This window comes from Microcoleus sp. B4-C1 (assembly GCF_036705285.1).
In the GTDB taxonomy this organism is placed as follows: domain Bacteria; phylum Cyanobacteriota; class Cyanobacteriia; order Cyanobacteriales; family Microcoleaceae; genus Microcoleus.
Genome location: NZ_JAUBUC010000009.1, coordinates 57672 through 115342 on the forward strand (window position 1 = coordinate 57672; position 57671 = coordinate 115342).

The following is a 57671-nucleotide window of genomic DNA, read 5'->3' on the forward strand; positions in this document are numbered from 1 at the left end:
TTCCAAGTGGGTGATGGACGCGATCGAGCGATCGCTCAAACACCGCACCGTCCAGAACAATTTTTCGATCGCCGGCATCGGCTACCTCCGCTATGACGATCGGGATTCTATTCCCCAAGCGGCGGACTTTTTAGTGACAGAAGAGAACGTACACACAGCCGTTGTCTACGCAATTGTTCACGACAAAGACGAAGAAATTGAAGTAGTAATTGGCTCGCTGCGAACGAATAAACTTACTCTCGATCCCGACGAATTCATTAAAGAAGCCTTCGGTCAAGATGCTCAAGGACGCTTTTTTGGGGGTGGCAGAAGTCAAGCTGGAGGTTTTGAAATTCCGGTGGGATTTCTTTCTGGCGGGAATGAGAAGAGCGATTATGCAAGGCTAAAATGGGAAGTATTCGACGATCAGATTAAGCAAAAGTTGCTGCATTTAATTAGTCCTAAAGACAATCCTGTTTACGATCATTAATATCATGTCCGATCGATTAGTCATACAGCATATTCGGTGGTTCATGAAGTATAGGATCAGCTATATTATGTGGTGTTAGTCCGTAGTCCGTAGGGTTCGTCGCTCCTTCATATTTGATAAAGATTGCAGATTGACGGGTGGCGACGCACCTTACTCGCGTCTCTCTTCTTGTGTGTACCACATATACATGGAATATGCTGTAATATCCCGGTCGGGGCGAGTTTTTGAGATTGTCAATTATTGGCAGGTATTCTTGGTGAACTCGCCCCTACAAAAATCGCGGTTCCTCGACCGGACACGATATCAATCGGGAGTTTCTAGCTGCGGTATTGATTCCAGCAACAGCCTGGGAATGCGAGCTTTTCGACCTCCGGTTGCTACCAGGTTTGGCCGTGTTTTTTTCTCATTCCGGGCACAATCTCAACTTGACAATCAGTCAGGCCCGCACTCCAACTCTCATCAACCAGGTTTTTTAACTCTTATTCAGGGTTGGAACTCCCGCCCAGTCTACCTCTGCCAGGAACAGGCTTTCCGGCCTGTCCCATAAAAATTAAATTTTATTGTGGGTAGTACGGGTAGGACAGGAGAATCCGCCCATAGAAAATTTATTTAAAATCGTGCAATATGTTCAGTTTTAACGAAGTAAGGAGGTTGAAAAACCCGGTTGAGTTCTCCAGGACTAACAGTAATAAATTTTCTACCAATTTTCCCAAATCATACACTAAAGAAACCGGGTTTTTTAACAATTGTCAAGGGATATCACGAAGTATTTTGATAAAAAAACCAGGTTGAGGGGCAAATTTAGTGTGTTCTAGTTTACTAAACTCCACAAGAATTATTAGGTTTTAACAATTATACAGGGTTAATTTTGGGAAATTTTATTATTTCTTCGCTAAATCAATCACAATTTGTTATAGTTGGTGCAGTAGCTTTGCGATAATAATTAGCCAAAAAACGATTGAGAAGAAGCAAAATAGATACCAAACAACCTAAACTTTTGGCTAAATGACATCAAAAAAGCAATTGTAGCAGTCAGCATAAAATTGGCTAGCCACATAAATATTGATTTTTTCCTAAGCCCAGCCAGCGATTCCTACGAGTTAAAAGAAATTATTATATTTATTTGTGGCGGGTTAGAATAGTAGAAAATAGCTTAAACAAACAAGGAACACGGAGATGTCTACAAAAAAGACTTTCTCTTGGTCGTTAGAGAAAAGCATAGAAAAAGTTTCAGAAATTGCACTTAAAATCAACGAGTTCGTGGATCTGGAGACAATTTTGCAATGTGCGCTACAAGAAACCAGGGTGCTGCTGCAAACAGATCGCGTGATTATTTATCGATTCCTACCGCATAGAGAGAGGGTAGTATTTGCTGAATCTGTTGGCGATCAGTGGCGGCCAATCCAGGGACAACTGATTCATGACTCTTGCCTTGAAGCTACCTGGGTAGATCGCTACAGCCAGGGGGAAACGAGTGCCATTTCTGATATTCACGCTGGTGATATTCAAGCTTGTGATGTCGAATTGCTCGATCGCATCCAAGTTCAGGCAAATTTAGTTGCGCCAATCTTGCTAGATGGCCAACAGCAGCAATCTCCGAAGCTTTGGGGACTGTTGATTGCTCATCAATGCCGAAGTCCGCGTCAGTGGGAACCTCTCGACATTGAGATCCTGCAACAGGTTGCAATGCACATCGGGTTGAGGATGCGGCACTTGGAATCTCACGGCCCGGCGATCGGGCCAAATCAACCGCCGGAACTCGAAACAGAACCAAATCAAACTGATCCAAATACAGAAAGTGCGCCCAGAGTCAATCATCAAAATTGTCTACAACCAGAGTTTGCCTGTTCCCTGAGCGGCGATATTGTCCACCTCAAAGCCTTTGACTTGTTGCAAAACCCGATCTGGATATTTGATATTGAGCATTGGCAAATCCGGTGGGCCAACCAAGCCTCCTTGTACCTGTGGGATGCTTCGACGCGCCAGCAACTGGCGAGCCACAACTTTAGGGATATGTTGTCAGAGTCTACTCGGATTCGCTTGCAGAGCTATTTGGAGCAGTTTGAGCAAGGCCAAACCTTGTCTGAGCAGTGGACGTTTTACCCGGCCGGTGAGCCTGTTTCTGTCGGCTGTCGGTGCTCTGGCATCAGGATTGATGGCGGGCGTTTGGCAATCCTGGTGGAGGGTACGGTCGAAACCGCTCCTCAAATCGAGCCGGAAACCCTGCGATCGATCGAGGCAATCCGACACACCACGCTGATGGTTTCGCTGTACACCCTCGAAGGTGTGCCGCTGCTGCAAAACCCGGCGGCATTGGGCTGTTACGGGGATGCGCTGCACCCTGGCTCTGCGACAGATAATGCTTTTCTGAGCCGCTTTGTTGACTCTCAAGTAGGAGAGCGAGCAATGGCAGTTATTCAGTCCGGTGAGGTATTTAGCACGGAGGCTCAAGTGATTACTCTGGCGGGAATTCGCTGGCATGGGATGGACGTGCGGTGTACCAACGACCCGGTAACGGGCAACCCGATGTTGCTGGTGAACGAAAAGGACATTACCGACCGCCAGCAGACAGAAACAGACCTGCAAAAGAGTCAAATTAGGTTGTCAGAAGCCCAGCGGGTTGCCCACATCGGTAACTGGGAGTGGGACGTGATTACGGGTAAAATTACCTGGTCTCCCGAACTATTCGAGATTTTGGGACGATCCAGGGCCCTAGGCGAACCTACTTATGAAGAAAACCTGCGGCTTTACCATCCCGAAAGTGCCAAACAGCTACACCTGGTAGTTCAACGAGCGCTCAGTCACGGAGAGCCTTATCTATTGCGCCTTAGAATCGTGGGCCCGAATGGTTCTATCCGCCATACCGAAGCCAGAGGACAGGTTCAACTCAATGCAGAGGGAAAAGTCATTCGGTTGTTTGGTACATCCCAAGACATTACGGATCTTGTCCAGGCAGAAACAGAACTCAGAGAATTGAGTACAGCTCTTGCTAATGCCGTTGAGGGCATCTCGCGGCTGGATATTTTCGGACGGTACATCACCGTTAATCAAGCCTACGCGAATATAGCAGGTTATCAGCCTGAAGAAATGGTTGGTAGGAGTTGGCAGAAAACAGTTCATCCCGAAGACTGCGACAGGATGATGGCCGCTTATCAAAAAATGCTAGCCGAGGGCCGAGTGGAGGTTGAGGCCCGGGGTATCCGGAAAGATGGCTCGATCTTTTACAAGCACGTGGTGATGTTGGCGGCCTACGACTCGCAGGAGCGATTGATCGGGCATCACTGCTTTATGAAAAATATCACCGATCGCAAGCAAGCAGAAGCAGCATTACAACAAGAGTTCGATCGTCTGGCGGTGGTGATTGCCACCCAACAGGAAATCGCCACCCCCAATCCTAACCTGGATGCAGTGATGGCGGTGATTACCGATCGAACTCAAAAATCGCTCGGTGCCGATGGGGCCGTGATTGAAATGCTGGAAGGGGATGAGTTGGTGTATCGGGCAGCCAGCGGTATCGCCAGCGCCTATGTGGGATTACGGATCAAAGTAGGGACAAGTTTATCGGGAAAATGTATTGCGACCGGCCAAATCATGCTTTGCGATGATTCACAAGCCGATGCACGGGTGGATCAGGCTGTCTGTCAGCGCATTGGTATCCGGTCACTGGTGGTTGTTCCCTTGTTCTATCAGGACGATCGGGTTGGCGTCTTAAAAGTTGTTTCCGCTACACCCTGTGCCTTTACAGAGTCAGATATTCATACCTTACAACTGATGGCGGGGTTTTTGGCGGGTAGCCTGCATCTGGCTTCAGAGTTTGATGCTAAAAACATTCTCCTGAGTCAATTACAGGAGAGCGAGGAACGGTATCGTTCTGTGATTACAAGCATGACTGAAGGCGTCGTACTTCAGCTAGCAGACGGACAAATTACGACCTGTAATGCTAGTGCCGGAAGGATTCTCGGACTGACCCCCGAACAACTGATGGGGCGTACATCCATAGATTTAGACTGGCGAACCGTTCACGAAGATGGCTCTCCTTTCCCCTGCCAACAGCATCCGGCAATGATTACCCTACGGACGGGAAAACCCCTATCAAATGTGGTGATGGGCATTCACAAATCGGATAAAACGCTGACTTGGATTTCGATTAATTCGCAACCGCTGTTCCAGATGAATCAGTCTCAACCCTATGCAGTAGTAACGACTTTTGCTGATATTACAGAACGCAAGCGGGCCGAGGAGATGCTCAGACACCGGGCAGAACAAGAAAGATTAATTGCTACGACAGATGGGTTAACACAAGTAGCAAACCGCCGCTGTTTTGATGAGCGATTGCCGTCGGAATGGCACCGACTGATGCAGGGGAAACAACAGCTTTCGTTGATTATGTTGGATGTAGATTATTTCAAGCGATATAACGATTGCTACGGACATCAAGCGGGGGATATTTGTTTAGTAAAAGTGGCTTCATCGGCGGCACAAGCGGTTAAACGCTCATCGGATCTGTTTGCACGTTACGGGGGGGAAGAATTCGCTGCTATCCTACCGAATACGGATGCGGATGGCGCGATCGCGGTTGCTGAGTCGATCCGAGAGGCAATCCGAGATTTGGGAATCCCTCACGAGCAATCTAATGTGAGCACGATCGTGACTGTTAGCATGGGAATTGCAACTGTGATTCCCACTGCGGAAACATCACCGGATGAACTTATTGCCCTCGCCGATCGAGCATTATATGATGCGAAACGACAAGGGCGCGATCGCTACACAAGCGCCAACCAGATGACAGCGCCAGATTTCAATACAGTTGTAGAATAGGCAAAAGGTAGGTATATCCTAGACTGCTCCTAGAAAAACGGGACCCCATGCCTGGAAGTATTGATATATGGTTATTTATCTGATCCGGCACGGTATCGCCGCCGCACCCGAAGAATATGATACAGACTCAGAACGCCCGCTGACTAAAGAGGGCGATCGTAAAACCAGGAAAATTGCCCAGCGGCTGTACGAGCTCGAAATTCAGTTTGACTTGATTCTCACCAGTCCCCTACTGCGCGCCCAGCAAACCGCCCAAATCCTGCAAACAGTCGGTTTGAGTTCCCAAATAGAAGAATCCGCCGCCCTCGCACCTTCAGGAGACATCGGGAACTGGCTGGAGTGGTACAAACAATGGCAGGACATCGGTAGTGGCAGCTTGGCCCTAGTGGGCCACCAACCAGACTTAGGCCACTGGGCAGAAACTTTGCTTTGGGCTCGATCGCAAGATGCCCTGATTCTCAAAAAAGCCGGTATCATCGGCTTAATCCTCCCGGAAACCGGCTCCCCAGTGGGCCGCAGCCAAATGTTTTGGCTAACTGCGCCCAAGTTTTTGCTGCGCTAGAAACAGCGAACCGCCCCGACATTAACAGGACGCGCCAGCCCTCTTAAACCCGCATTCTGGGACGGGGAAACCGGGAAAAAGGGGCGACAATACGCAGCGGTGCGATCGGGCTGTGTGTTGAAAAACCCGGTTTCTGAACCGCAATTAAATGATTATTTGTCAAGACTGCGACACTATCTTGCTTTCTGGTAATGTACTTTTAGTAGATTGAACTCACACAAAACGGTATCGCAATGGTCGTCGGCGAATTCAAACCAGGTTTAGAAGGTGTTCCCGCCACCTTGTCCAGCATTAGCTACGTCGATGGACAAAAAGGGTTGCTGGAATATCGCGGGATTAGCATCGAGGAACTGGCACTCAAAAGTTCCTTTCTCGAAACTTCATATTTATTAATCTGGGGGGTACTTCCGACAAAGGAAGAACTAGAAGCTTTCGAGCATGAAATTCGCTATCACCGCCGGATCAAATATCGCATCCGGGACATGATGAAATGCTTTCCTGAAAGAGGACACCCAATGGACGCCCTGCAAGCTTCAGCGGCCGCCCTGGGCTTGTTCTACTCCCGCAGAGCTCTGGCTAACCCAGCATACATTCGAGAAGCTGTAGTGCGGCTGCTAGCTAAGATTCCCACAATGGTAGCAGCGTTCCAGCAAATGCGACGGGGAAATGATCCGGTGCGGCCGAGGGATGACTTGAACTACTCGGCTAACTTTCTTTATATGCTCAACGAGCAAGAACCCGATCCGCTGTTAGCTAGCATTTTTGACACTTGTCTGACTCTCCATGCTGAACATACCATTAATGCCTCTACATTTTCGGCAATGGTAACAGCTTCGACACTGACAGACCCTTACGGAGTGATTGCTTCAGCAGTTGGCACTTTGGCGGGGCCGCTGCACGGGGGAGCTAATGAAGAAGTGATTGATATGTTGCAGCAAATTGGTTCGGTAGAAAATGTGCGGCCTTTTGTCGAGAAGTGTGTTGCAAATAAGGACAAAATCATGGGTTTCGGTCACCGAGTTTACAAGGTGAAAGATCCGAGAGCAACTATTCTTCAGAGGTTAGCGGAACAGTTGTTTGAGAACTTCGGCCGCGATGATTATTACGACATTGCTGTCAAGTTGGAAGAAGTGGTTGAAGAGAAATTGGGCCAGAAAGGAATTTATGCAAATGTAGATTTCTATTCTGGTTTGGTTTACCGAAAAATGGGAATTCCGCTGGACTTATTTACACCAGTTTTTGCGATCGCCCGTGTTGCTGGCTGGTTGGCCCACTGGAAGGAACAACTAGAGGCAAACCGCATTTACCGCCCGACTCAAATATATACGGGGACTCACGGTGCTCCTTATATTGCGATCGAGGAGAGGTCCCCATCCTACAGCACAATTATCAACCCAGATATTTAAATGGCGAGAGGAATTGTTTTGCTTTGGTGAAGTGTTGAATTAAAAATTGCTTTCGCCTTCCGAGTCAGGAAGCAATCTCTGTCTGCCAAAGACTGCCGTGCTGGGTTGCACCCCTCTTGTATGTTGTGGTGTTTGTTGGCGACAATAGTAAGAAGTGACGATTTTCAGGAACTCCGGTCCTCAGACTTGCGGGTCTGAGGCTTTTTATTGCCCTAAGTAATATAAAATCCGCGCTTCATCGCAATTATTCATCTCTCTGGGATCTCCCTCTGCGTTCTCTGCGCCCTCTGCGGTTAAATCTCTTAATTCCACTCTTCACCACCAGGCAAGTCAGCTAAATGCTCATCGATCGCATCCTCGAATTCACCTCTAGAATAAGTGTAGGTCAGGGACAGTAGCCCAGTTGCGATCGCAAGGATTTGCTCTCTGTCCACTCTTTCATTGAGTTGAGCACGGCTTAACTTTCCTTCCAACACTTCCCTGCTAGCCTCACGAATTGCGGCTTCTAGTTCATCTTCTAGAAAAGGCTCCCATTCAGAAGCATTGATGTAATAAGATGTTTTATTATCTTTGAGATTGAGCTTTTTAATACCTCGGACAGAATTAGCAATAGAAGCAGCCCAATAATTAGTTAAACGCTGTTCTACTTGGTTTTTAATGAGGTGGATTAACAGAATTAGTAAAAAAGACCCGATATTCCGTAAAGTTGCTTGTTTGCTCATGCCCTCTAATTCATCGACAATCGCTAGAGCATCTTCATTTCTGCCTGCCAAAATACAATTTCTGAGGTCTATTAATTCCTGTACCATTGATTATGCCCTCAATATTTATAGGGATTTCATAAGGTATTGCCCACCATTAACTAACTGGTTTCTAGGCTCTGTCTGGGCAGCGATGTCCGGAGGCTTTACTTCGCTTTCCGAACCGTAAAATTGGAGGCAGAGCCTCCGGCTATGCGTTACCAGGAAGAGCCTGGTAACGAGTAGACTAGCTAAATCTACACAGATTGAGCTACATGATGGCGGCTGGTCAATTTATCCAATTGATTCACCAACAAACTGAGGAACAATCCCACATCGGTAACAACTCCAATAGACTCGATCGAACCCCGATCGCTCAATTTCGTCACCACCGCCGGATTAATGTCCACACAGACCATCTTCACACCCGCCGGCGTCATATTTCCCACACCAATTGAGTGCAGCATAGACGACAGCATTAACACCATATCTGCACCTCGTAACAGCTCAGTATATTCTTCTTGAGCTTTAACTAAATCCATTTGCGTGTCAGGAAGCGGGCCGTCATCGCGGATCGAACCGGCCAGAGAAAACGGTATATTGTTCTTCACACACTCGTACATGACACCGTTAGTAACCAAGCCTGCTTCTACAGCTTTTGCAATACTCCCGTAACGTCGCACACTGTTAATTATTTTCAAGTGATGTCGGTGTCCGCCACGCACAGCAACACCGCGTTTCATGTCAACCCCTAAAGAGGTTCCCATATTCGATTGTTCCATGTCGTGAACCGCGATCGCATTTCCACCTAACAGCGCTTGCACGTAACCTTCGCGAATCAAATGCGCTAAATGTTCGCCACCGCCGGTGTGGATAACAACAGGCCCCGCCGTAACTACAACTTTGCCACCGCGATCGCGAATTTGGCGCAATTCCCAGGCTACTTGTTCCACTACCAATTCTACGCGACGCTCGCTAGAAACGCTGCCCGACATAAAGCTGAATTCTTGAGAATTGCGCTGTTCCCGCGATTCTGTTTTGCGGATGGTGCGGATACCCACTACATCTACAACGACTTTTTCTCCTACTTTTAAATCGCGCAATAATTTGCATTTAGCCACTGGGCCATCAGCGGTTTCAGTAATAGCAACTGCTCCATCCATCCGCTGATTTTGCGCTTTCACCCACTGACCATTTACCCGCACTTCCGTGGGATAAATTGTACTCACATAAAAGTCGTCCGGGCCGACACCATCTTGGACTACAGGTTCTAAAATAGCGTCGCAAATCTCTTGTGGTGGCGGCACTGCACCCAAGTCAATCAGCATTCCCATCATTTCTTCCATCACATCGTGGGAAGGAGCCGAAACTTTAACGTCGGCAGATGATGTACTTTGCCGCTGCTCTCCCAGATTGAAATTGAGCACTTGGAAACTGCCACCGAGATCGACAATTAAGTCCAAAGCACGACTGATTAAACCAGCATCCAGCAAGTGACCTTCCATGCGAATTGTGCGGCTTTCTACCATCACATTTGCCGATCGATCTTCTTGCACCGGTTCCGTTACCCGCAGCGTCAAACACTTACAGGCGCCGCCCGCTTTCAGAAATTCGCTCATCGGCGTTTCAATTACTTGAAAACCGGCCTTAGTAATGCGTGATTTCAAGGCTTCGCTAACCTTGTTCATTACCACAACTTTGTCAATATTGACGGCATTGCAGGCAAAATTGGCGGCATCGGCTTCTTCAATGGCAATGCGTTTTTCCGGCGCAACTCGCATTTCAATTAAGCGGTTGGAGTAGGAGTCAAATGCTGCTGGATAGTAGAGCAAATAGCCGCCTGTCAAGGGACAAAAGCAGGTGTCTAGGTGATAGAAACGTTCGTCAACTAAACGCAGGGAAAGCACTTCTATGTTGAGCCATTTTGCTAGTAGCGGGTGCGAGTCGAGTTCGGAACGGAAGCCATATCCGGCCCACAACCACCGTCCTTCGCGATCGAGTAAAGCATCGCCAGCGCCCTCAAACGGCAAGTCTTTCGGGAGTTCGTGCACGGTGAAACCTTTGCTTTCAAACCATGCTTTGAAATAGGGTTCTTCGCCTTGGCGTTCTTTGTGATAGAAACGGCTGAGGACGAAGGTATTTCCTAAAAGTAAGCCTGCGTTGGCGGTGAAAACCATATCAGGCCAGCCTTTTGCGGGCGGTACGAGGTCTACCACAGCGTTGTCTTTGAGGACGTGGTAAAGTTTTTCCCACTGTTCGACGGCGCGATCGCGCGATGATTTGTGGACATTTCCCTCCATCCACGGATTAATCACGTAATCCACATCGTAGTGGTCGGGAGCACACATGAGGAAGCGAATTGAGTCAGTCATAATTCAGTTAAAATGTGGTAGACGCTACAGCAGACGTATGTTGACAGAGTTTGTATAATAGCAACTGTAATATTCACTACTAATTTTAGCAGCGCAACGTCTGGAGCCTCAAAAGGCTAACTTTTTATTATATCATGTTTAAGATGAAATTACACTAAATCAAAGACCGTTCGCAGGAAATACTGGATAAAATGTCAGGTTATGACGCACTCTAAAATAGGTTCTGATAGACGATTAATATGATCTCCGTTGCAATTGCCCCCAATCTGACGGTAGGGGCGGGTTTAAGCTCATCTCTAGCTTATATTATAGATTGTTGGTGAACCCGCCCCTACAAGAATTATCGTTAATTTACCGGACATGATATATAGCAACCGCCAAGACGCTTAGGACATTCTTAATCGCTGAAACAATTGCGCTATTACTGCTTCTTCCTTCTTCCTTCTTCCTTCTTCCTTCTTCCTTCTTCCTTCTTCCTTCTGTCATAACAGCTTATCCTAACTTTTAACTTTCAACTTTTTTTGCGAAATCGGCAGTTCGATCGCAAATTCTGTTCCTCGGCCAACTTCTGAATGACACTCCAACTTACCGCCGTGGGTGTCTTTAACTATTTGGTAACTAATCGATAACCCCAAACCAGTGCCGGTGCCCACAGGTTTGGTAGTAAAAAATGGGTCAAACATCCTTGACTGAACTTCGGGATGGATACCGGGCCCGCTGTCAAAAATCCGCACACACACTTGATTTTCGCTGCTGAGTTCAGTAACAATGCGAATCTGGTTAACTTTGCAAGTACAGTTTGCTGATGACTCTTCCACAGCGTCGATCGCATTTACCAGCAAATTCATAAATACCTGGTTTAATTGAGCCGGATAACACTCGACTTTGGGCAGGTTCCCGTAATTTTTAATAACTTGAATCTCCCGATGTTTTGGCTGTGACTGGAATCGGTGCTGCAAAATCACCAAAGTGCTCTCTATCCCTTCATGAATGTCTATTACTTTGCGATCTGTTTCGTCGAGTCTCGAAAAGTTTCTCAAAGACAGCACTATCTGCTTAATTCGGTTAGCACCTTCTTGCATTGAAGCCATTATTTTCGGGAAATCCCCAGCAATAAAATCTACCTCGACTTCTGCCAATTCTTCCTGTATTTCGGGAACTGGTTCAGGATAGTATTGCTGGTAGAGTTCAATCAATTTTACCAAATCGCGAGCATACTGTGCTGCGGGAATAATATTGCCGTATATGAAGCTGATGGGGTTATTAATTTCATGGGCTACTCCCGCTACCATTTGCCCGATACTTGACATTTTTTCGGCTTGAATGAGCTGAGATTGAGCTTTTTTTAAGTCGACCAGAGTTTGTTCTAACTGTTGCGCTTTTTCTCGTTCTCGCTGTTCGCTAAATTGCAACTCTACTTCGGCTTGTTTGCGATCGCTAATATCAATATGCGTACCCGTCATCCGCAAAGGATTTCCCGAAGCGTCGTGTTCCATCACCTTCGCTTGAGCTAAAATCCACTTCCACTCGCCGGATTTTGTCAGCATCCTAAATTCCACTTCGTAAGTAGGATTTTTGCCTTCCAGGTGAGCATTTAGCGCTGCTTTAGCCGGAGACAAATCCTCTGGATGTACCAGTTGCTCCCAGGATGCAAAACTATTTTCTACCTCCTCTACTTCATATCCCAGCATCATTTTCCACCGTGGATTAAAATAGACTTCTCCCGTGGCAAGATTCCAATCCCACAAGCCCATCGCACTGCCTTCAAATGCCAGATAAAAACGTTCTTCGCTAATTTGCAAAGCTGCTTCGGCTTGTTTGCGATCGCTAATATCCATCACTGTTCCCAACAGTTTTATTACTTCCCCGGTTTCGCTAAAAACAGCTTCTCCCCTTCCTTCCACGTATATAATTTGACGGCTAGGATGCAAAAATCGGAACTCTCTTTTGTAGGCAATGCCTTGTGAGATAGTTAGGCTGACTGTTTTTTGAAATAATTCTCTGTCGTCGGGATGACACATCTTTAAAAGTTTGGCAGATGTCGGTTCAGTTGCACTTGAGTCAAGACCAAAAATGCGGAATACTTCTTCTGACCAAGTAATTTTATTGGTGACTAAATCAAATTCCCAACTGCCGATGTGGGCAATTTTCTGGGCGGCTGCTAGACTAGCTTCGCTTTGTTGAAGTTTAAGTCGCTGTTGTTTATCTTGTTCCAGAAGTGTTGCTTGAGCGATCGCAATTCCCATCTGTGCCGCCACAGCGCTCAATAATGTGATCTCCTCCTGCGTCCAGTGGCGGGGGCGATCGTACTGATGCAAGCATATCATTCCGTTGGCTTTTCCCTGGTAGGAAGTGCGGATGGATATCATCGATTTTAAGCCTATTTGACAGCACAAATCTCGGGCGTTTTCTAGCAGCGGGTCGGAAAAAACATCGTCAGAAACTACAGCTTGATCTTGGGATAATAAAAACTGAACGTGAGGATTGCCCTGTACGGGAATTTCTAAATCTAAAAGCGATTTGGATGCGGATTTTCTGTACTCAGCGACATTATAAATTCTGGGAATAGGGTGTTCTGTGTAGGTATGAACCAAGCAGCAATCAGCATTAAAAATTCTACCTATTTGGGCAGTAGCTGTTTGAAAAACTTGATCTTGATTTAAACTGTATCGAATTTCAAGAGTAATTGTTTCTATTAAAAACCTTTGTTTGATTTGCCGTTCTAAAGCAGATAAAGCTGTTTTTAGTTCTAGTTCAGCTTGTTTGCGATCGCTAATTTCAGTAGCCGTCCCCAAAATTTTCCAAGGTTTGTCGTCTGCGGTTCTGGCAAACACGGTATCCACGCTAACAAACCACCGATATTCACCATTTTTGTGCTGAATTCGGTACTCACACTCAAAGCTTTCACCGTCTTTTGCTGCCTCAATCCTGCTGAGGTGTTCTGAGAATCCTGGCAAATCGTCAGGGTGTATTAAGTTAGGAAGAAATCCTCCTGCCATTTGCTGGATTTCTTCAAAAGAATAGCCAATATCGCTATATATTTCGCGGTTGATATACAAAGTTCGCTGTTCTATCAAATCGGAAACGTACAAAATATTAGGATGTGTTTGAATTACAGCAGACAGCCAGCGTTGGCTGTCTCGGAGTTCTGCTTCGATACGCTTGCGTTCTTCTATTTCTGCTTGCAGCCGTGCATTTTGTGCTAAAATTTGTTTATAAAGACGGCTCAGAAGCAGTTGATTTTCGACACGGCTCACCACTTCTTCTGTTTGAAATGGTTTACTAATGTAGTCTACCCCCCCCACCGAAAAAGCTTTGACTTTATCAAAAACTTCATTTAAAGAGCTAATAAAAATCACAGGAATATCTTTGGTTTGCGGACAAGCTTTTAACTTTTCGCAGACTTGATACCCATCCATACCGGGCATCATGATGTCCAGTAAAATCAAGTCTGGTGGACTCGACATAGCAAAGTTAAGAGCCAATTTGCCATCTCGTGTCGGCCGCACTTTATATCCCCGCTTAGACAAAAGCTGGGATAAAAGCCGCAAGCTTTCTGGATGGTCGTCCACCATTAAAATATTTTCTTGTAAGACAGTGTTTTCAAGTCTAACTGTTTCTAGTCTTGGATTTTTATCGTCAGTTGTATTCACAGCAAACCCTCAAACTATTCAAGTTGTATATGTGGGAATATTTTTAAAGTCATTAACCGCTTGTAGCTAACACTCTCAGATAAACCAGCACAACTATTGGCTCTCTAGCACACTCTTAAATTATCTGTCATTATATCAAAAGTAACGATCTTTTGAAAATCTTGGTAGCTCAAATTATCGGAGTCTGGTGATAAAACAGCCTAGATTCCTCAAATCACAGGCTAACCAAGCAATTTTGATTAAATAAAGGTTAAAATTTGATTCTTAGACTTTATACGACCATGTTTGGCAGCCCTTGATCGGGTGCTTTGTGTTGAGATTTTTCATTAGATATCCTCACTAAAAAGGTTAATTTAAACAAGCCGGAACATTGGTGTCAACTTAAGACTAAAAATTATTTTTTTCTGGTTCGTATCCAAGTTGTGAGTTCCCTAAATTTCCCTTATTAAGCAGCCCTAGGGCAGTGTAGGCATAATTGTCAAACAGTTGTTACCGTTACTAATTATGAGCTTAAGTTGACACCAATGGGCCCTAAAAAACTCCTACAATATCTTATATCTTATTTGCGGGATGGGGCTGATTTATGGTATCTTTGTCTCGGCTTGCAATTCTCCGCAAGCGGCGTACACGGCTTTCACGTTATACCAATTCAGAAAAATCCGAGCAATTTCTAAAGCTAGCTGGGGCTTGCCTTGGTCAATCAACCACTGTAAAAAAGGAGTCATCGTTCGCTCGTTCAGCATCCCACCTAATGATAAAACTCCCCACAGTATTTGGTGCAGAAAAGTCATTTGAATCATCATCCGTACTTCCCAACTTGGGTGTTTTTGATAAAACAAAACTCCCATTCTCCCGCGCTCAATTTCTCGGTTAATCATGCCTGGAATTTGCTCCAAACTAAAAGGTGGATGCCAGTGATAGCCGACAGCAGCCGGACATTTAAGGAGTTTTAAACCTAATTTTTTTAACCTAACTCCCAACTCTAAATCTTCCCATCCGTACAGTTGAAAGCGATTGTCAAAAAGTCCAGCAGCCAGCAGCCAGTGGCGGGCGATCGCCACATTTCCCGTAGCAAAATAAGCCGCCGAAAAATCGGTGATTTTGTAAGGTTCTGAGGTAGGATTGTCGAAATTGCAAGTATTAATCACGCTGCCGTAAGTAAAAACAGCATCAGTATCTTTGTAACCCTGTAGTAAAGCATCAGCGTGTGCTTGCAAAAAATGCTCTGTTACCACCAAATCGCTGTCAATAAAAATAATCGTATCGCCCTTAGCATCTTCAACGCCCAAATTCCGGGCAGCCGCCGGGCCCTGGTGAGATTGACAGATCGATCGCACATGAGGCAACAAGTCAGCATTTGCGGCCAACCACTCCAGCGTCCCGTCCGTCGATCCGTCGTCCACGACAATTACTTCATACTCTCTGACAATCTCACCGAACTGCTGATTTTCCAAAGCCAGTAGACATTTTGCCAAAATCGGTTTACGATTATACGTCGGAATTACAACACTAAAAAACACGATTTTTCCCCATCGCCACAGTTACCGTATCCCACGGTAGCAGATTTTCCGCAGCAACTCCTCCGGTAAATAGCCAAGTTTATCAAAAAAAGAATATATAAATCTGTACTATTTCTGACAAGAATCGATCTCAATTAGGTGCATAATGAAAAGTCGGTTAAATATCACATCTTGCACCATTCTCCAGAACAGGCAAGATGCCTGTTCCACAAAAATGATATTTTTTTGTGGGGTGGGCATCTTGCCCGCCCTGAAAAGCTTAGTGACAAGGGTGCAAGATGTCAGTTAAATTCAGGATGTAAAGAGCAATGAGTCGCGCTAAAAAAGTTGTCCTAGCATATTCCGGCGGAGTCGATACCTCCGTCTGCATTCCTTACCTCAAAAACGAGTGGGGTGTTGAAGAAGTAATTACTCTGGCCGCGGATTTGGGACAGGGAGACGAATTAGAACCGATCCGCAAAAAAGCTTTAGCATCCGGTGCTTCGGAATCTTTAGTTATTGATGCTACCGAAGAATTTGTCAAAGACTATGCGTTTCCAGCGATTCAAGCTAACGCACTTTACGAAAACCGTTATCCCCTTTCGACTGCCCTGGCTCGCCCGCTGATTGCTAAATTGTTAGTAGAAGCTGCCCAAAAATACGGTGCAGATGCGATCGCCCACGGTTGCACAGGTAAAGGAAACGATCAGGTACGGTTCGATGTGTCGATCGGCGCACTCAACCCCAAGATTAAAATCTTAGCACCAGCGCGGGAGTGGAAAATGAGCCGCGAGGAAACGATCGCATACGGCGAAAGATGTGGCATTCCGTCGCCCGTGAAAAAGTCTTCGCCTTACAGTATCGATCGCAACTTATTGGGAATGGCAATCGAAGCCGGAATCCTCGAAGATCCTTGGGCGGAACCGCCGGAAGAGGTGTATTTGATGACAAAGGCGATCGAGCAAACTCCCGACACACCCGAATACATAGAAATCGGTTTCGATTGCGGAAATCCTGTCACTTTAAACGGCAAAATTTTATCACCAGTCGCCTTAATTTCCCAACTCAACGAAATAGTTGGAAACCACGGAGTCGGCCGGATTGACATGATTGAAAACCGCCTCGTCGGGATTAAATCGCGGGAAATTTACGAAACACCAGCGATTTTAGTTTTGATGCACGCGCACCGAGACTTAGAAAGCTTGACGCTGACAGCAGATGTGACGCGGTACAAGCGAGGCATCGAAGAAACCTACAGCCAAATGATTTATAACGGTCTTTGGTACAATCCTTTGAAAACCGCTTTAGACGCATTTATTCAGGACACGCAAAAGCGAGTAACTGGAACCGTGCGACTCAAACTATTCAAAGGAAATGCGACAATTGTTGGTCGCAAATCTGATAATTCTCTGTACAGTTTCGACTTAGCAACCTACGGCGCAGAGGACGAATTCGATCACAAAGCTGCCGAAGGATTTGTCTATGTTTGGGGACTACCAACCCGCATTTGGTCGGAAAAAAATAGAGGTTACAAATAGGATAGAATTAGGGTTGAAAACCTGATGTTAAGCCGCCCAATCGAATTCGGATTAACAATTCGATGTTAACCCGCCGAATCGAATTGGCGGCTACACAAACAAAGTTCGCCTTCGTGGAATTAGAGTAGGGTGTGCACGGCGCACCTTATTTGCCACAATCGCCCAACCTGTGCCAATTGCCTAACTTCTGAGTTAGTAACATACAGTAATAATTGGTAATTGGTAATTGGTTGTTATCCTAATAATTTGTTAAATTGTCTTCAGACAAATTTAGCTGTGAGGCAGGGGTTTAAACCCCTGCCGGATTGCGGCAGGGCTGCGCCAGGATTGCTGGGTTAACGTAAAACAGCCGATCGCTAAGATTTCTGTTTTTCCACACTTCCCAAATCCAACTTAGCCCGCAACTCCTCCTTAATCCGATTTAAAATAGAATCCTCATCCAAAGAAGACAAAATCTTGCTCACCACAGCCTTTGGCCCATCATCTCCCCAAGAAGCACCATTAGCCAAATAAGCCTTAGTAACTTGACCGATACCGTAGGAAGAAACCCCCGCGATCGCAGCTTGCGTCACCGCCACAGACAAATAAGGCCCTAAAGCCAAACCCCCCGTCGCCGGCGTCGCCAAACCCAACAATCCTTTCAACGAGCTCAAACCAAAATTAGCCAACAATTCGCCGGCTGTAATCCCGCCCATACTAATCGCAATCTTTTGCAGCAATTCCACAGCGCCCGCTTCCGTCATCGCAATGCCGTAAACTTTAGATAAAGTTAATATCATCACCACATCAATTACCGCACCGCTAAGAATATCAACTACAGTAATTGGATTAAGTGCGATCGCCACCGCTTTAGTCATTACCCCATTCCAGATAATTCGATTAGCCGCGTCATCGCGAATCTCCATTTTTCGCTGTACCAATTGCTCGTTAATATCCCCCGCACATAGCATCGTATTCAGCGCGACCAAAGATTTGCCTTCCCGGTCTAAAACCTCCAAAATCTTTAATTTTAAATCTTGCACTTGTGGCAAACTACGAGTCATTTGCACGCCCATACTTCCGTCGGGACGGCGCACCGCCCTCGCCGTCAAAGGCGAAGCCGCCGCCATCACAATTTCATCGGGAGACAACAATTCTCTTACGCGATCGTCTCGAATTTTATGATAAATTGCCAGCCTGTCTGCATCAGGATACTGGTCAATTTTATTAAACACTAATAACATCGGTTTTCCGGCTTCCCGCAACTGCGAAAGTGCTGCGTATTCCACCTTCGTAATGTCGCCAGCAACTACAAACAAAATCAAATCTGCTTGTTGAGCAACGCGGCGGGCTAAAAGTTCGCGAGTTTCGCCGTCAACTTCATCTATTCCCGGAGTATCGATTAATTCAACTTGCGACAAACGGTAAATAACTGGCGAAAGTCTATCGGGCAAATTCTTATCAATTCCCTCTCCCACATCCCACTGGCCAATAGTGGTGGTGCGAGTCACCCCGTGAGTCGGGCCAGTTTCAAACACATTTTGACCTAGCAGCGCGTTCAAAACCGAAGATTTTCCTCTTCCCACCATCCCAAACACAGCTATTTGCACGCAAGCGCGCTCTAGCTTGTCGAGCATTTTCTCCAACCCGCCAATTTCCGGTTCCAGTCCAGTTCGCTCTTGAACTGTCAAGTCGAGATTTTCTACTATATCTCGCAGAGCATCTTTAGCGTGGCGCAGGTTGAGTTCTGCCTGAATGTCTGCGAAGCTTAAAATTGTGTCATCTAATTCGCGATCGACATTTGAAAAATCCGAGGCTTCAGTCATTGTTCCCTTATTTTATAGTTCTGTTTTGTTTAAAGTTTCAGCCAATACAATGCTATTCTAGCTTTCTCTGTCTGCTTTGTACATTCTCTCGGATTTATCCAACTCTAACTCTCGGATTTACTCAAGCCTGACTCTCGGATTTACTCAAGCCTGACTCAGCCAAAAGTTCTCGCATTCACCCGCAAGCCCGCCGGGGATTTAAATCCCCGTCTTATAGCAAAAGTCGGTTAAAACCGACTGCCAACCTAAATTAGATTGTGATAAATTTCAGTCCTCTTTGAGAGGACTTTCGCTATGAGACAGGGGTTTTTAACCCCTGTCGGACAGTGCGACAGACCAATAAGCCGATTTACCCAATTTCAACTCATTTACAAAAATGATTAACCGCCTCCAAATAATAGCCAGTTATCCATTTCCTTTACGTGTAATAATTTTTCTATTAATCTTGCTAGCAATTTGGCTGCCGCTAGCAGCACCAATTTATCTCTTAGTTAAAGATAGTAACCTAGCAACTATTCTGACAATGGGATTGTTGTTTACTGAGTTTCTGTTCCTAGTGCCTCGCTGGGGAAAACAGGTTTACGGACAAACCCAATTACTCAAAAGTTATGGTTTAATCAATACGCGAAAAAACGGTTTGGAGCTTTTAATCGGATTGGCGATCGGGCTTTTGCTCACTTTCAGCTTATTTGTGGTGCAATGGCTGTTCGGTTTGGTCGCGTGGCAAAATTCTGATAATTTGCCGAGAATCATCGCAGAAGGGCTGTTAAGCGCCCTTGGAGTCGGTTTTGCGGAGGAGTTGGTATTCCGAGGTTGGTTGCTGGACGAGTTGCAGCGGGATTACAATTATAAAATATCTCTGTGGGTGAATAGCCTGGTGTTTGCCCTATCTCATTTTATCAAACCTGTCGCGGCAATGCTGCAGAGTTGGCCGCAGTTTCCGGGTTTGTTGTTGCTGGGTTTGATTCTGGTTTGGGGAAAAAGATCGCGCCAAAATCGCCTCGGTTTGTCGATCGGGCTTCATGCAGGTTTAATCTGGGGATATTACATCATTAACATCGGGCAGTTAGTGCGATATTCGGGATCTGTTCCCGACTGGGTGACAGGAGTTAACGGCAATCCGCTAGCTGGGGCAGTGGGGCTGTTGTTTTTGAGTGTCTTGGCCTTGGGAATGCGAAAACTGTCTGAACATTCCAAAGGTTTGTAATATATCCATCAGGTGCGTCGCTATGAGATTGTTGGTATTTAGTTAGGAATTTATCGCAGGCGACACACCCTACAACTGCTGCTGTTTTAGCAAAGGCATTATCAGATTAAATTGATATTTAGAGATTATTTAGGTTATAAATTATTTCTTGAGAACGCTTGAGCGCAATAGTAGCAATCGCAGATAATAAGGGAAAATCATCGTCATAATCTGCTTGATTTCGATATCGGCGCAACACTGCTAAATTATCGGCGATTAATTGATATCTTGAGTCAGGATTAATATCAAATTCTTGCCAAACATAGCGGTGAATATCGCTAGTTTTTGGCAGGGAATGACCTTGTTTATCTCGCAAATAGTTCCGCGCTAAGATAAAAGCAGCATAATAGGAACGACTGATAGCATCCCTCAATCGCGCCTCCTGTTCAGCAGGAATAGTTGCTTGACCAGCAAGTTCTTTTGCTAAATTTAGGTATTGCGACCAATCAAAACTCATCAGTATATTCCAAAATCGTATAAAAATGCTCCCGAATTTCATGGGATAATCCCCTAGACCAATTTTTACGCAATTCGTCTTCTCTATCCATTGCTTCATCGGGAGCGAGGTCTGTCAAGATGATTGAGAGAACCAGATGAACATAGTTAGGAATTTCGGGGTCATTGATGACTTGAAGTAATAGTTTTTGTTCGGGGAAATAATTGCTAATCTGAACGGGTGCTTCTAGCACAACGGGAAGTAAAAACGGATATTGGTTGATAAATTCAATAACTTCTGTTTTGTCTCGGAAAATGTATGATTTTTCTATGGTTTCGATGTCTGATTGGGAAATGAGGAAAGGCGCGACTCTTGGTGCTGATATCTTGTCTAAAATTAAGGATGCTATGGCATTTTGTTCTGCTTCGGGTAGTTGAGAGACGGTGGCAAAAGTTTCTGCTAATAGGTTATTCATTTTGTAAATCTCCTATGCGACTATTCGTGAGAAAAATCAATATTTCTAATTATAATCTGTTCGGCGGTGAATCTGAAAAAAAAATTAGTTTACTACGCTGGAACCCATCCTAAATCAGCACCAACTCCTCCGTAAATAAACCAGACTATTTCCGCAGACTTGTCTCTACAGAAAGCATTGACACAATGACAGTGATTTTCCCAAACAAGACTTACGCACAGGTGACCAGAAACCGGTTTTTTTGCGATATCCTTCGCTGTACTCCACAGATTAAGTAAAAAACCCGGTTTCTTTGTCGGGAGTGCATCCACGAGTGCCAAAAAATAAATCGAGTCGCCAGAGACGACGAAAAAAGTGAAAAAGAGAAAAGAGTAAAGAGTAAAAGGGCAAAAGAGCAAAGAAGAGTCCTCACGGGGAAAACTAGGACGACGAAGAAACCGAAGCAACCGCCACGCGAAAACCCCTGGGCCCCGACGCGAGGCCCGCCGAGCCGAAGTGACAATCGGCACTACGGCAAGCGAACGCATCGTAGTTCCAGGAACCGCCACGCTGCACCCGGTAATTACTATCTCCACCACTTTCCCAAGCACTACCATCAGTCGGCGCACCGTTATAATTATTGTGCCTAACATCTTGACACCATTCCCAGACATTCCCGTGCATATCATAAAGTCCAAAGCTATTAGGCGGAAAACTACCTACAGCAGTTGTTTTCTCACGAGAACTTCCCTTCGGTGCTGAACCGTAGGGATAATTGCCGTCATAATTAACTAAATCCGGGGTAATTGTCTCCCCAAAATAAAAAGGTGTAGTGGTTCCTGCACGACAAGCATATTCCCATTCTGCCTCACTAGGCAGTCTATAATTGCGTCCAGTAAGTCGAGATAATCTTGCACAGAATTCTATAGCATCATCCCAATCTGCTTGCTGAACAGGGAAATTACCTCTAAAATTAAAAGGATCAGGATAAACCTTGAGGTCAATCTTGACTTTCAGTAAAGCTGCCACAGCGCGCCATTGAGCCTGAGTCACCTCATATTTTCCCATCAAAAAAGGGGCCACATTAACATTATGCTGCGGCCCTTCATCGTTATATCGTCCTGCTTCCGTATTGGGGGAACCCATGACAAAACTGCCACCAGGAATTGCCATCATGTCTAAAGTTATGCCCTTGGCGATAGTTTCTGTAAAAACCTGTGCTTGACTTTGGCTGCGCTTGGTGATTTCCCCCGTTGAATTCACTGTCACCGTTTCAAATTGAACTGTTTTTAGGGAATTTGACGATACTTTTGGCGATGGAGTTTTTGGTGCTGGTGGTTCTGGTTGTGGGGTTTCTGGAGGTGGTGGCAACTGAGATGGTATATCGTCGTTGGGTAATATCGGTGACGATGGCTCATTCGTTGAAGTTTGAGGCGATTTGTTCCCCAAACTTTGATACACAACTAAACCGATAAGTCCTAATCCAGCCAAACCGACGAATTGTAAAAAACCTCGCCTTGTCGGTGGCGGCGGTGGTGTTGGTGTCGGTGGCGGTGGCGGTGGTGGCGGTGGGAGAGGCGACGACAAAGATAAAATTGCTTGCAATGCTTCCCCTGCATCTTGATAGCGCTGACTGAAATTATCGCGCACCATTTTATCTAAAATATTCGCTAAATTATTGCTAACTTGTGCCTGATTTTGCCAAATAACTTCTCCCGTCTGCGGATCTTCTGGTAAGGTATCAGGAGGTTGACCAGTCAATGCTTGAATCCCAATCATCCCCACTGCATAAATATCGCTACACAGTTTAGGTTTGCCCTTCGCTTGTTCGCTGGGCATATAACCCGAAGTACCAATACCAACGGTGAAGCTAGTTTGTCCTTGAGCATTAACAACCATTGTGCTAATTTCCTTGACCGCCCCGAAATCAATCAAGATAATTTTACCATCTTGGCGACGCATTATATTAGCAGGTTTTAAGTCGCGATGAATCACATTTTGCTGATGAACAATGGCTAAAACTTCTAATATCTCGTGCAATAATTTAATAGTATGGGATTCGCTTGATTTTTTACCGAGAATCAGTTCTTTGGTAAGGTCATGTCCTTCGATAAAATCTTGCACCAAATAAAATTCGCCATTTTCCTCAAAGTGGGCGGAAAGGCTGGGGATTTGGTCGTGTAGCTTACCCAATTTATACAGCGTTTGGGCTTCTTTGTCGAATAAGCCTTTGGCAATTAGTAAAATGGCGGGATTGGGGTCTTTCGGTTTAAGATGTTTGACAACGCACTGGGGCTGTCCGGGTAGGTCTAAATCTTTAGCGAGGTAGGTGTCGCCAAAACCGCCTTGTCCCAAGTCTTTGATAATTTGATAACGATTGCGGAGAATACGACTCGTCGGCATAGTTTTCAGGGAATGCAGTGCAAGTTAGGATATATTGTCGCACAAAAAGTAATGAGATGGTTAAAATCAGAATCGTTTCCACAATTATACTGTTAGTTAGTGCCAGTTGTTCATCTCCCGCACAGGCGCAAAATGCCGCACAAGCCAAGCCAAATAATTCTTTAGTTCAAGTGCAGCCAACGCGAGAACAAATTCTCAATGCTTGCGTGCAGAATCAGGCTGAAACCCTGCCAAATCCTTTTACCGATGTACCTTCCAATCACTGGGCTTACAAAGCTGTTTTGACAATGTATTATTGCGGAGCTTACCGAGAAGGGACGCCACCTGCTTTAATTAAAGAATCACTGGAATCGGGACCTCCTATTAGAGAAAGTTTGCCTTCCCGATTCCCTTTTCCCTTCCCATTACTATGATTTTAAAACTCAGCTGCAGGCAACGCCACAACAAATTCTCCCTGCTTGCGTGCAGAATCAGGTTGAAACCCTGCCCACTCCTTTTACCGATGTACCTTCTGATTGCTGGGCTTACAAAGCTGTTTTGACAATGTATTATTGCGGGGCTTACCGAGAAGCGACGCAACCTGATTTGCTGACAAACCGCCGATTTATAAAAGTGAATGCAAAGAAGGTGAATTATACAAAAAAGTGACTATTCAGATATCAAATGCTAACAACACTAATTCCTGCGGTCGCGGGCGATTCCAGCTTTTGCTTCACCACAATTTGCACATCGCACCCTAACGCATTTAAAAATCGAAACAACCTTTCTGTTGAAAAACCTGTCAGCTTTCCTCTCATCAAGGCTGACACCTTTGGCTGGTCAATTCCTAATACTTCTGCTGCTTGAACTTGATTCAGTTTCCTTTGACTAAGGATCTCGGTTATCTGGCGTACCAGTTCCGCCTTCATCAGCATTTCATCAGAATTAGGCAGACCCAAATCAGCAAATATATTGCCACTACTAACTTGAATATCGATCTCCTTACTCATGATTTCGCCCTTTTTTACCTGGTCTTAGTTATTCCTGAAAAAGTAGTGATAAGAAGCCGTCTATTTCCAGCTTCTTTAGAAATATAAGCACATCTTATCACTACTAATTCCATTCTTACTTACTCTTGAACTCTTCGTAATGTTCTTGAGCTAGTTTTAGCCTTTCTTGGATTAACTTAATATCTTGTTGCGGTGTAGCAATTCCTTTTTTAGACTTTTTCTGGAAAGCGTGCAAAACATACACTGTATCTGCAAACTTTACCGTGTAAACAGCTCGATAGGTATCCCCATCATAGTCATCGGTAATTTCTAAAACTTTTGCACCTCCAAACCCTTTGAGAGGTTTAGCAGATTGGTGTTTTCCTCCTGTTTGTGCTAGATACAGAGCATAGCCCATTATGCCACGTACATCTTCAGGAAATTCTTTAAGATCGTTCAGAGAACTTCCGATCCATAGAATATCTTTGGGTGATATTTGTCTCATGTTTAGAATATTTTCTCAAGATTTTTTTTCTCATGGCATTGATTGTGTTGTTTACGACTACACTTCCATTATGCTAGATTTAGCATAATGTGTCAAGAGTTATTCTCAAATAAATATCAATATTAAAACTCAGCCCGAACCGTAAACGAATAATCTCCGCCCGGTTCAAGCTGATAATCCCATTTTTCCAAAAAACGGTGCAGCGGTTCCTGAATCAATGCCCTACCCTGAGAAGGTTCAAGTATCAGTGTTTTTTCTGACGTGAAACGCCACTGAAACTGCCACTCAAAATTGCCGGCAGTCACTTCACCCTCAATCGTGCCTTTTTGCCAAGATTGGCCAGTAACCCGGACATATGCAGTTGTTTCAGGCAAACGTCTCGAACTCACCTTTTTGTTTCCGCGTTTGTTTCTGCAATTGTGCGACTATTGTAAAGGCTCATGGCTTTTTCTACTCCTTGGTGCAGGCTTAGTTCCACAGCTTCTACAACCAGTTTAAGCACTTTCTCTACTAACTGACTTTCCTCTGAGGAAAATTTTCCTAAAACGAAGGAAATCGTATCTTTCTCATTTTTAGCAGCATCGTTTTGAGGTTTGCCGATGCCAATCCGCAAGCGGGGAAATTTGTCTGTGCCCAAATGAGAAATTGTCGATTTCATGCCGTTGTGCCCGCCGGCCGAACCGGCAAGCCGCATTCTCAATTTCCCGATCGGCAAATCCATATCATCGTATACTATTAATACCGACTCCGCAGGTATTTTGTACCAATCCGTCGCCGCCCGAATCGATTGACCCGACAGATTCATGTAAGTTAGAGGTTTGAGTAGCCGGATTTTCTGTCCCCGCGGCCGGTTTCCCTCGCCAAATATGCCTTGAAATTTGCGATTTTCCGACAGGGAAATCTGCCAAGATTTAGCCAAGGCATCGACAGCATTAAAGCCTATGTTGTGTCGGGTGCGATCGTATTTAGGTTCGGGATTTCCCAACCCAACTATTAGCTGGGGAATCACTAACTCCGCTGGTGTTTCCGACTTCTGAGTGTTATTCATTTAAATGTCTGTGCTATCTTCCTTGGGAGTAGTCGCCGTGAGTTTTTCAGTTGCCGGTTTGCTGCTAGTTGCTACTGCTTCTTCTAACTGCTTAGCTTCCCGCGTGAATTCCGACTCAAAATCCCGCGAAGCATCTTGAAAGCCCCGAATTGCTTTCCCCATACTCCGACCGATTTCAGGTAATTTTTTCGGGCCAAATACCAATAGGGCGATCGTAAAAATAACTGCCATTTCGGGCAAACCTATGCCAAAAATATTCATAGTTTTTCTCCTGCAATTTGTTTAGTTACTTCTTGTTTATTTATGGCAAAAGTAATCGGAAAGGGTAAGGAAAAACGGGAAAACTTAGCTTTTACCCTTTCTCCTCAACCCTCAGCTTTTACTTTTAGCCTTACTGTTTTGCGATCAATTTTTAGCGGCCGAGACTCGACCAATCCATATCCACACTCTCCAGAATCAGAGAAGAGTTGTAGATTTGCAAAATAATCAACAAGAACACGAAAAACAGTCCAATGAACACGCTCATCAACAGCGTGGTTCCCCAGCCGGGGGCTACCTTGCCGTATTCCGAGTTAAGGGGTTTGAGTATATCTCCTAACCAAGTCCGTTGTGCCATAAGTCACCTGCAATGAATCTCTACAGAAAAGTTTGACATATTTCTACCGCTAATTGCGATCGCAATTTCTCAGAAATGCCACCGGGGGACTCGCAAAACGGGGAGTGGGGGCTGGCTGCCATACCGTACAGCGCCTAAAATCACGAGACTTTCAGACGGATTGTTATTTTTTGTAATATTATAGAGTGGAGCACTCATAATCGATCACAAATATGGAACCCGCAGCAGTTCTCGGCATTTCTCTCGGTGTGTGTCTGGTGGCCATCACCGGTTTCTCGATCTACACGGCTTTCGGCCCTCCCGCTAAGGAATTGAGAGATCCTTTTGAAGAACACGAAGACTAAAGAAGAAGGAAGGCACAACACGGATTCGGACACGGATACACGGATGAATTTAAGTGTGTTTCCAGATATCTCCTATTCTCGGTCTCTCCCTCTCTCCCTGGTAGATATTCTTCTAGGGGCGGGAAGGGAGTGATGCTGTGAGGCGATCGCCTGTCGCCTACTCGTCAATGGTATATTTTTCATAAATACAGTAAATCTCTATTCCATTTAAGCTAAAAATTATCAAGTTTCAGGGCAAAGCATAATGGGCAATACATTTGGGCATTTATTTCGGATATCGACATTTGGGGAATCTCACGGCGGCGGTGTGGGAGTAGTAATTGACGGTTGCCCGCCCCTGGTGTCGATCGACGCATCGGAAATTCAAGCCGAACTCGATCGCCGTCGCCCCGGCCAAAGCAAAATTACTACGCCCCGCAAAGAAGCAGATACCTGCGAAATTCTGTCCGGGGTGTTTGAAGGCAAAACTTTGGGAACGCCGATCGCAATTTTAGTCCGCAATCAAGACACTCGCCCCCAAGATTACGGCGAAATGGCGACAACTTACCGCCCTTCTCACGCTGATGCTACCTACGATGCTAAGTACGGAATTCGTAACTGGCAAGGCGGAGGTCGCAGTTCGGCGAGAGAGACAATTGGTAGAGTAGCAGCAGGGGCGATCGCTAAAAAAATTCTCCAACAAGCAGCAGGAGTCGAAATAGTCGGCTACGTCAAACGCATCAAAGACTTAGAATGTGTCGCCGACCCGGACACTGTTACCTTAGAACAAGTAGAAAGCAACATCGTCCGCTGTCCAGATGCCGAATGTGCCGAAAGAATGATTGAACTGATCGAAAAAGTTCGCGACAGTGGAGATTCGATCGGCGGTGTAGTCGAATGCGTCGCCCGCAATGTACCCAAAGGTCTGGGAATGCCCGTATTCGACAAACTTGAAGCCGACTTGGCCAAAGCCATCATGTCCTTGCCCGCCAGCAAAGGCTTTGAAATAGGTTCCGGGTTTGCCGGGACTCTGCTCAAGGGCAGCGAACATAATGATGAATACTATACTGATGATAAGGGTGTAATTCGTACAGTGACGAATCGCTCTGGCGGAATTCAGGGTGGCATTGCTAACGGCGAAAATATAATTTTGCGGGCGGCATTCAAGCCGACTGCGACAATTCGCCAGCAGCAGCGCACAGTTACCCGAGAAGGCGAAGAAACGCTGCTGGCTGCCAAGGGACGGCATGACCCTTGTGTTTTGCCAAGAGCTGTGCCAATGGTGGAAGCAATGGTAGCTTTAGTGTTGTGCGACCATCTGCTGCGCCATCACGGACAATGTGGAACCTTAAAGCCTGAATTTTAAAATGGAAATCAGCTTGTCCTCAGTAGCGGCAAATCCCGTTGATTGCCCTCAACCCTCCGAATCAATAAAAGGTATAGATGATTTTGTAGTACAGTTTTGGGGCGTGCGGGGCAGTGTTCCGACACCCGGACAGGAAACTGTTCGCTACGGCGGCAATACTTCTTGTTTGGAAATGCGAGTCGCTGGCAAACGCTTGATTTTTGACGGCGGAACAGGCTTGCGGATGCTGGGAGACCAGTTGGTGCAAGAAATGCCGGTGCAAGCTTATATGTTTTTTACTCACTATCACTGGGATCACATTCAAGGTTTCCCGCTGTTCGCCCCAGCTTTCATCCGCGGCAATAGCTTTGATATTTACGGGGCGACTCCGCCGGATGGAGATTGCATGAAAAGGCACTTCGTTGAACGGGTGCTCCACTCGAATTCGCCGGTGCCGCTGATGGGTTTGCAGGCAGATTTGAATTTCTACGAACTCAATCACAACCAGACGATGATGCTGGATGATATTGAGATTAGGACGGGTTCTCTGAATCACCCGAATACTGCTATGGGATATCGGGTGACTTGGCAGGGACGATCTGTGGTTTATTGTTCGGATACTGAGCATTTTCCCGATCGGCTAGATGAGAATGTCTACAATTTAGCCCTCGACGCTGATGTGCTGATTTACGATGCGATGTACACAGACGAGGAATATCACAACCCCAAGTCTCCGAAGGTTGGTTGGGGACACTCGACTTGGCAGGAAGCGGTGAGAATGGCTAAGGAGGCGCGGGTGAAACGAGTGGTGATTTTTCACCACGATCCGGCTCACACGGACGATTTTCTCGATCGCATCGCCGAAGATGTGCAAATCGCTTTTCCGAAGGCTGTCATGGCCCGCGAGGGTCTGATTTTGCCGATCGGCTTCTGAAAAGTCGCCCTTGCCAGAGCGATCGAACCATCAACCGATCGAACCATAATTGTTATGTGAATATGTGGATCTGGGGCGAAACCAGCTCCACAATTTTTTTGAATACGCAGCAAACTCTTAACTGCATGGTATAATTCTTGCTTGTTAAGTTTTTAGGCAGATTATTTAAGGTTTTTTTTATTCTTCAACCGCGTCCGCAAGACGCCAAGACGTAAGATAATTGGAGGATTGCCAAGGGTGAAAAGGAGACAGTTTTGAATGTCAACAAACACGGGGAGGCGAGGCTCTCGCACGCCTGAGTGCTAGTCTGAGGCCAGTAGACTTCCAGAAGCCTTGTTACAGATTAATTATTAAGGACAAAAACTGAAGTTATAGCTCGGATCAAATAAAAGCGCGATCGGTTTTTTGGGCTCATGAATATTGACAACTCTCAAAAGCTAATAGCTTTTAGGTACAAACTGAGAAAATTTTCAGCAGTCAATTTGACTAACCAGAAAGAAACGATCGCTCTGGCGTTTGGCAGTAGCTGCGGCAAGCGAATGTTATGACTTGACTATCAAAATGGGAAATTTACGTTTTAGATCTTCAGCACATCAATACAGATGGATTGCCCTAGGCAGTTTTGCTGTAATTATGGGTATTTCAGGCGCCCTGGCCTACCGCCTCGCCCCGCCCCCCGGATTCATGGCTCAAGGCACTCTCAGTTCTAATAATCCGCCAGTCAAATTTTCGACCACGGGCACGACAATTCTCAAGCAGGGAGAGCAACTCACCCCGGAGGTTCTCCTAGCAGATAATGTTGTCAAAGCAGTGGCAGATGCAGTTAAGCTGTCGCCCCAGCAAGTTCGACAAAATGCTATTGTCAAAATTTCTAAGCCGGAACAACCCCTAGAAATTGTGGTTGGGTATCGCTCGCTAGATCAGGAGCAAGCAATCAAAACGGCGGATATGTTGATGAAGGGCATGGTTGAAAAAAGCCGCCTGATTAACAGATATCGGTGGCAATCAGTCAATCAGTCGCTCAACCAACGCTTGGCACAAGTCACTCAAGACCTGAAACAAGCTCAGCAAAAACTCGACCAATACGAAAGAGAGCGCGCTCGCCTGTTGCAGCAAATGAAGCTTCAGCAAGACTTTTACAATAAAACTCAGCTTGCAATGGCGGATACGCAAGCGTCGGAAAAAGAAATGGTTAGCAGTTTGGCCGCCGCTACAGTGCCGCAAATTGTGGCGACGCCTACGAGCGATCCGACAGTGCCTCTGATTTTGGGAATTGGCTTGCTGTTAGCGATTTTGGTCAGCCGCGGTTTGATTCCTTCGGTGGCGGATTGGAGGTACAAAGCAGCTTTTCAGCGAGAAGAGAGCGAAAGGCTCCAAAGTGCTTTGTACCGATTGATCAAAGAAGGCCGGGGCGAAATCACTCTGGTGCGGTTTGCGATGGAAACGCGGCTGTCGCCGGATGTCGCTCAGCGTTTTTTGAACCAACAAGCTGAAGTTTTTAATGCCAATTGCGAAATTAAAGACGACGGCAGCATCTTGTATCACTTCCACATTTAAAGGGCTGGGGGCGATCGCGCTTCCCAGAAAAATTTAGCCGATCGGGCCCTCACTGCTCGATCGGCTTGTTTGTTTCTTAATCTGATATCTTGCACCATTGTCAGCAACAGGCAAGATGCCTGTTCCACAAGAAAATTTATATGTTGTGGAACAGGCCGAAAAGCCTGTTCATAAAAGACTAATGGAGAATGGTGCAACATCTGAGTTAATAGGATTATATCAGGTTCGGTCGATCGACTATCCTCCTCTAGGTAGGCGCGGGTTTACCGGATCTATAACTTATACTACTACTACAGATTTTGGTGAACCCGCCGACGCGAGCTGGCGTTGCGGTGATTTTACGTGACATAATATTAGGCTCAACCCGGTTTCTTAGCTTGTAGGATGCCCCGGAGCTAAAAATTGCTCGATCGACAGAGGTGTTGAATAACGTAGAACACCCGAAGATTGTGCCAGTGCGTCCCAGACTGGCTAAAAAATATTTTTTTTGTGTTCCGCTTGCTTTTTTCTTAAATATATGTACACTTATAAAAACTAAGTAAATCTACGGTTGCTTTTTACCGGACTTACCGGATTAAGGGTACTTTATCCTTAAATATTTCTTAAGGTAGAGCTCAACTCAGTAGAAATGCTGTAGTATAGAACAATAAGCGATTCAGGGATGTTATGTAGTTTCACATCAGAAACTCGATCGGGCAAAAGCCTAGAATCAAACTCCCCGACTGAAAGGGTACATTTTCATATTGAACTTTTGTAATCACCTAGAGGCTAAATCATGATTTTGGGAATAATTGGTTCAACTTTCGTAGCTTACTTTTTGCTAATGTCGGTAGCTAATTACGGCGACACTGGAATGTAGATTAGTTAAGGCACTTATGCACGGAGACATAAGGCAGCAGGCAAAAAAAGCTGTTTGACAACTTCTTGACAAGTTCGATTAAGTCTCAGCTTCAGCCAACTCTGTCGTGTCACAGTAGTGTCTGATCAAACAAAAAAATGGATGAAGGAGTCGTTAAGTACCGTTGTGATTGGGAAGAGGCAGGCCCTGTAGCTGCCACCAACATAGCAGATTTGATGGACTGGCGCGATCGGCTCCACTCTTGGGGATTAATTGGCGTCTACGAAAATGGCATAGGGTTTGGCAACGTCAGTGTCAGACTCGGTAATTCTTGCCAATTCGTGATTTCGGGAACCCAGACTGCACACTTGAGGAATCTGGGACCAGAATCATACTGTACTGTTACCGAATTTAACTTAGAAAAAAATTTCCTCGGCTGCCGGGGCCCCGTACAAGCTTCGTCGGAGTCCCTGACTCACGGGGCCCTGTACCTTCAGAGAGAGGATGTGTGCGGGATAATTCACGTCCACAATCCTAAGCTATGGCAGCAACTGCTGTTTAAGATTCCTACTACTAGAAAAGAAATACCTTACGGCACTCCCCAGATGGCCTTAGAAATGTTTAGACTTTTTGAGGAGGAGAATTTGGCAGATCGCAAAATGCTGGCCATGGCCGGTCACGAGGACGGCATTATCTGTTTTGGCAGCACCTTGGACGAAGCTGGCCAAGTGCTTTCTGCTGTGACTGGTTACACATGAGAGCTTGCACTATTCTCATAAAAAGCTAAGAAACCGAGTTTATTGACAAAAAACCTAGGATTTTCCCTGTGTCTATGGCAACTGAGATGTTGCGCCAATATCAATAGTCCTTAATCCTTTTTTGGGCGGGTTCTCCTGCCCAACCCCTAATCCCCACAAAAAATTAATTCTTTGTGGAACAGGCATCTTGCCTGTTCTTGATAATGGTGCAACATCTCAGTGCCAAGAAACTAAGGTGATGACGTGGATGCCTGATTTGAGTTAAACTGAGCTTTACCCTTGACATCGGGTGGCTGGCTCGATTTAGCCTCATAGGTTCAAAACTTTTGAAGTGCCTCTTGCCTCTGCGGTAAGGGGGAGATATTTTTAAAGAGAAACAGATTATATAACAAAAGCTGAGAGTCATCGTGAATCAAACTAAACTTGTAAGCTCCAAAGAACTGCAATCAGAGGTATCTCGTCTCACCGAAGAGCTGCAAATGCGCGACCAATTGGTGCAGCAGTTGTCTCAAGAACTTTTCAGGCTGGTGAAGGGCAATTCTAGTTTTGTGCCTGCGCCGGAAGTTTCCGATCGCCACCAAGCTCAAATGCAGGCAATGCGGGAACAACTCCAAGCTGTTGAAGAACAGGTGGGTTTTTATCAGGAACAAATCGCCGAACGGGATGCTGAGGTTTACCAACTGCGGCAGTCGGTGCAAGAATTGACGGATCGTTCTCGGATGCTAGAACAGGTAGTGCAGGAATTGCCGGGGGTTTACCGCCAGAAGTTTGCCGAGCGGCTCGATCCGATTAAGGAAAAGTTGGATCAATTGCAAAAGGAAAACCGTCAGTTGCACACTGAGTTGCAAAGCGTAACTTACCGTCTCGCGGTGCGGAGCCGCAAGGCTAAGGGCCTGGATCTGCCGAGCGTCGATGAAACGGACGATCGGGGAATTCAAATGCCGAGCTTTGGCAATGTCTAAGGTTTTGATTGTCGCGGGTGGTGACAAAGATCCGGCCGCAAGTCTCAAGGCGGCGATCGCTCAATCTCATCCTTTAACTGAAGTCAATATCTGTGGGGTTTCTGAACTCCATTCTGGCGCGATCGCTCCGGGTGGGGCGATCGTTTGTCCTTTGACCCTGGATGTACCAGAAAATCTGGTTTTTCCGGCTCAAGATGTGTTTCGATTTTGTGGCAATGTTTCCGCAGCGCGCGATCGAGTGTCCCAAGAGTTGCTTTTTCCCGTCGGTGGTGGCAATTTTTGGCTGCCTGTGGTGTTGACGCCAAAGGGCCCACTGTATGCTGAGGCGATCGGTGGGGAACCTTCTAAGCAGTCGGGCGAGTTGAGTTACTCTCAACCGGTGCATTTGTCGGATGTTTGGCGACAGCAGTTGTATGAGTTGGCTTACCGCTTGCTGAATCTTTTAAATGCGCCTCCGGCGACTTATTTGATGCAGTTCGGGTTTGTAGGGGAAAGGATTTGTTTCGATCGACTTTGGCCTTTTCCGGCTGCACCTGCGATCGCTTCTGTCGGCGTTCAAGTGCCGGATTTATTTCTTTGTCATTGGTATTGCTTGACAAATAAGCCTATTTATGATATACAAATTAGCTCTGCGGTTGCTTGAAGTCTATGGGAAACTTGAGATTTGAGCTCGGCAGATCATTTTAATCAAGCAACTAAAGCCGGAGTTTCAGTGGAGATAACTTGCTCGAAACTGTCGAAGATTTCAAAGAGTTGGTCGAGTTGAGTAATTTCAAATATTAGCCTGACTGTTGCTGAGAGGTTGCAGATGACGAGGCGGCATCCCCGGTGGCGGGCGGCGTTGAGTCCCCCGACTAAGGCGCAGATCCCCGAACTGTCGATGAAATCTACGGCGGCCATGTCTATTACCCAGAGTTTGTGGCGATCGGGCACAATCTCGGCTAGCTGTTGCTGGAGGAGGCTGCCGGCTTGGGAGTCGAGGCAGTTGTGAGGTTGAAGGACGATGGGTGGGTTGAAGTTGGGAGATTCCATAGCAGTTATCCTACGATCGTAAAGTATGAATAAGTTAGTTTAGTTGCTGACTCTCTTGAGAGACTCAGGGGATTTCAGCGTATGTTTTAGGATTGGCGATCGCCCTTGTGGGAATCGGTGGGGAGAGCCGTTGTGATAAATTTAGGAGGAAAACTGGCTGGCGATCGCGCGGAACGCAACTGCAACAATTCTCTACTTATCTAGTATGCCTGAAAGGCTAATGTTTAGTTGGATCAGCGATCGCGACAACAGTGTGTTTTTCATCACAGCGAAAGATTGCACTATTGGCTGAATCGAGCCAATATATAAATGTATTGAGCTTTGCAAAAGTTTACGAAGGCAGTATCGAATGTCTTTTGAGTTTTTATCGTTAGAGACTATTCAGCAGTTTGCGCGTGATTACGGCTACTGGGCAGTATTTCTGGGAATTTTGCTGGAAAATCTGGGAGTTCCTCTTCCAGGCGAGACAATTACGATTGCTGGCGGGTTTTTAGCTGGCAGTGGGGAACTGAATTACTGGTTTGTGCTCGGCAGTGCGATCGCTGGTGCTACATTGGGGGGAAATTTTGGTTATGCGATCGGCAGGTACGGCGGCTGGCCACTGCTGCTGAAGCTGGGACAATTTTTCCGCTTTCGAGAAGAACAACTGTTTGACTTAAAAGAACAGTTTAGCAAAAATGCAGCTAAAGCCGTATTTTTGGGCCGTTTCATCGCACTGCTGCGAATTTTTGCTAGCCCCCTAGCGGGTATTGCAGAAATGCCTTTTTGGAAATTTTCGCTGTTCAATGTTCTGGGTGCTGCAAGCTGGGCATCTGTAATGGTGAGTTTATCCTACTTCTTGGGACAAGTTGTGTCTTTAGAGAAATTGGTAGCTTGGGCTGCTCAATTTGCGGTATTTGCTTTGCTGTTAGCAGTTGCTTGGATTGCAATTCCTATTTGGTTGGAGGCGCGGACTTTGGACAAGACTAAGTAAGATTGGTGGTTAGACTTTTTGCAAGAGTTCGGGATTTTCTGTTTTTAACCGCAGATAAAAGCAGATGCAATGTATTTTTGCAATAAGTCTATCTAATCATTCGTAGGTTGGGTTAAGCGAAGCGAAACCCAACTATCTAGCGAAACCCAACTTTCTGGGAACCTCAAGTTGGGTTTCGTTCCTCAACCCAACCTACAACTTTTTTCCTTTTAGTCAGTTCGCTAACATAGATTTATAATAGTAAAAATCAATTATATAATAGATAAGAACTATGGGATACACTACAATTTTTGACGGAACATTTCATTTAAATAAACGGTTATTAGACAGCGAAGCTATTTACTTATTAGAGTTTTCTCGAACTCGACGGATGAAGAGAAATTCGGCGATTTTGCAAAGTATTCCCGATCCGGCGAGAACAGCGGTGGGTTTGCCTGTGGGCGAAGAAGGCTGCTATTTTGTCAATGAAAAATGGGATGAAGACTCCGAAATTTCTGTTGTTAATTACAACCGCCCGCCGAAGACTCAGCCCGGATTGTGGTGTAAGTGGATTCCTACTGCTGACGGCGGAGGGATTAAATGGAGCGGCGTAGAAAAGTTTTATGATTATGTCGAATGGTTGCAGTATCTGATCGACAATTTTCTCAAACCTTGGGGTTATGTTTTGAATGGCGAAGTGAATTGGCAGGGGGAAAGAGAAGAAGATATAGGTATAATTGTAGTTGCCAGCAATCTGATTATTTTGCCAGAAGGTGCTGAGGAATTGTTGAGGTATGCGGTGTCGCCGGTATCGGTGCCAAAGTTTGTTTGGGATTGTTTGAAGGCGGTGCAAGCGGCGGGATTTTCTTTGAGGGATTGGAAGGAGGTAATTGATAAAGCTGTGGAGTTGGGACACGGGGAAGCTGCACTGTGGATCAAGCCTAATTTTGACAAGTATTTTGATGGTATGGAGCGGGGTTTTGAGTTTGAAGGAGAGGTGATTGAAACAAAAGATGAGGATTTGTGAGCGGTAGTTTCGATTTGACTTACGCATGGTGGCTCAGAAACCGGGTTTTTTACGAAAATACTTCGCGACAGCCCGCAGATTCGGGAAAAAACCCGGTTTCTGCCATAGGAGTGCGTAATGCCTGTTGATACTAAGTCAATTGCGGATATGCTATTGATTTTGAGGCAAGTTTCACCGCAGCACGTCTGAATAACCAGAAGGACATTGTAGGTCGGGAGAATTAGTAGATATCGGTGTTCCTGGAAGCTCTTTTGATGGTTGATTGCTTTCGCAAAGTCTAGATTGTGTAGATGTAGATTCGTCATTAGGGCTTTTAATTAAAGAAACTATACCTGTATAGTTTTTCAATCCATCTCTCTTGGCTAAACCGATTGCTTGCACCCAACGATTATCATTACTCAAGACAATGCTATACGAATAATTTTCTGTTTCTGACTTAATACCTATTCCCAATTTTTCTATGCTAGATGCGAAACTGGCATACTCAGCGTAAAAAGCTTGTTGTGCTCTATTCATTGAACTAACATACTGTTTGGCTTCTGACTGTCTCGCCTTGTTTTGTTGATTTTGGAGATTAACTACTTGAACATTAGCGGGCAGTGTCGTTTGCTCAGATATTTTTTGAAAAATCCTTGCATTGGAACTAAAAGATGTGGGTCGAGATTCTCCAAGATTATCTAATTCTAAACGCAACTGACCATCTGCCGTTAAATCAAAAATTGTCCTCGCGGTAATTTTACCTCCTACTAATATATCCAGGTCTTTTTGTTGAGGATTTACGTTAGTCTGATACTCCATTTCGGTAGCTGAAGTAGGCGTCTCCAAAATAAATAACTTCCCTTCCTGCGTAAAGATTAATGTTACAGACTGACCAGAAATTTGCCCTTGCCATTGACCTATCAATTGTTTAGCAACAGAAATCTCAGGAGTTGCAGTAGCTAAAGAGGTTGACGTTGACGTTGACGTTGAAATTGAAGAAGTTTTAGGATTTAGTAAATTATATAATCCAAAGCCAGCTAAGCCTAACACTAATGTTGAGCCAGCACCAATTATAGCCCATTTCCAAGGCGCAAGATTAGAGTTGTTTTGAGGATTAGTCATAGTAATTACTTTGTGGTAGCTACAGCATAAACTGCCGATTAAATAGAAAATCAAGAATTAACTAAGGAGCAGACATAGTAAGAATGTAATCTGTTTCTCTTGCCTTGAACCCAATCACAACAATATAGTGACCAACACTCAAATTTCTTTTGATGATTGCGGGCTTATCTTTAAAAGCCGAGCGGTTCTCTATTCTACCGCTAATCACACCAGTACCACTTTGATCTTCATAAATAAACATTTCTACTTCGCTATTCACACCATCTAAAGACAAATTAATGTCACTGGGATTTGCCAGTTGGAAACGGTAATAACGCTGTTGATTTTTGGAGCTAACACTTCCATTTAGAGGGATAGTACCTTGAAGAAACTCAAGATTTTTTGCTTGGCTTGTATTATTGACAATCTGAAGTGAGTAGGGAGTTTCTCTAACCTTAGACCGAATAGCAACAATATAGTTGCCAACACTCAATTGTCTGTCAATAATTCCCATTCTAGAATTAATAGCAGATCGGTTCTCTATTCTACCGCTAATCACACCAGTCCCACTTTGATCTTCATAAAGAAACATTTCTACTTCGCTATTCACATTACCTAAATATAGAGTGATATTACTTGGATTATCTATTTTAAAACGGTAAATACGTTCTTGATTGTTAGAGTTGAAATTCCCGGTGAAGGTACAAGAACGATTTAGAAACTCAAGGTTTACGGTACTGCCATTTTGCTCTACTGTGCAAGGCTTTTCGTCAGCAGATAGTTTTACTGGAGATGGCGATGGCGAAACTGGCGCTGGAGTTTCCGGTGCAGGAGAAGAAGTGGAGGTTGGTGATGAAGAAGGAGTAGAATCTGGTTTAGGAGAGTCAGGTGAAGGCGAAGAGCTAACTGTGGTCGGTGGAGCTGGAATGACAGGTCTAGGTTCTGGTGGATTTGAACATTTCAAAATACCAAACCTACATAGAACCTCACTTCCAACAAGCCAGGTTCCTATATTTGCTATATTTGCAAGCGCAACTAAAGCGCCTGCAATACCTCCCAAAACTATAGCAATCCCTATTCTTCTTGTAGGTCCGCTAGGGCCTCCACTACCGCCACTACTGCTACCAGTTCCACTGCTGCCACTACCACCGCTACCAGTTCCACTGCTACCAGTTCCAGGGCTACCGCTACCGCCGCTACTACCAGATGACATTAATATCTTCCTCTTCTACTAAGAATTGTTGTTCAGTCACATTGCTTTCTAATAACTAGCCTGATGTTGTTGAGAACGACATCAAGCTAGTACCGTTGATTTTTGCCGAGTTCCACCTAATCATCTTTTATATTTAAGTTGCTGACAGTGAAGGTATTGAATATATTTTCTAAACCTCCATTACTGAATACTAATCCTGTTAACGCCCAACTTCCATCTGTATAACGAGAAAATGTAGCTTCTCCTGCGCCCGAGTAGTTGACTTGTCTTTGTTCCGTTTTTATCCTTAAATCTGATACCTGTAATGTAGCTACAGCAGTATTATCTTGATTTTCCCGAACTCCTACTACCTTAATTGTCCCATCAGATTGTTTCCACTTATTAACCATTTTTTCTGCTTTACTTGCAGACAGGGATTTATCTTGTTTTATCAAGTCACAGCCAGTAGTTAAAGTAGACAATACTCCTACACTACCAATGTAAGATAAGGTAATTAAACTGAAGGTTAGCAGTTTTTTACTTAACATGAAGCTTCCTATTAATTAATTATCAGCAATATTTGATCGAGGCTGGGATCTTCTATGAGACTCCAACACAAACACTGTTTCTGTTGATTACATTCCATATTATCAAATCCACATCTGTCTTAAGAGTCAAAAAAGTAATATAAAAGTATTGGAAAAGTAGTATAAAAGTAATAACCAAGTCGATCGACCAAGTGGCTGGACTGTGGCGCTAGAATCTGGTATAGTGTGAGAGTTTTAGGTGTGAGGGGAGTTTAACATATGACCGTTGACGAAGCCATAGAGATCGCAGAAACAGCCCTCAACTACGATCGCCTCAACAAGATTCAAGAGATAGTGTTTCGTCAATCCTGGGAAGGACAGTCTTATAAAGAAATTGCAGCCAGCACTGAATATGAATATGATTATATCAAAGATGCTGGTGCTAAACTCTGGAAATTACTTTCAAAAGCACTAGAAGAAAAAGTCAAAAAAGATAATCTCAAGTCTGTCTTAAAGCGATACTTGCGGCGGAGTCAAGTGAATCTACAGCGAAATCTGACAATAGAAGTTAATCTCAGCGGTGCAAATCTCAGCGGAGCCAACTTAAGTGGAGCTAGATTATTCGCAAACTTAAATGAAGCTGATTATGTTCAAACCGATTTAGATAAAATAATAACCTCTGACAGCGAAACTGAATTATCTGACTCAGAAAACGAAATTAACTGGAACGGTTTTTGCTTTCACTGCGACGCACAAGTGAAAATTGCCGAAATACTCGATCGCACTTCCACCCTCTTCATCCCCAACTCCCGACTCCGACTCACAACACCGGAAGGCAGACAAAACCAAGAAGCTGACTTTCTGATCTTCCACCAAAACAAGCTAGGGATACTGAAAATTGACAGTGGATCATCCCATCCAAACGCAACAGAAGATGAAATGTGCCAGCTTTTCATAGATTCTGGCATCAGTCTTGTCAAACATTACGATGCTAGCCGATGCAGCGAACAACCCGATCTAGTTGTGCAGGAGTTTTTGGAAATTTTGAGTCACGTACAAGCCTAATAAGGTGTTTTTTATTTAAACTGTGATACAAACCTTACCTTGGTTTTTGATATTTTCTCACTTCAACAATTAACAATCCTTCATTTCAGAGTCGATGTAATAAATAGTATAGCTCTTCAATTAATTTAAACATTCGGCGGAAATCTTTACACTAATTCACGGAATTAGTTTTGAATTATACCGTATTTAAAGGCACAACAGCTTATTTCACTTTCATTTAAATTTGTAGCAACGAGTCATCTGTTGTGAATTCCTTTTTCTCTTTCTTCCTCTGTGTCCTCTGCGTCCTCTGCGGTTACTTTCATAATTATAAATTTAACCGCAGATATACACAGATGAAGGCAGGTTGAGATTGTCTGTTAACGCATAAAACAAAGCCAAGCAATCTTCACCCCCTGCGATTGATTCCTACTAATTACCCATGATCAATTCTCCTTTCCCCTCAATCACTTCCCCGATCGCCCAAGCACCAATTCCCTGAGATTCAAACCATTTAACAGCCTGTTCTACTTCCCTCGAATCGAGCAACAGCACAAAGCCAATCCCCATATTAAAAGTATTGAACATATCGGCTGTAGCAACTTGGCCCGCTTCAGCAATCCACTGGAAAATTGGCAAATTTGGCCAGCTATTGCTGTCAATTTTCACAGATTGATTAACTCCCAAACAGCGGGGCAAATTTTCCGGCAAACCGCCGCCCGTAATGTGAGCCATGCCGTGAATTTCTAGACCGCTCTTAATTGCTTCAAGGACTGGTTTAACATAAATTGTAGTCGGAGTTAGCAGCACTTCTCCTAAAGTTTTGCCGCCTAACTGTTCGGGTTGGGAGTGCCAATCAAAACCCAGATCGCCCGCAATTTTTCTCACCAAACTAAAACCGTTGCTGTGCACGCCCGAACTTGCCAGCCCCACAGCCACATCTCCGACTTTAACCCGCGAACCGTCCAACAATTTGCTCTTTTCGACAATTCCCACACAAAAACCAGCTAAATCGTACTCTCCCGGTTGGTAAAAACCGGGCATTTCTGCCGTTTCTCCACCCAACAAAGCACAGCCCGCTTGCTTGCAACCGTCAGCAATGCCGGCCACCACCGCAGCTAATTGTTCGGGATTTAACTTTCCCGTGGCTAAATAATCGAGAAAAAAGAGGGGTTCGGCCCCGGATGTCAGCACGTCATTGACGCACATCGCCACCAAGTCGATACCTACCGTGTCGTGCCGATCGAGATTGTGGGCCAATTTTAACTTAGTCCCAACGCCGTCAGTACCCGAAACCATAATCGGCTCTTTTAAGCCCTCCGGGACGCTGAAAAAACCGCTAAACCCGCCGAATCCGCCCAAAACTCCCGATCGGTGCGTGCTCTTAACCATACTCCCGATGCGCGAGACAAAAGCTCTGCCCGCTTCAACATCCACACCTGCTTCTCGATAATCCATAAGTCCGCCAAATCGATTTCTTCTAATTTTTAGTTTATAAGAAATGCCATGAAAACCCCGCGACTTTAGTCCGGGGATGAAAGGGGTAAGGAGGCTTGAGCCTCCCAGCTTGTGTTCTCAGGTTTTAAAATTGCGCTATCGACTGCAACTCTGTAAAGATTAGTAAATAATTTATTTTATTTTAAGCCCACTTTGCTAGCATAAGAATATTATGATGAGGTCGAAGTCATGCTAGTTTTCGAGTTCAAAGCATACGGTAAAAAGCAGCAATTTGAAGCTGTAGACGAAGCGATTAGAACAGTGCAGTTCATCCGCAATAAAGCATTGCGCTTTTGGATGGAAAACCAAAAAGTCGATAAATACGCCTTGAATAAGTACAGCGCTGTTTTAGCTAAAGAATGGACGTTTTGCGACGACTTAAACAGCATGGCTCGACAATCTAGCGCAGAAAGAGCGTGGTCGGCAATCGCCAGATTCTACGACAACTGCAAAAAGAAAATCCCAGGAAAAAAGGGTTTTCCGCAGTTTCAGCACGACAACCGTTCGGTTGAATACAAGACTACGGGCTGGAAACTGACTGACGACCGTAAATCCATCACTTTTACAGACAAGAAAGGAATCGGAAAGATCAAATTAAAAGGAACCCGCGACTTACATTTCTATCAGCGCAGTCAAATCAAGCGGGTGCGCTTGGTGAAACGGGCAGATGGATATTACGTCCAGTTTTGTGTTCAAGTTGACCGTTCTGAGAAAATTGAAGTAACGGGCAGCGCCATCGGGATAGACGTGGGACTCAAAGAGTTCTACACAGATTCCAATGGCGTTACAGTCGAAAACCCACGATTCCTCCCCAAGGGAGAGCGCGGGTTGAAGAAAGCCCAAAGACGAGTTTCAAAACGAGTTAAGGGTTCACAGAACCGAAGAAAAGCTAGAGAGATTCTAGGAAAGCGCCACCTCAAAATAAGTAGACAACGTAAAGATTTTGCTCTGAAATTGGCAAGATGCGTTATCCAGTCTAACGACTGTGTAGCCGTGCGTTGATTTGAGGATTAAAAACATGGTGAAGAATCACTGTTTAGCAAAATCGATTAACGACGCATCTTGGTATATGTTCCGAGTATGGTTGGAATATTTCGGCAAAGCCTTCGGAAGAATTACGATTGCCGTACCAGCTAACGGAACCAGTCAAGAATGCTCTAGCTGCGGGACAGTTGTTAAGAAAAATCTATCAACGCGAACCCACGCTTGTCGGTGCGGATGCGTGTTAGATCGCGATTGGAACGCTGCTAAAAATATCCTAAGTCGGGGATTGAGTACGGTGGGGCACACCGGAACTTGGATCAGAGATCCGAACGCTTGTGGAGAATTGACCGCTACCGATGTTGAAGTAATTCTGCATCGGCAAGTCGATTCTGCGAATCAAGAATCCCCTCGGCTTTAGCCAGGGGAGTGTCAATCCCATAACAGTTGACAAACAGCTTTTTTAAGACTAGCCATTCGGCAGCCCACAAAAGACAATAAATTTTTGTAAATTTTTGTAAATTTTTCCGTAATGGCTGAAACGGCTGTAAGCCTTGGAACTAAAGGATTTTATGATAGAGGGTTTTGAGAAGATTTGATGAAGATTTGGTGAAAATCGCGATCCCAGCGATCCCCAAGCACAAAAGTTTGTGGTAGTCTGTTGCAGTTCGTGAACAAAACACAAATTGCGAATCGAGTATGAGTTGTCAAGTGTCAGGGAAGTTTCCGCCAATTTTTTTGGGGGTAGAAGCATTAAAGCAAAAATGCACCCGGATACTTTGCTTTGACTCACGGGGGAATGGCGAAGGGCAAGAGAGAAATCCTTGACGCCTGCCGCCAAATGGCCAATCCTCCAATCTCGGTTGGCAATGGCTATTCACAAAAATGGACGTATGAAGGAAAAATTTGTTGGTGGTCTACTCGCTGTCCTGTTAGTTCCTATGGTAGGAACGGCATCCTCTTGTCACGCACAAGCAACAGGTGCCGACAACCAAAACTCTCAGGTTTCCGAGCAAGTAATTGCCACCCAACCGTCCCAGCAGTTAAACGCTACTCGGGTCGAAGCGCAAAAAGTCGGACAGTATCAGTATCAAGCAAGAGCTGAAATTGCCCGAGACTCGATCGCCAAAATTCAGCCCCACGACTTAGGCGGGCGACAAGCAGCGACAGTCTACGTGCGAAACATTCCAGTCATCACCTTTCTGAACGCCAATCCGGAAACAAACACCCCTTTGGGAGAAACTGGCAACAGCCAAGTCGGTGCTAGCAGTCCGTCAAAAGTAGCGGGCGCAAGAGAAAATCCCAAAGTCGGAAACATTGCCAGCAACTCTAGCAACCAAGAACCCGATCCAGTTTGGCGGGCATCAAGCTTAGCAGCAAGACTCAATCAGCTAGCCCGCAACAACATCGATCCCAACAGCATTACCGTTAAGTGGGAAAAAGGCGATCGCTACATTATCCAGGCAAACGGCGAGGAGTTGGTAAACATCAACGCCGAAACCATCCTCCCCGACACCACCAGCAACTTTAGCCGAGACGCCCTGCAAGCAACCAATCGCCTCCGGCGACTTCTGGGCAACGCCCCACCCCTGGAAGAAGTCGCAGGCAAACCCCAACCAGAACGCTCCGTGCTGTCTCTGGGCCCAGTTCAAGTGCGGCTTAGCGGCTGGGCTTCCTGGTACGGCCCGGGATTTGACGGCAACCTCAGCGCCAGCGGCGAGCGTTTCAACCAAAATGATATGACCGCAGCCCACCCAAATTTGCCTTTTGGAACGAGAGTCATGGTGAGAAATCTCGACAACGGCCGCACTGTAGTCGTCCGCATTAATGACCGCGGCCCCTATGTGGGCGATCGGCTCATTGACTTGTCCGCAGGCGCCGCCAACGTGCTAGGAATGATCAGCAGTGGCGTTGCGAGAGTCGAAATCGAAGTGATCGAACCGCCGCAGCAAACAACTGGTGGACGCTGAACGGTAGTCTAAGGCAGAATACAAAACTTATCCGCAGTGTAGAAGGCAGAAAGTAGAATAAAACTGACATCTTGTACCATTGTCAACAACGGGCAAGATGCCCGTTCCACAAAGAATGAGTTTTCTTGTGGAACAGGCATCTTGCCTGTTCCTAAACAAGTAATTGAGAATGGTGCAAGATGTGAGATAAAACTGACATCTTGCACCATTCTTTGTGGAACAGGCATCTTGCCTGTTCTTGAGGATGATGTAAGATTTCAACTCGAACAAATTCAGACAAATAAACTCTGCATTCTGCCGAATGCCTTCAGGAGATTCTACCGGTGCGCCTGTTTACTACCATTGCAGCACTTCGCTGCTACTTAAATTTACAAAAGTCTGCTGCACCTCATTTGACAGTCGGTTTGGTGCCGACGATGGGAGCTTTGCACGCAGGGCATCTGAGCTTGATCCAGCGGGCAAGGCAAGAAAATGCGATCGCCCTGGTCAGCATTTTTGTCAACCCGCTGCAATTTGGGCCGACAGAAGATTTTCAAGATTATCCTCGGAATTTCGAGCAAGACCGGCTGTTGTGCGAACAAGCTGGGGTTGATGTCATATTTGCTCCCTCAGCAACGGAAATGTTCGGCCATCAAGCAGTCGATTCCCTACGGGATAGCTTCGCCGCGCGCACAGAAACACAGCAAACCGCCCAAAAACAGATAGAGATTCACCTTTCATCCTTAACTCAAGTAGTCCCGCCGCCGGCGATGACATCGGTTTTGTGCGGTAAAGCAAGGCCCGGTCATTTTCAAGGCGTCGCGGCAATTGTTACTAAACTTTTGAGTCTGGTGCAGCCGACAAAAGCTTATTTCGGTCAAAAAGACGCCCAGCAGCTAGCAATTATTCGGAAGCTGGTCTTTGATTTTAACTTGGCTGTAGAGATTGTCGCTTGTCCGATCGTCCGCGAAGAGTCGGGACTGGCAATGAGTTCTCGCAATCAGTATTTAACAGCAGAGCAAAAACAGCAAGCCTCCGTACTCTACCGCGCCCTGCAACAAGCCTCGAAAACTTTTTCTTCAGGCGACCGCACCGCAGCAGCCGCACTCGCTGCCGCCCGCGCAGCAGTCGCAGAAGAACCCGCAGTCAAGCTCGAATACGCCGAACTCGTCGAGCCCGACACTTTGACGCCGTTGCAGGTTGTGGAAACAGCGGGACTTTTAGCCGTGGCCGCCAGAGTTGGCTCTACTCGTTTGATTGACAATATAATTCTCAGGAATCGTCGGCCCATTGTGGCGATCGACGGCCCGGCAGGGGCAGGCAAATCTACCGTAACTCGCCTTGCAGCAACAGCTTTGAACTTGTTTTATCTGGATACCGGCGCGATGTATCGGGCCCTGACTTGGCTAGCATTGAAAACAGACACGCCGATTTCCGACGAATGTGCGATCGCCGAATTAATCAGTTCCAGTTATTTAGAATACAACCTCGATCCCGCATCAAAGATGTTGAAGATTAATGGTGAAGACGTAACCGAGGCAATTCGCAGTTTGGAAGTGACATCCCGCGTCTCGGAAATGGCGGCAATTCCCGCCGTGCGACAGTTTCTGCTGGAGGAACAGCGGCGGTGCGGCACAAAAGGCGGAATTATAGCAGAAGGCCGCGATATCGGCACTAACGTGTTTCCTGATGCGGAACTGAAGATTTTTTTGACGGCTTCGGTACAAGAACGATCGCGCCGGCGGCTGTTAGAACTTAAAGATAGCGATCGGGCTAATATTAGCTTGGCCCAATTGGAACAAGACATCGCCTTGCGGGACGAAAAAGACAGCACCCGCGAGGTTGCACCTTTGCGTAAAGCGGCAGATGCTGTGGAAATTCAAACAGACAATCTGACTGTTGCTGAAGTTATCGATCGGATTGTCGGCTTGTACAAAGAGAGAACCGGCCCTAAAAATTAATTTTAGGAGTGGCGGGCGGGCGATCGCCCTCATATCAAATGCGGTTAACCTCACATCTTGCACTATTCTCAAGAACAGGCAAGATGCCTGTTCCACAAAGAGTAGATTTTCGGTGTTGCTTAATCAGGGTATGAAAAAAATAAGTTGAAAATCCAGAAGCTTTGTGGATACCAGTTTCTATGACTTGGATTTTTAGCCTTTCATACCGTAAATCAGCAACGCCTATATTTTCTTGTGGAACAGGCATCTTGCCTGTTCCTAAACAGCTTATTGACAATAGTGCCACATCTCAGGTTAAACCAATTTGCAGTGTCAGGTAGAGACGCGGGCCGATGCTGCCTGAGTCCCTAAGAATATCGTGCCATTAATCCGAGAGCGCCGTCCCCCTGGCCGGGGAAAAGTTCACCATCCCGCGTTTTCATGGGTTAGGGGATTTCTGGCGCACAAACCTTAAATTTTTTTATCCTGACGGACTTCCCCACGATCGGTTATTTCCAGTAGCATTTTTACTGACTGTCCAATTTAAGATTATCCTCTTAAGTGGATTAACTTGATATCAACATAAAATCTCAAATTAACTGTACAAGGTGTGAAGGAGAGAACGACGTGACAAAATTGAAACTGCTGTGGAGGCGGCGAAAAACTTTAATAGTTGCTTTTATGGCAGCAACAGGAAGTTTTTTGCTGGGTGTGACATGGCCGATTAACTTGCGGGCCAATCAGCCCTTGCAACCGATTCAGGCGCAAGTCTTGGCCGTATCCCAGTCGCAAGAACAACCGCCGATGTCCAATATTAATAAGTTCTCCGAGGCGATCGCCAATCGAGTAGAATTTTCCCAACAGGCTCTAGCCCAAGTGCAGGCTATCCGATTTCAATCAGCCGTACCGGATCAGTTTCAAGGTACAACCCTTCGTCACGCGAAACTCGACTCCCAGCGCAAGGCGATCGCCCTGACATTTGACGACGGCCCCTGGCCGAAAACAACTACACAAATCCTAGATATTCTCAAGGAAAATAATATTAAGGCTACATTCTTCTGGGTAGGAAAATACCTGAAAAATTCTCCCGAAATAGGCCAACAGGTTGCACAAGCCGGTCACGCGATCGGCAATCACACTTGGAACCATCAATACCTTCAGTATAACGAAGACGGTGCCGCTCGCGAGATCGATCGCACTTCATCCTTAATTCAGGACTTGACCGGCATCCAAACATCGATGTTCCGCCCGCCAGGAGGCATTTTAAACAATGGATTGACAGCTTATGCTCAAAAGAAAAATTATGCAGTTGTGATGTGGTCTGCTGATTCTTTTGATTGGCGCACCCTTACGGAATCTTTGATAGACAACGTGATGAGGCAGGCAAATTCCGGCGGCATTGTGCTGATGCACGACGGCGGCGGCAATCGAGCAAGAACTGTAAAAGCTTTGCCTGATATTATTGCTCGATTGAGAAATGAAGGGTACAGTTTCGTAACAGTTCCCGAGTTATTGCAGATGCAAGAACAAGACTTACAACAACAGGAAACAGCACAAAAGTAACAATTTGGAAAAATGGGACTTTACACCATTTTTCCATTTTTTTGTAGGTCGTTCGATGTAGGTCGTTCGATGAATTTTTCATAACTCTAGCCAAACCCAGAAGGAAGAAGTAGCAACCGCGCCCGATTCCCGGCGACGTTCTTAACTGCTAAAAACATTGCTTTAATTGCATCTCCCTTCTTCCTTTTTCCCTCTTCCTTTTTCCTGACATCCGTTACATCTGATATCTTGCACCATTGTCAAGAACGGGCAAGATCCGCGTTCCACAAAGAATGAGTTTTCTTGTGGAACAGGCAAGATGCCTGTTCCTAAAAAAGTAATTGAGAATGGTGCAATATCTCAGTTACATCCGTTACATCCGTCGAGCGAATCCGTTGCCGAACTTCCTTATCCCTTCTTCCTGACATCCGTTATTCATGCCGGACGGTATTATCATGTTCGAGGGCAAGGTAATCTTCGGGGCTAAACCCAGACGGGATGGCAATCATAGCGTTAGAGGCAAAATTGATACCTTAACTGTAGCCATATTACCAATTTAGGCTTGAATCTAACGGCAAATCCTGCAACTGAGAATTCACCCAATTAGCTGCCGCCCAACCCGATCGCAAAGCACCCTCTATTTGACCTTCCCCGCACAAATCCCCCGCACAAACCAGCGGCAAATTCCCCCCAGCCGCCAAACAAGAAACAGGCAAAGGATTTCGACAAAAAGCATAGCGCCAGCGGTGAACCTGCAACCATTCCGGCTGTTTCAGCCAAGGGATTAAATATTCAGAAGTGCGATCGAGCAATTCTTGACCGACTGTTGGCAAATCGGCCGATTCTAGATGGCGATCGGCAAAATTTGCGCTGCTGTGAACCACAAACACCGGCTGCGGCGGATCTAGTCGCTTGCTGCTGTCCAAACCAACCCAAGCTAAATCAGAATTATCGGCAAAAGAAACAGATTTCCACTGCGGATTTAGACTACTTAAATCTTGCTGTTTTGCCACAGGATAGCCAGCCATAACCGTAATGCAAGGGTCGTACTCCACAGAACGCAATTTGTCAAGAAAAGCCTGCGACAAACCGATTTCCGCATCCAAAAACATTAAAGCTTGAGGTGCCGGAATTGCCACAACCACAGCCTTAGCAATCAATTCTTGAGGTATCTCTAAATTGCTGTCAGTGACTTCTAGGGAAAGATGCCACATTTGGTTATCTGTAGTAGAAATAGCTTGTACGCGGCGGCCAAACCAAATCTCTAAATCCTGGGCCAAATACTTACCGACAGCATTCATACCCGCAGGTGCGACATAACAACAACTAGCAATAGCAGAAAGTTTTCCCTGTCTGAATTCCCAGACAGTATCAGTCCAGAGTTTGAGGATGCGGCGATCGACCAAAACCTCAATTAACCCCTGCACCGCATCCCCCTGCGGTTCCAGATACCGCGCCCCGTGATCTGCCCTCGTACCCTGTACGCGGCGGGTAGCAACACGTCCCCCCGCCCCGCGAGATTTCTCAACAACAGCCACAGAATAACCAGCTTGACGCAACCGTTGAGCGCAACTCAGCCCCGCCATACCCGCACCAATCACCGCAACATCGAACATAATGGGACTTTCAGATACATTACTTACCGGACTTTTTCTAGGAAATAAGCCTTAAGATGATTTCTTAACTTGCAGTTAATTTGCGATAGCAACGAGCGGTGATTAAATGAGGATGAAAAACCTCCATAAAATTAGACTGAAGTTTAGTAAAAAATGTGTTCATCTCTTGCTTATCTTCTAAATGAAAAGGAAATTCTTGATTAAAACCTTTAAAGAAATACCAGTTAAGGATAATCTTCCCTGACGGAGCCAGCATTTTGTGAAAATCCATCAATTGCTGACTTGGCTTTAGTAAATGTTCCATTACATCAAAACAAATAATCGAATCGAAAACTTCCGTCGGCGATACTTCCAGACAACAGGAAATTTTCTCACTCAATCCTAACTTAGCAGCTCGGCTTTGAACAAAATTGCAATTTATGGGGTTAAGATCGCAATAGACTACTTGTTCTACTTGAGGACAAAGAGCTGCTGCAATAGCATGAGTGCCAATACCGCCGCCAAAATCTAAAACTCGACCGGCAGCCATATCTGATATTAATGTTAAAGTGCCTCCTATGTAATCCTGATTGGACATATGCCAAGCTCCGAGGTCAAATAGGTAAGCTTGGCCGACTCGATCGCGATAAAACTCGCTAGCTTTTTCCCAATCAAAATCCCGATGGCCTATTTCTTTTAGGGATTGTTGACCGACAGCGAGCTCTTGTTCAATTGTTTCTAAATCTAAATTTAAAAAATCCTGTAGATGCTGCTTGAGATTGAAAGTATCTTGCCAATATCCCTGCAAAAAAGACGGTGCGACAGAAGAAGACATCATTTACTTTGTTCTAAAAAAACCAAACTCATTATAGGATTAACTGACATTTTTGAACAGAACTACACTAAATTATTTTTCTTTTGTTTATAGCGAATAAAATAGTGGGCGTTCATGGCGACGGTTTGACTCCTCAAGCTGCGGGGTTGCAGACGTACCGAGGGGTTCCGGGTTTGCTGTTGGGCATCTAAATTGTATTTTTAGGAGCGGCGGGACACCAAACTTGACTGTAAAATTTAGATGCGCGTCCGCAGATCGATGTAGCTGCTGAGGTTATAGCTTCTAGCAGTCGGATCTTCTGTGCAAATCCTGCCGATCGTCCTGCGCCAGGTAGTAGAATAATGGACAGCACGAATCCATGATTAAGACCCCATAAAAAATGCCACTGTAGGTAAATCCTAAATCCCACGGGTTGTCAACCAGCAGCAATCTAAAATCTAAAATCTAAAATCTAAAATCTAAAATCGTATACGGGAGGGCAAAATTTTGGACGAACTCAGAGCAGCACTCGAATTAACAACAGAAGAAGAATTGCAGCAACTAACAGAACTTCTGTTCAGCCGCAAGTTTAACCCTTTAGATTACGTGCAAACCCCCGCACCGATAGATGTACAAAGTCGCGATCGCGAAGCATGGCTCGACGCCGTAGAACAGCGGTTTCGCTATCTTGCAGCCGACGGGTTGACGGTACTCAGAGGGCGAACCCAACAAGTAACTTACAGACAAGCACTAATTCAAGTTTGTCGCTATCTCAAAATCCCTTATCCCAGACAGTTGTCAACCACCGACTTAGAGGCAGAAGTATTTCTGCACTTAATGGGCCGCGCGTGGAAGCGTTTACCAGCAGACGAACAGCAAGCGCTGACACTGCGCGTACAGCGAGCGATCGTTGATTCTAAACTCTCAGAACCCCTGCCAATTACTGCTGAAAAAGACCCGCTGGGTTTACTGTTCAAAGGGGGCAGCGCTTTAGCTGTTAGTTCCATCTTAAAACCAATGCTGCTCAAACTAATGGCCAATCAATTTGCGCTGCATTTTGCCACCTATCAAATGGCCAAACAAGGAGTGCTTGCAGGCACTGCAACTGCAGCAACCCAGTTTCAAAATTATGTCGCAATTCAGGCGGCGCGGCGCGGTATGGCTGTGAGTGCCGCTCGTTACGGTGCGACGCGGAGCGTATTTTCGTTGGTAGGCCCGGTGATGTGGACTTGGTTTTTAGCGGATTTGGGTTGGCGATCGATTTCCACGAACTACGGCCGCATTATCCCGACCATTTTTGCCCTAGCTCAAATTCGATTAACGCGATCGGAATGCGTTTGGGAACTAGCTTAACGATGGTAGATTGTAGATTTTAGATTTGAGATTGGGAGTGTGGGTGAATATCAAAAATCGGTTGAAATTAGCGGCCAAACAGACAGCAGAAAATCTCAAGTCTCGCCTCCAAAAACATCCAGATCCCCGCCTGCAAATCCCTTGGAATTTCGCCCAAGTGGGGATGCTGATTTTTCCCTTAATTCCGATTTTGGGAGCTTTAGGTTTATTCCTGGGATTGGCCGGCACTTGCAAGCAAAAGTTCCGTGAAATTAGTCGCCGCCCGTTGAATCGAGGATTCGCAATTCTGAGCGCGCTGCTAGTCATCACAGCCGTTTTTGCCCACAACCGCATCGAGGCTTTTATAGGGTTGTACAATTTCTTGCCGTTCTTTATATTGTTTGCCATTTTCAGCAGTTTAATTAAAACTCTGCCTCAATTGCGGCAATTGTCTTGGGTGATTGTAATTAGTTCAATTCCCGTGATAATTTTAGGTCTGGGACAACAATTTTTAGGCTGGAGCGGCATCGATCAATTGCAGCCGGTTTTTGGCTGGGTACTCGAACCCCAAGGCAATCCCCCCGGCCGTATGGCTTCTGTATTTATGTACGCTAATATTTTAGCTTGCTATCTGACAATTGCTTTTATTTTAGCACTGGGACTGTGGATGGAAGAAGTCAGTTGTCAGTTGTCACCAATTACCAATTACCAATTACCAATTCCCAATGCCCAATTCCCAATTCCCAGTTACCGATTCCTATTTTTAAGTTTTGCAGCGATTGGAAATGGTGTTGCTTTGATTTTTACTAATTCTCGCAATGCTTGGGGGCTGTCAGTTTTAGCCGTTTTGGCTTTTGCATTTTATGCGGGTTATAAAAAAATATTAGCTGCGGTTTTTAGTGTGGCTAGCACAGTTTTTTTGTCTGCCTTTGGCCCCGAACCATTACGGCAGTATTTGCGAAGAATTGTCCCTGCTTTCTTTTGGGCTAGACTCACCGACGAGATGTTCCCAAATCGGCCGACAGCTACTTTGAGAACTACTCAATGGCAATTTGCTTGGTCGATGACGCAGCAGCGTCCTTGGACTGGTTGGGGATTGCGAAATTTTACGCCTCTCTATCAAGCTCAGATGCAAGAATGGCTTGGTCATCCTCACAGTTTGATGCTGATGTTGACTGCGGAAACGGGAATACCGGCAACGCTTTTGTTGTTTGGTTTAGTTGGTTGGGTTTTGGCTAGAGGTGTTTTGCTGCTGGCGAATTGGCCGCTTTTTTCTGGGGATATCCAACACGAGCAAGTAGCAACACAGGAAGTAGCGGAAAATGCTTTACTGATCAATCAACAGTCTATAATTCTTAGCAAAAATCAGGTAGTTTGTCAAGATGTAAGAGCAACCGATCGCCTAATTTTTTTCAGTTATTTATTAGCCTTCGTCGCCTGTACGCTATTTAACACTGTAGATGTGACGCTGTTTGATTTCCGACTCAATACTACAAGCTGGTTGCTGTTAGCCGCAATTTGCGGGGTGTGCCAAGAGGGAATCGGGCATCGGGCATCGGGTATCGGGTATCGGGCATCGGGCATCGGGCATCGGGCATAGGTTATTGGTTATTAGAACGAACAACCAACAACCAATAACCAACTACTGACTAATGACTACTGACTAATGACTTCCTTTATTCCACTGTCACCGACTTCGCCAAATTTCGTGGCTGATCCACATCCAAACCTCGACGCGCCGCAATGTGGTAAGCCAACAATTGCAGCGGAATTACTGTTACAATCGGTGACAACAATTCATCCACCAAAGGCACCGGCAAAATGTGGTCAAAAATGTCGGCTTCCGCCACACCTTGCTTCGGTGTAACGCCAATTAAACGGGCGTCGCGGGCCTTGGCTTCCTGAGCGTTGGAAAGCACCTTTTCGTAGACGCTTCCTGGCATGGCGATCGCCACTACAGGCACTTTCGCATCCAAAAGGGCGATCGGGCCGTGTTTCATCTCTCCCGCCGGATATCCTTCGGCGTGAATGTAGCTAATTTCCTTCAGTTTCAGCGCCCCTTCCAAAGCAATCGGAAAGTTAATTCCCCGCCCCAAAAAGATAAAATCTTGGGTGTCTGTAAACTGGTGGGACAATTCCTCCACATACTGTTCTTGAATCTCCAAAAACTTCTCAATTTCCGCTGGCAACTGGCGCAAACCAACAATAATTTCTGCCAATCTATCAGTGCTGATTGTTTGCCGCTGGTGCGCCAAATCCAAAGCTAAGAAATAGAATGCCATCAACTGAGTGACAAAAGTTTTAGTAGCAGCAACGCCGATTTCTATACCAGCGTGGGTGTTGATTACGTGCGGCATCATGTGGGCGATCGAACTTTCGGTTCTGTTAGTAATGCCTAACATTCTCGCCCGAAATTTATCAGTAAAACCTGCGCGGCGCTGCTGTTCCATCCCCAAAGCAGCCAGCGTGTCCGCCGTTTCTCCCGACTGAGTTACCCCAATAGTTAAAGTATTTGCTGTCAGCGGTGCCGGTGCGTAGCGGTACTCAGAAGCGTACTGCACGGCAGTGGGAATATTAGCTAATTGTTCCAACAAATATTTGCCAATTAGCGAGGCGTGCCAGCTCGTTCCGCAGGCGAGAATTGAAATTTGCTCGACATCGGCGCAAAGTTCCTTGGGCAAGTTGAGATTGATGGGAGAGCGGGAATTTTCCGGCTGCCAATCGCTGTCTAAATAAGCCTCCAAACAAGCTCGGACTACGGCTGGCTGTTCATAAATCTCCTTGTGCATGAAGTGTTTGAAGCCTTGTTTTTCGACTAAAACCGGACTCCAACCAAGGATGCGCGGGCTTTTTTTCAGCCTTTCTCCTGCAAAGCTGTAAACTTCCACTCCCATCGAAGTTAGCCTTGCCAATTCGCCATTTTCCAAGGACAAAACAGTGCGGGTGTGAGATACTAAGGCCGGCGTGTCGGAAGCGCAGAAAAATTCACCAGCACCAAACCCAATCACCAAAGGAGCTTGCTGTCTGGCGACAATTATTTCCTCTGGAAAATCTGCACAGATAACGGCGATCGCAAAAGCTCCTTCTAATTTATTTACCGCCTTTAAAACCGTTTCCAAAAACGATAAATCAGCAATTTTTTCTGTTTTTTTATTTTTTTCTTCTTCTTTCTCCCTTCTTGCTTCTTTCAAAAATTCAGCTATTAAATGAGGAATAACTTCTGTATCGGTATCGGAGACAAATTTATGTCCCTTTGCTTTCAATTCTTCCCGCAACTCGCGATAATTTTCGACAATTCCATTTTGAACTACCGCAATTCGCCCGCTATTATCTAGGTGAGGGTGAGCGTTATATTCTTCTGGTTTGCCGTGAGTTGCCCAGCGGGTGTGTCCGATGCCGATGGGAGCCAGAGAGTCTATCTCTGCTAACTTTTCCCGGAGGTTGTGCAATTTGCCCTTTGCTCGGATGCAGGTAATTTCTCCTTCGGAGATGGTAGCGAGGCCCGCTGAATCGTAGCCCCGGTATTCTAGTTTCTCTAATCCTGCTAGCAAAATCTCGCTTGCTGCTTGCGTGCCGATATAGCCAACGATTCCGCACATTTAACGTACTACTCCTGCTTAGCGATCGCAATAAAACTCACGTTTTATCATTTTTACCTTCTTCCGGCCCCGAATGCAGATTCCGCGACAAAAAAAGAGGGGGCAATTTAATCGCCCCCTCTTTTGTGCCCGTAATTCGATCGGCGTGTCGATCGATATTTAGTAGGCTAGACCCATACTGCGAGTGGTTTCTGCTCCCAGGTAAACCCGGATGCTCAGAAAATCGGTGGGACAAGCAGTTTCGCACCGCTTGCAGCCTACACAGTCTTCGGTGCGGGGAGATGAGGCAATCTGAGCTGCTTTGCAGCCATCCCAGGGGACCATCTCCAAAACGTCAGTCGGACAAGCGCGGACGCATTGAGTGCAGCCGATGCAAGTATCGTAAATTTTGACTGAATGAGACATTGAATAAAGGCTCCCAACGAGTCACTAAAAATTTGCTGCCTCTGCGAGTGAACAGATTTGACGGCGAGGTGCCACCGCTATAGCCTGCACAGAGAATTAAAGGTTAGTCTACCGCAGTGCCTGGAAGCACTTCGCGAAAAAGCGACAAAACTTCACAGTTATTCACGCGGAGAGTCTTATCAAAGTAGGTTCCTACTGAGCACGTCTGTGGTTAGAGGGGAGTTATCAAGGACGGACTTCTTTACTACAAATCTGTGCAAATCGATCGACTAAAAGCCTAATTTTTCTAACACGGGCTTTGTGGAAACAATATGTCGATCGAGTCCTAGTTTTTTCGGTTCCACACCCAAAGCCAAAGCCACCAATTGCGGTAAATGCAGCACCGGCAAACCCAATTTGCGCCCGATTACTTTTTCCACCTCCGGCTGTCGCGAATCCAAATTCAAGTGACAAAGCGGACAAGGCGTTACCATACAATCAGCGCCATTGTCAAGAGCATCTTGAATATGTTTGCCGGCCATCTGAAAAGATTGGTTAGTGGAATAACTCGACAACGGCCAGCCGCAGCACTGCGTCCGCCCTCGATAGTAAACCGGAGTTGCCCCGATCGCCCGAAACACATTTTCCATCGATTCCGGTTGGTGCGGGTCATCGTAAAGCAGCTTATCCTGAGCTCGCAGCAGGTAGCACCCGTAAAAAGACGCGCACTTCAAACCCGAAAGCTTGCGGGTGACTCGCTTCTGCACCTCGTCGAGCCCGTAATCTGCAACGATCGCCCACAACAGATGTTTCACCTCGGTACTGCCTTGATAAGGCGAACAGCCTTGTTTTTCCAGTAAACCGTTGACTTTTTCTATGTAGTTGGGATCGGTTTTCTGAGATTCCTTGAGGCGATCGTCCACATGACCGATTACCCCTTGACAAGTGCTGCAATGCGTGAGTAAAGGCAGATTAAGTTCCTCGGCTAAAGCAATATTGCGGGCGTTGACAGTATCTTCGAGTAACTGCGAATCTTCCTTGAAAGTGCCAGAACCGCAGCAGGAAGCTTTCTTTAGTTCCACCAGTTCAATCCCCAACGCTTGAGTCAGCGCTTGGGTAGACAGGTAAAGTTCGCGGGCGGCCCCTTGGGCGACACAACCGGGAAAATAAGCATATTTGAGATTTGGGGATGGCATAATCGTTTCTGCAGGGGACACAAGGTTCGGGAAAAGAAACTTGAGCGATCGAAGTCGGGAGGCTTCCTGCTTAGTTTTCCCTCTTTATAATTAACCTATCACCGCCTAGCTAAGAGCCAATTGTCAGCTTTTCTCAAGCATTTTGAGTTGATGACTGACAATCAAGCATCCAGGATACCCGCCACGTGATTCATTCCGAAAGCAGACTCAGTACCCAGAAATAAAAAACCTGTATCCGAGAAACTTGCCCTCCGAATTTATCCGTGGAGTCAATGCTTCAATCTAAAATCTAAAATCTAAAATCTAAAATCGATTGACGCACCATCGACCAAAAATCCGGTTCCTCAACGTTATCAGGTGGCTAAACGAGATAATTTATTTTGGGGTATTGGGTTTTTTTTGCCTGAGTCCTAGAGTTGCGATCGTCCGTGTCCCAATTGTCCCTGGCCCGTGTCACTTAGAAAAGCGGCCAGCCTTTGTCCTGCAGATCCCCCTTTCGGATAAGATTAGATACGCAGCAACCAATGAGGACACGATGTTATGAGCCAAGACGACATTTTTGCTAGAGTCCAGAAAATTGTGAAAGAGCAACTGGAAGTCGAGCTGAGCGAAGTCAAGCCCGAAGCCAACTTTGCTAATGATTTAGGAGCAGATTCCTTAGATACAGTAGAGCTGGTAATGGCCTTGGAAGAAGAGTTTGATATTGAAATTCCCGACGAAGCAGCCGAAGGAA

At 45.7% G+C, this 57671-nt stretch carries 56 protein-coding genes and 1 pseudogene (2 of these 57 cut by a window edge); 28 read left to right on the plus strand and 29 right to left on the minus strand.

Annotated features, from left to right (window positions below; genetic code table 11):
• From QUB26_RS05620 to QUB26_RS05635, 4 genes are all read left to right on the plus strand, one after another.
• On the plus strand, positions 1–469 hold the end of the coding sequence (locus QUB26_RS05620) for a bifunctional oligoribonuclease/PAP phosphatase NrnA (RefSeq protein ID WP_333237592.1). The gene continues 806 nt to the left of window position 1, outside the view; the window shows 469 of its 1275 coding nt (coding positions 807–1275); its start codon lies beyond the left edge, outside the window; the stop codon is at positions 467–469.
• A 1176-nt stretch (positions 470–1645) separates the two neighbouring features.
• Complete coding sequence (locus QUB26_RS05625; RefSeq protein ID WP_333237595.1) at positions 1646–5287, plus strand: diguanylate cyclase domain-containing protein; 3642 nt, start codon at positions 1646–1648, stop codon at positions 5285–5287.
• A gap of 67 nt (positions 5288–5354) precedes the next feature.
• The gene (sixA, locus tag QUB26_RS05630; RefSeq protein ID WP_333054609.1) at positions 5355–5849 is read left to right on the plus strand and encodes a phosphohistidine phosphatase SixA; all 495 of its coding nucleotides are present in this window, start codon (positions 5355–5357) and stop codon (positions 5847–5849) included.
• 233 nt (positions 5850–6082) lie between these two features.
• Positions 6083–7255, plus strand: coding sequence for a citrate synthase (locus tag QUB26_RS05635; protein WP_333237597.1), 1173 nt, complete (start codon positions 6083–6085; stop codon positions 7253–7255).
• Positions 7256–7557: 302 nt separating this feature from the next.
• Here the strand turns inward: QUB26_RS05635 and QUB26_RS05640 are convergent, their stop codons facing one another.
• From QUB26_RS05640 to QUB26_RS05660, 5 genes are all read right to left on the minus strand, one after another.
• Entirely contained in the window at positions 7558–8064 is a 507-nt protein-coding gene (locus QUB26_RS05640) for a DUF29 family protein (RefSeq protein WP_333237599.1), read from the minus strand.
• Positions 8065–8252: 188 nt separating this feature from the next.
• Positions 8253–10367, minus strand: a complete 2115-nt coding sequence (gene argZ, locus QUB26_RS05645; RefSeq protein WP_333237601.1) for a bifunctional arginine dihydrolase/ornithine cyclodeaminase — start codon at positions 10365–10367, stop codon at positions 8253–8255.
• Between the two features lie 497 nt (positions 10368–10864).
• Positions 10865–14020: a PAS domain-containing protein gene (locus QUB26_RS05650; RefSeq protein WP_333237603.1), complete on the minus strand. Its 3156-nt coding sequence runs from the start codon at positions 14018–14020 to the stop codon at positions 10865–10867.
• A 581-nt stretch (positions 14021–14601) separates the two neighbouring features.
• Positions 14602–15540 (minus strand): glycosyltransferase, encoded by a 939-nt coding sequence (locus QUB26_RS05655; RefSeq protein WP_333237604.1) that lies wholly within the window; start codon positions 15538–15540, stop codon positions 14602–14604.
• Positions 15541–15648: 108 nt separating this feature from the next.
• Positions 15649–15780 carry a hypothetical protein gene (locus QUB26_RS05660; RefSeq protein ID WP_333291681.1) on the minus strand — a complete coding sequence of 44 codons (132 nt, stop codon included), beginning with the start codon at positions 15778–15780 and terminating at the stop codon, positions 15649–15651.
• A 68-nt stretch (positions 15781–15848) separates the two neighbouring features.
• Here QUB26_RS05660 and QUB26_RS05665 point away from each other — a divergent pair, with 68 nt between their 5' ends.
• Complete coding sequence (locus QUB26_RS05665) at positions 15849–17057, plus strand: argininosuccinate synthase (RefSeq protein ID WP_333317059.1); 1209 nt, start codon at positions 15849–15851, stop codon at positions 17055–17057.
• Positions 17058–17413: 356 nt separating this feature from the next.
• Here the strand turns inward: QUB26_RS05665 and QUB26_RS05670 are convergent, their stop codons facing one another.
• Positions 17414–18862, minus strand: a complete 1449-nt coding sequence (locus QUB26_RS05670; protein WP_333317061.1) for a GTP-binding protein — start codon at positions 18860–18862, stop codon at positions 17414–17416.
• A 376-nt stretch (positions 18863–19238) separates the two neighbouring features.
• Here QUB26_RS05670 and QUB26_RS05675 point away from each other — a divergent pair, with 376 nt between their 5' ends.
• Entirely contained in the window at positions 19239–20069 is an 831-nt protein-coding gene (locus QUB26_RS05675; protein ID WP_333317062.1) for a CPBP family intramembrane glutamic endopeptidase, read from the plus strand.
• A gap of 118 nt (positions 20070–20187) precedes the next feature.
• Here the strand turns inward: QUB26_RS05675 and QUB26_RS05680 are convergent, their stop codons facing one another.
• The 3 genes from QUB26_RS05680 to QUB26_RS05690 all read right to left on the minus strand — a co-directional run bounded on the left by QUB26_RS05680 (position 20188) and on the right by QUB26_RS05690 (position 23401).
• Entirely contained in the window at positions 20188–20565 is a 378-nt protein-coding gene (locus QUB26_RS05680; RefSeq protein ID WP_333237615.1) for a HEPN domain-containing protein, read from the minus strand.
• Positions 20555–21019: a hypothetical protein gene (locus tag QUB26_RS05685; RefSeq protein ID WP_333237617.1), complete on the minus strand. Its 465-nt coding sequence runs from the start codon at positions 21017–21019 to the stop codon at positions 20555–20557. Before QUB26_RS05685 ends, QUB26_RS05680 begins: the two co-directional genes overlap by 11 nt.
• Before the next feature lie 420 nt (positions 21020–21439).
• Positions 21440–23401 (minus strand): bifunctional serine/threonine-protein kinase/formylglycine-generating enzyme family protein, encoded by a 1962-nt coding sequence (locus QUB26_RS05690; protein ID WP_333237619.1) that lies wholly within the window; start codon positions 23399–23401, stop codon positions 21440–21442.
• Between the two features lie 56 nt (positions 23402–23457).
• Here QUB26_RS05690 and QUB26_RS05695 point away from each other — a divergent pair, with 56 nt between their 5' ends.
• The gene (locus QUB26_RS05695) at positions 23458–23814 is read left to right on the plus strand and encodes an S-layer protein (RefSeq protein ID WP_333237621.1); all 357 of its coding nucleotides are present in this window, start codon (positions 23458–23460) and stop codon (positions 23812–23814) included.
• A 246-nt stretch (positions 23815–24060) separates the two neighbouring features.
• On the opposite strand, the gene QUB26_RS05700 is transcribed toward QUB26_RS05695, so the two are convergent.
• From QUB26_RS05700 to psbH, 6 genes are all read right to left on the minus strand, one after another.
• Positions 24061–24390 (minus strand): helix-turn-helix transcriptional regulator, encoded by a 330-nt coding sequence (locus tag QUB26_RS05700; RefSeq protein WP_333237623.1) that lies wholly within the window; start codon positions 24388–24390, stop codon positions 24061–24063.
• Between the two features lie 115 nt (positions 24391–24505).
• Complete coding sequence (locus QUB26_RS05705; protein WP_333237625.1) at positions 24506–24874, minus strand: type II toxin-antitoxin system RelE/ParE family toxin; 369 nt, start codon at positions 24872–24874, stop codon at positions 24506–24508.
• Positions 24875–24996: 122 nt separating this feature from the next.
• Complete coding sequence (locus QUB26_RS05710) at positions 24997–25263, minus strand: DUF3146 family protein (RefSeq protein WP_332958583.1); 267 nt, start codon at positions 25261–25263, stop codon at positions 24997–24999.
• Positions 25260–25922 carry an aminoacyl-tRNA hydrolase gene (pth, locus tag QUB26_RS05715; RefSeq protein ID WP_332958584.1) on the minus strand — a complete coding sequence of 221 codons (663 nt, stop codon included), beginning with the start codon at positions 25920–25922 and terminating at the stop codon, positions 25260–25262. The genes QUB26_RS05710 and pth overlap by 4 nt, the downstream gene beginning before the upstream one ends.
• Positions 25923–26183 (minus strand): TatA/E family twin arginine-targeting protein translocase, encoded by a 261-nt coding sequence (locus tag QUB26_RS05720; RefSeq protein WP_333317065.1) that lies wholly within the window; start codon positions 26181–26183, stop codon positions 25923–25925. It lies immediately after the preceding gene.
• Between the two features lie 151 nt (positions 26184–26334).
• Positions 26335–26538, minus strand: a complete 204-nt coding sequence (gene psbH / locus QUB26_RS05725; protein ID WP_015176007.1) for a photosystem II reaction center phosphoprotein PsbH — start codon at positions 26536–26538, stop codon at positions 26335–26337.
• A 212-nt stretch (positions 26539–26750) separates the two neighbouring features.
• Between psbH and psbN the strand changes: the two genes are divergently transcribed.
• From psbN to QUB26_RS05750, 5 genes are all read left to right on the plus strand, one after another.
• Positions 26751–26882: a photosystem II reaction center protein PsbN gene (gene psbN, locus QUB26_RS05730; RefSeq protein WP_190742515.1), complete on the plus strand. Its 132-nt coding sequence runs from the start codon at positions 26751–26753 to the stop codon at positions 26880–26882.
• Positions 26883–27126: 244 nt separating this feature from the next.
• Entirely contained in the window at positions 27127–28227 is a 1101-nt protein-coding gene (aroC, locus tag QUB26_RS05735; RefSeq protein ID WP_333224666.1) for a chorismate synthase, read from the plus strand.
• 1 nt (position 28228) lies between these two features.
• Positions 28229–29140: an MBL fold metallo-hydrolase gene (locus QUB26_RS05740; RefSeq protein ID WP_333237631.1), complete on the plus strand. Its 912-nt coding sequence runs from the start codon at positions 28229–28231 to the stop codon at positions 29138–29140.
• A gap of 413 nt (positions 29141–29553) precedes the next feature.
• Entirely contained in the window at positions 29554–29688 is a 135-nt protein-coding gene (locus QUB26_RS05745) for a hypothetical protein (RefSeq protein WP_333211349.1), read from the plus strand.
• Positions 29689–29773: 85 nt separating this feature from the next.
• Complete coding sequence (locus QUB26_RS05750) at positions 29774–30697, plus strand: hypothetical protein (RefSeq protein WP_333054592.1); 924 nt, start codon at positions 29774–29776, stop codon at positions 30695–30697.
• On the opposite strand, the gene QUB26_RS05755 is transcribed toward QUB26_RS05750, so the two are convergent.
• Positions 30694–30825: a hypothetical protein gene (locus QUB26_RS05755; RefSeq protein WP_333317067.1), complete on the minus strand. Its 132-nt coding sequence runs from the start codon at positions 30823–30825 to the stop codon at positions 30694–30696. The genes QUB26_RS05750 and QUB26_RS05755 overlap by 4 nt on opposite strands.
• On the opposite strand from QUB26_RS05755, the gene QUB26_RS05760 reads away from it, so the two are divergent.
• The 4 genes from QUB26_RS05760 to QUB26_RS05775 all read left to right on the plus strand — a co-directional run bounded on the left by QUB26_RS05760 (position 30813) and on the right by QUB26_RS05775 (position 33898).
• On the plus strand, positions 30813–31043 hold the full coding sequence (locus tag QUB26_RS05760) for a hypothetical protein (protein ID WP_333302628.1): 231 nt from the start codon (positions 30813–30815) through the stop codon (positions 31041–31043). The genes QUB26_RS05755 and QUB26_RS05760 overlap by 13 nt on opposite strands.
• A gap of 650 nt (positions 31044–31693) precedes the next feature.
• Positions 31694–32293 (plus strand): class II aldolase/adducin family protein, encoded by a 600-nt coding sequence (locus tag QUB26_RS05765; RefSeq protein WP_333237634.1) that lies wholly within the window; start codon positions 31694–31696, stop codon positions 32291–32293.
• 407 nt (positions 32294–32700) lie between these two features.
• The gene (locus QUB26_RS05770) at positions 32701–33255 is read left to right on the plus strand and encodes an Npun_F5560 family protein (RefSeq protein WP_333317069.1); all 555 of its coding nucleotides are present in this window, start codon (positions 32701–32703) and stop codon (positions 33253–33255) included.
• Positions 33248–33898: a hypothetical protein gene (locus QUB26_RS05775; protein WP_333317072.1), complete on the plus strand. Its 651-nt coding sequence runs from the start codon at positions 33248–33250 to the stop codon at positions 33896–33898. The genes QUB26_RS05770 and QUB26_RS05775 overlap by 8 nt, the downstream gene beginning before the upstream one ends.
• A gap of 44 nt (positions 33899–33942) precedes the next feature.
• Here the strand turns inward: QUB26_RS05775 and QUB26_RS05780 are convergent, their stop codons facing one another.
• Positions 33943–34287, minus strand: coding sequence for an STAS domain-containing protein (locus QUB26_RS05780; protein WP_333250509.1), 345 nt, complete (start codon positions 34285–34287; stop codon positions 33943–33945).
• A gap of 349 nt (positions 34288–34636) precedes the next feature.
• Between QUB26_RS05780 and QUB26_RS05785 the strand changes: the two genes are divergently transcribed.
• Both QUB26_RS05785 and QUB26_RS05790 read left to right on the plus strand, forming a co-directional pair.
• Entirely contained in the window at positions 34637–35260 is a 624-nt protein-coding gene (locus QUB26_RS05785) for a DedA family protein (protein ID WP_333167522.1), read from the plus strand.
• Positions 35261–35531: 271 nt separating this feature from the next.
• Complete coding sequence (locus QUB26_RS05790; protein ID WP_333237641.1) at positions 35532–36266, plus strand: hypothetical protein; 735 nt, start codon at positions 35532–35534, stop codon at positions 36264–36266.
• Between the two features lie 171 nt (positions 36267–36437).
• Here the strand turns inward: QUB26_RS05790 and QUB26_RS05795 are convergent, their stop codons facing one another.
• The 3 genes from QUB26_RS05795 to QUB26_RS05805 form a co-directional block, all read right to left on the minus strand.
• A complete protein-coding gene (locus QUB26_RS05795) occupies positions 36438–37367 on the minus strand; it encodes a type IV pilin-like G/H family protein (RefSeq protein ID WP_333317074.1) in 930 nt (309 codons plus the stop codon).
• 61 nt (positions 37368–37428) lie between these two features.
• Positions 37429–38559 (minus strand): hypothetical protein, encoded by a 1131-nt coding sequence (locus tag QUB26_RS05800; RefSeq protein ID WP_333317076.1) that lies wholly within the window; start codon positions 38557–38559, stop codon positions 37429–37431.
• 116 nt (positions 38560–38675) lie between these two features.
• A complete protein-coding gene (locus tag QUB26_RS05805) occupies positions 38676–39086 on the minus strand; it encodes a hypothetical protein (RefSeq protein ID WP_333156328.1) in 411 nt (136 codons plus the stop codon).
• A 258-nt stretch (positions 39087–39344) separates the two neighbouring features.
• On the opposite strand from QUB26_RS05805, the gene QUB26_RS05810 reads away from it, so the two are divergent.
• Positions 39345–40130: a pentapeptide repeat-containing protein gene (locus QUB26_RS05810; protein WP_333317078.1), complete on the plus strand. Its 786-nt coding sequence runs from the start codon at positions 39345–39347 to the stop codon at positions 40128–40130.
• Positions 40131–40541: 411 nt separating this feature from the next.
• On the opposite strand, the gene purM is transcribed toward QUB26_RS05810, so the two are convergent.
• Positions 40542–41567, minus strand: coding sequence for a phosphoribosylformylglycinamidine cyclo-ligase (gene purM, locus QUB26_RS05815; protein WP_333317080.1), 1026 nt, complete (start codon positions 41565–41567; stop codon positions 40542–40544).
• 228 nt (positions 41568–41795) lie between these two features.
• Between purM and QUB26_RS05820 the strand changes: the two are divergent.
• Positions 41796–43008 (plus strand): annotated as a pseudogene (locus QUB26_RS05820) (RNA-guided endonuclease InsQ/TnpB family protein).
• A 448-nt stretch (positions 43009–43456) separates the two neighbouring features.
• A complete protein-coding gene (locus tag QUB26_RS05825) occupies positions 43457–44557 on the plus strand; it encodes a septal ring lytic transglycosylase RlpA family protein (RefSeq protein WP_333302969.1) in 1101 nt (366 codons plus the stop codon).
• A gap of 8 nt (positions 44558–44565) precedes the next feature.
• Here the strand turns inward: QUB26_RS05825 and QUB26_RS05830 are convergent, their stop codons facing one another.
• Positions 44566–44697 carry a hypothetical protein gene (locus QUB26_RS05830; protein WP_333246377.1) on the minus strand — a complete coding sequence of 44 codons (132 nt, stop codon included), beginning with the start codon at positions 44695–44697 and terminating at the stop codon, positions 44566–44568.
• 1 nt (position 44698) lies between these two features.
• Between QUB26_RS05830 and QUB26_RS05835 the strand changes: the two genes are divergently transcribed.
• Positions 44699–44923 carry a hypothetical protein gene (locus QUB26_RS05835; protein ID WP_333302967.1) on the plus strand — a complete coding sequence of 75 codons (225 nt, stop codon included), beginning with the start codon at positions 44699–44701 and terminating at the stop codon, positions 44921–44923.
• Entirely contained in the window at positions 44881–46497 is a 1617-nt protein-coding gene (locus tag QUB26_RS05840) for a bifunctional pantoate--beta-alanine ligase/(d)CMP kinase (protein WP_333246379.1), read from the plus strand. The genes QUB26_RS05835 and QUB26_RS05840 overlap by 43 nt, the downstream gene beginning before the upstream one ends.
• Positions 46498–46531: 34 nt before the next feature.
• On the opposite strand, the gene QUB26_RS05845 is transcribed toward QUB26_RS05840, so the two are convergent.
• The gene (locus tag QUB26_RS05845) at positions 46532–46744 is read right to left on the minus strand and encodes a hypothetical protein (RefSeq protein ID WP_333246381.1); all 213 of its coding nucleotides are present in this window, start codon (positions 46742–46744) and stop codon (positions 46532–46534) included.
• A gap of 359 nt (positions 46745–47103) precedes the next feature.
• Between QUB26_RS05845 and QUB26_RS05850 the strand changes: the two genes are divergently transcribed.
• Positions 47104–48039 (plus strand): polysaccharide deacetylase family protein, encoded by a 936-nt coding sequence (locus tag QUB26_RS05850; protein ID WP_333246382.1) that lies wholly within the window; start codon positions 47104–47106, stop codon positions 48037–48039.
• 162 nt (positions 48040–48201) lie between these two features.
• Here the strand turns inward: QUB26_RS05850 and QUB26_RS05855 are convergent, their stop codons facing one another.
• A complete protein-coding gene (locus QUB26_RS05855) occupies positions 48202–48336 on the minus strand; it encodes a hypothetical protein (protein ID WP_333317082.1) in 135 nt (44 codons plus the stop codon).
• Between the two features lies 1 nt (position 48337).
• Between QUB26_RS05855 and QUB26_RS05860 the strand changes: the two genes are divergently transcribed.
• Positions 48338–48505 carry a hypothetical protein gene (locus tag QUB26_RS05860; RefSeq protein WP_333246384.1) on the plus strand — a complete coding sequence of 56 codons (168 nt, stop codon included), beginning with the start codon at positions 48338–48340 and terminating at the stop codon, positions 48503–48505.
• A gap of 61 nt (positions 48506–48566) precedes the next feature.
• On the opposite strand, the gene QUB26_RS05865 is transcribed toward QUB26_RS05860, so the two are convergent.
• Complete coding sequence (locus tag QUB26_RS05865) at positions 48567–49634, minus strand: FAD-dependent oxidoreductase (protein WP_333317084.1); 1068 nt, start codon at positions 49632–49634, stop codon at positions 48567–48569.
• A 64-nt stretch (positions 49635–49698) separates the two neighbouring features.
• On the minus strand, positions 49699–50451 hold the full coding sequence (locus QUB26_RS05870; protein ID WP_333054572.1) for a class I SAM-dependent methyltransferase: 753 nt from the start codon (positions 50449–50451) through the stop codon (positions 49699–49701).
• A 483-nt stretch (positions 50452–50934) separates the two neighbouring features.
• On the opposite strand from QUB26_RS05870, the gene QUB26_RS05875 reads away from it, so the two are divergent.
• Both QUB26_RS05875 and QUB26_RS05880 read left to right on the plus strand, forming a co-directional pair.
• The gene (locus QUB26_RS05875) at positions 50935–51780 is read left to right on the plus strand and encodes a YaaW family protein (protein WP_333246388.1); all 846 of its coding nucleotides are present in this window, start codon (positions 50935–50937) and stop codon (positions 51778–51780) included.
• Between the two features lie 43 nt (positions 51781–51823).
• Complete coding sequence (locus QUB26_RS05880) at positions 51824–53359, plus strand: O-antigen ligase family protein (RefSeq protein WP_333317086.1); 1536 nt, start codon at positions 51824–51826, stop codon at positions 53357–53359.
• A gap of 76 nt (positions 53360–53435) precedes the next feature.
• Here the strand turns inward: QUB26_RS05880 and glmS are convergent, their stop codons facing one another.
• The 3 genes from glmS to QUB26_RS05895 form a co-directional block, all read right to left on the minus strand.
• Positions 53436–55358, minus strand: a complete 1923-nt coding sequence (glmS, locus tag QUB26_RS05885; RefSeq protein ID WP_333317088.1) for a glutamine--fructose-6-phosphate transaminase (isomerizing) — start codon at positions 55356–55358, stop codon at positions 53436–53438.
• A gap of 159 nt (positions 55359–55517) precedes the next feature.
• Complete coding sequence (psaC, locus tag QUB26_RS05890) at positions 55518–55763, minus strand: photosystem I iron-sulfur center protein PsaC (protein ID WP_015175986.1); 246 nt, start codon at positions 55761–55763, stop codon at positions 55518–55520.
• Positions 55764–56032: 269 nt separating this feature from the next.
• Positions 56033–56938 carry a CoB--CoM heterodisulfide reductase iron-sulfur subunit B family protein gene (locus QUB26_RS05895; protein WP_333317090.1) on the minus strand — a complete coding sequence of 302 codons (906 nt, stop codon included), beginning with the start codon at positions 56936–56938 and terminating at the stop codon, positions 56033–56035.
• A 540-nt stretch (positions 56939–57478) separates the two neighbouring features.
• Between QUB26_RS05895 and acpP the strand changes: the two genes are divergently transcribed.
• Positions 57479–57671: the 5' portion of an acyl carrier protein gene (acpP, locus tag QUB26_RS05900; protein WP_333082619.1), read on the plus strand. It continues 62 nt past the right edge of the window; the window shows 193 of its 255 coding nt (coding positions 1–193); its start codon is at positions 57479–57481; its stop codon lies off the right edge, out of view.

What these genes read in the sequence shown, in the direction of transcription:
- QUB26_RS05625 (WP_333237595.1), top strand. Translation starts at nt 1,646, where the DNA reads ATGTCTACAAAAAAGACTTTCTCTTGGTCGTTAGAGAAAAGCATAGAA.
- sixA (WP_333054609.1), top strand. Translation starts at nt 5,355, where the DNA reads ATGGTTATTTATCTGATCCGGCACGGTATCGCCGCCGCACCCGAAGAA.
- QUB26_RS05635 (WP_333237597.1), top strand. Translation starts at nt 6,083, where the DNA reads ATGGTCGTCGGCGAATTCAAACCAGGTTTAGAAGGTGTTCCCGCCACC.
- QUB26_RS05640 (WP_333237599.1), bottom strand. Translation starts at nt 8,064, where the DNA reads ATGGTACAGGAATTAATAGACCTCAGAAATTGTATTTTGGCAGGCAGA.
- argZ (WP_333237601.1), bottom strand. Translation starts at nt 10,367, where the DNA reads ATGACTGACTCAATTCGCTTCCTCATGTGTGCTCCCGACCACTACGAT.
- QUB26_RS05660 (WP_333291681.1), bottom strand. Translation starts at nt 15,780, where the DNA reads ATGCCCACCCCACAAAAAAATATCATTTTTGTGGAACAGGCATCTTGC.
- QUB26_RS05665 (WP_333317059.1), top strand. Translation starts at nt 15,849, where the DNA reads ATGAGTCGCGCTAAAAAAGTTGTCCTAGCATATTCCGGCGGAGTCGAT.
- QUB26_RS05670 (WP_333317061.1), bottom strand. Translation starts at nt 18,862, where the DNA reads ATGACTGAAGCCTCGGATTTTTCAAATGTCGATCGCGAATTAGATGAC.
- QUB26_RS05675 (WP_333317062.1), top strand. Translation starts at nt 19,239, where the DNA reads ATGATTAACCGCCTCCAAATAATAGCCAGTTATCCATTTCCTTTACGT.
- QUB26_RS05680 (WP_333237615.1), bottom strand. Translation starts at nt 20,565, where the DNA reads ATGAGTTTTGATTGGTCGCAATACCTAAATTTAGCAAAAGAACTTGCT.
- QUB26_RS05685 (WP_333237617.1), bottom strand. Translation starts at nt 21,019, where the DNA reads ATGAATAACCTATTAGCAGAAACTTTTGCCACCGTCTCTCAACTACCC.
- QUB26_RS05690 (WP_333237619.1), bottom strand. Translation starts at nt 23,401, where the DNA reads ATGCCGACGAGTCGTATTCTCCGCAATCGTTATCAAATTATCAAAGAC.
- QUB26_RS05695 (WP_333237621.1), top strand. Translation starts at nt 23,458, where the DNA reads ATGGTTAAAATCAGAATCGTTTCCACAATTATACTGTTAGTTAGTGCC.
- QUB26_RS05700 (WP_333237623.1), bottom strand. Translation starts at nt 24,390, where the DNA reads ATGAGTAAGGAGATCGATATTCAAGTTAGTAGTGGCAATATATTTGCT.
- QUB26_RS05705 (WP_333237625.1), bottom strand. Translation starts at nt 24,874, where the DNA reads ATGAGACAAATATCACCCAAAGATATTCTATGGATCGGAAGTTCTCTG.
- pth (WP_332958584.1), bottom strand. Translation starts at nt 25,922, where the DNA reads ATGAATAACACTCAGAAGTCGGAAACACCAGCGGAGTTAGTGATTCCC.
- QUB26_RS05720 (WP_333317065.1), bottom strand. Translation starts at nt 26,183, where the DNA reads ATGAATATTTTTGGCATAGGTTTGCCCGAAATGGCAGTTATTTTTACG.
- psbH (WP_015176007.1), bottom strand. Translation starts at nt 26,538, where the DNA reads ATGGCACAACGGACTTGGTTAGGAGATATACTCAAACCCCTTAACTCG.
- psbN (WP_190742515.1), top strand. Translation starts at nt 26,751, where the DNA reads ATGGAACCCGCAGCAGTTCTCGGCATTTCTCTCGGTGTGTGTCTGGTG.
- aroC (WP_333224666.1), top strand. Translation starts at nt 27,127, where the DNA reads ATGGGCAATACATTTGGGCATTTATTTCGGATATCGACATTTGGGGAA.
- QUB26_RS05740 (WP_333237631.1), top strand. Translation starts at nt 28,229, where the DNA reads ATGGAAATCAGCTTGTCCTCAGTAGCGGCAAATCCCGTTGATTGCCCT.
- QUB26_RS05745 (WP_333211349.1), top strand. Translation starts at nt 29,554, where the DNA reads ATGAATATTGACAACTCTCAAAAGCTAATAGCTTTTAGGTACAAACTG.
- QUB26_RS05750 (WP_333054592.1), top strand. Translation starts at nt 29,774, where the DNA reads ATGGGTATTTCAGGCGCCCTGGCCTACCGCCTCGCCCCGCCCCCCGGA.
- QUB26_RS05760 (WP_333302628.1), top strand. Translation starts at nt 30,813, where the DNA reads ATGCCTGTTCCACAAGAAAATTTATATGTTGTGGAACAGGCCGAAAAG.
- QUB26_RS05765 (WP_333237634.1), top strand. Translation starts at nt 31,694, where the DNA reads ATGGATGAAGGAGTCGTTAAGTACCGTTGTGATTGGGAAGAGGCAGGC.
- QUB26_RS05775 (WP_333317072.1), top strand. Translation starts at nt 33,248, where the DNA reads ATGTCTAAGGTTTTGATTGTCGCGGGTGGTGACAAAGATCCGGCCGCA.
- QUB26_RS05780 (WP_333250509.1), bottom strand. Translation starts at nt 34,287, where the DNA reads ATGGAATCTCCCAACTTCAACCCACCCATCGTCCTTCAACCTCACAAC.
- QUB26_RS05785 (WP_333167522.1), top strand. Translation starts at nt 34,637, where the DNA reads ATGTCTTTTGAGTTTTTATCGTTAGAGACTATTCAGCAGTTTGCGCGT.
- QUB26_RS05790 (WP_333237641.1), top strand. Translation starts at nt 35,532, where the DNA reads ATGGGATACACTACAATTTTTGACGGAACATTTCATTTAAATAAACGG.
- QUB26_RS05795 (WP_333317074.1), bottom strand. Translation starts at nt 37,367, where the DNA reads ATGACTAATCCTCAAAACAACTCTAATCTTGCGCCTTGGAAATGGGCT.
- QUB26_RS05800 (WP_333317076.1), bottom strand. Translation starts at nt 38,559, where the DNA reads ATGTCATCTGGTAGTAGCGGCGGTAGCGGTAGCCCTGGAACTGGTAGC.
- QUB26_RS05805 (WP_333156328.1), bottom strand. Translation starts at nt 39,086, where the DNA reads ATGTTAAGTAAAAAACTGCTAACCTTCAGTTTAATTACCTTATCTTAC.
- QUB26_RS05810 (WP_333317078.1), top strand. Translation starts at nt 39,345, where the DNA reads ATGACCGTTGACGAAGCCATAGAGATCGCAGAAACAGCCCTCAACTAC.
- purM (WP_333317080.1), bottom strand. Translation starts at nt 41,567, where the DNA reads ATGGATTATCGAGAAGCAGGTGTGGATGTTGAAGCGGGCAGAGCTTTT.
- QUB26_RS05825 (WP_333302969.1), top strand. Translation starts at nt 43,457, where the DNA reads ATGGCTATTCACAAAAATGGACGTATGAAGGAAAAATTTGTTGGTGGT.
- QUB26_RS05830 (WP_333246377.1), bottom strand. Translation starts at nt 44,697, where the DNA reads ATGCCTGTTCCACAAGAAAACTCATTCTTTGTGGAACGGGCATCTTGC.
- QUB26_RS05845 (WP_333246381.1), bottom strand. Translation starts at nt 46,744, where the DNA reads ATGCCTGTTCCACAAGAAAATATAGGCGTTGCTGATTTACGGTATGAA.
- QUB26_RS05860 (WP_333246384.1), top strand. Translation starts at nt 48,338, where the DNA reads ATGCCTGTTCCTAAAAAAGTAATTGAGAATGGTGCAATATCTCAGTTA.
- QUB26_RS05865 (WP_333317084.1), bottom strand. Translation starts at nt 49,634, where the DNA reads ATGTTCGATGTTGCGGTGATTGGTGCGGGTATGGCGGGGCTGAGTTGC.
- QUB26_RS05870 (WP_333054572.1), bottom strand. Translation starts at nt 50,451, where the DNA reads ATGATGTCTTCTTCTGTCGCACCGTCTTTTTTGCAGGGATATTGGCAA.
- glmS (WP_333317088.1), bottom strand. Translation starts at nt 55,358, where the DNA reads ATGTGCGGAATCGTTGGCTATATCGGCACGCAAGCAGCAAGCGAGATT.
- psaC (WP_015175986.1), bottom strand. Translation starts at nt 55,763, where the DNA reads ATGTCTCATTCAGTCAAAATTTACGATACTTGCATCGGCTGCACTCAA.
- QUB26_RS05895 (WP_333317090.1), bottom strand. Translation starts at nt 56,938, where the DNA reads ATGCCATCCCCAAATCTCAAATATGCTTATTTTCCCGGTTGTGTCGCC.